Source organism: Colidextribacter sp. OB.20 (genome assembly GCF_009911595.1).
Taxonomy (GTDB): domain Bacteria; phylum Bacillota; class Clostridia; order Oscillospirales; family Oscillospiraceae; genus Lawsonibacter.
In genome coordinates this window covers 1-57,671 of record NZ_QWKG01000024.1, presented here as the reverse complement: position 1 = coordinate 57,671, position 57,671 = coordinate 1, and the positions used below count along the sequence as shown (strand labels likewise).

The following is a 57,671-nucleotide window of genomic DNA, read 5'->3' as shown; positions in this document are numbered from 1 at the left end:
GATTCTGGAAAATAAGCTGAATCTGGAGTGAAAAAACCGGCCCGATGCTTTGATCGGGCCGGTTCTCATTTTTCTTGCCCCCGCGGAGCCAAGGCCCCTTTGCCAAAAGAGCCTTACGGGGATGCGCTCCGTGATTCAGGCGCGCTTGGCCGGGCTCAGGACAGGCCGTTCAGCTTCCTGTACAGCTCCTCCACCGTGGCGCTGTCCACCAGGGCGTCGGTGTCCTCCTCGGTCTCGCAGACCTCTACGATCCGGTTGAGGATATCCAAGTGCTCCTCGCCGGTGGAGGCAATGCCAATCACCAGGCGGACCAGCTCCTCATCCTCTCCCCAGACGATGCCCTCGGGGTAGGTCATGACCACCAGGCCAGTCTTCTGGATGAACTCCCGGGACTCGTTGGTGCCGTGGGGGATAGCCACATGGCTGCCGATGGCCACAGGGAAGCCGGCGTTGCGCTCGATCATGCCCTGGACATAGCCCTCGGTGCAGTAGCCGCTGTCCACCATCAGCTTTCCGCAGGCGCGGATGGCCTCCTCAGGGGTGACCGTCTTACAGTTGAGGACGATGTTCTTCTGCTCCAGCAGGATAGCGCCGGGGGCGGCGGGCTTCTCCTCGGCCTCTGCGGCGGCGGGGGCGGGAGCGGCCTTGCCGCTGCGGGCGGCCGTCAGCTCGTCTACCAGCATGGCGTACTCGGGAGCGCCCATAAAGTTCTGGATGGGGACCACCCGGGCGCTGGGGTTGCTGGCTACAGCCCGGTGGGCCAGCTCGTGGTGGGTGACGACGATCTGGCAGTCGCCAGGAATCTCGCTGACCGGGGCGTGGACCACCTCGATGTCGGTGATGCCGGCGTCCTTCAGCTTGTTGCGCAGCATGGTGGCGCCCATGGCGGAGGAGCCCATGCCCGCGTCGCAGGCAAAGACGATCTTCTTCACGGCACTCATGTTCACGGAGGCGCCGGTCGCCGCAGCGCCGGTGGAGCCGGCCTGGCCCTTGGAGGCGGCCTTGCTGGCGGCCACCTGGGCCTGGGCCTCCTCAAGGCTGGCGTCCTTGCCGAAGAACTTCAGCAGGAACACCGAGATGGCAAAGCTGACCACTGCGGCCACGCCGATGCCGGCGAAGTTGGCCACATAGCCTCCGGGAGGGGTCATCAGGGTCTCGGCGATGATGGAGCCGGGGGAGGCGGCAGCCACCAGGCCGCCGTCCAGGACGGACAGGGTGAAGATGCCGGCCACATTGCCCAGCATGGGGCCCAGGATGACGATGGGGTTCATCAGGATATAGGGGAAGTAGATCTCGTGAATGCCGCCCACAAACTGAATGATGGTGGCAGCGCCGGCGGAGGAACGGGTCTCACCCTTGCCGGCCACGCAGTAGGCCAGCAGCAGTCCCAGGCCGGGGCCGGGGTTGGACTCAATCATGAAGAGGATGGACTTGCCCGTCTCCAGGGCCTGGGCGGTGCCGATAGGGGTGAATACGCCGTGGTTGATGGCGTTGTTCAGGAAGAGCACCTTGGCCGGCTCCACCAGCACGGCGGTGAGGGGCAGCAGGCTGTGGCTCACCAAAAACTCCACCCCGGCGCCCAGCACGTCGGTGATCTTCACGCAGGCCGGGCCGATGATAAAGATAGACAGCACGGCCAGCACGCCGCCGATAATGCCCACAGAGAAGTTGTTGACCACCATCTCGAAGCCAGCGGGGATGTGGCCCTCCATCTTCTCGTCAAACTTCTTGATGCACCAGCCGCCCAGCGGGCCGCAGATCATGGCGCCGATGAACATGGTGCTGCTTGTGGAGGCGATGGCGCCCAGGGTAGCCAGGGCACCGGCGACGGCTCCCTTCTGGCCGCCCACCGCCTTGCCGCCGGTGTAGCCGATGAGGATGGGCAGCAGGTAGGAGAGCATGGGGCCCACCATGGTGTTGATGGTGGCGGCGGGACCCCACTTGCCCAGCCAGCCGTCCGGGATGAACAGGGCGGCGATCAGACCCCAGGCGATGAAGGCCCCAATGTTGGGCATGACCATTCCGCTGAGGAACCGGCCAAATTTCTGTACGTGTTCTTTCACGAAAATACTTCCTTTCTTTCCTTTTTCCTTTCTCATTGCGCTGCTTGGAACTGCGGGGAAAAGCCGGGCGCATCACACCGCGACAATGTCGGTGCAGTCCAGGTATTTGCGGTCGGGCAGCTTGTCGGTAATGATCCGCGCCCCCTCCAGGGGCAGGATGGTGGCCGCCGTCACCCGGCCGAACTTGCTGGAGTCGGCCAGCATGTACACCGTCTGGGCCCGGGAGGCGGCTAAAAATTTCAGCGCCGCCGCCTCCGGGTCAGGGGTGGTGAAGCCCTGGCTGACGCTGATGCCGCTGGTGCCCAGAAACACCTTGGTGAAATTGTACCGCCGCAGGGCGTCCAGCGCCTCCGCCCCCACAATGTCCACCGTCCCCAGCTTCAGGGCGCCGCCCAGTACATAGATGTGGAGGCTGTACTCTGTGAGCCGGGCGGCAAACTCGATGCTGCTGGTGACAAACAGAGCGTTGGAGCCCTTCAGATGCTCCGCCATGTGCAGGACGGTGGTGCCCGTGTCCAGATAGACCACGTCATCGTCCCCGATCAGGGTGGCGGCGTAGCGGCCAATGCGCTCCTTTTCCCGGGCGTAGCGCTGCTTGGTAGCCAGGTCGGGCTCTCTGGCCAGAAACTCCTCCTCCTCCAGGCTGGTGGCCCCGCCGTGGATCTTGACCAGCTTGCCCTGGCGGGCCAGGCCATTCAGGTCCCGGCGGATGGTGGCCTCCGACGCCCCCGTCAGCTGGCACAGGTCCGCCACACTGACCGTCTGCCGCTGGGATACCTGATGCAAAATGGTTCTCAGCCTCTGTTCCGCCAGCATGGTGATTCCTCCTTTCTTGATTGTTTTTGCTTTGTTGATTGGTTTTGACTGACCAAATACTAACACAATGGGAAAAAGATGTCAACCCGTTTTCGCCTCAATTTATACACAAAACTCTCTCTTTGTTTTTGTTCACTTCGACAAATCCGGACAGTTCCCCCAAAATACGCGCCCTCCGCCCTCTTTCCGGGCTTCTTTTCCAGGATGGGTCAGGTTTAAAAAACCTCAAATTCGTCATAATCGCTCATTTGACGGATTTTGCTTGTTTTTTATCGAATTTTTTCGGTATTTTCCCGTCTTGCACAGTCTGGGCGGGAATGCTATACTATTGGCAATAACACAGCAAGAAGCCGGAAATTCTCAAAACTGTTATAAAAAGGAGCGATCATCCCTATGAAACAGGCAATTATGATTGGCGCGGGCAACATCGGCCGGGGCTTTATCGGGGCTCTGCTGGAGAAGAGCGGCTACCATGTGACCTTCGCCGACGTGGCGGAAAATCTGATCTCCGCCATCAATGAGCGGGGGAGCTACACCGTCCACATTCAGGACAGAGAGCAGGACCAGTGGACCGTCACCAATATCAGCGGCATCTCCTCCGCTGGCCCCGAGCTGGCCGAGGCCATCGCCGGGGACTGCGACATCATCACCACCGCCGTGGGCCTGCGCATCCTGCCCATCGTAGCCAAGCCCATTGCCGCCGGCATCCAGGCCCGGAAGGCCAGGAGAAGCACCCAGATTCTCAACATCGTGGCCTGCGAGAACGCCATCCGGGGTACCAGCCAGCTGCGGGAGTCCGTCTACTCCCACCTGAGCGAGGAGGAGCAGGCCTACGCCAGGGAGTATGTGGGCTTCGCCGACTGCGCCGTGGACCGCATCGTCCCCAAGGCCTCCTTCGAGAACCCCCTGGACGTGGCGGTGGAGCAGTACACCGAGTGGGATGTGGAGAAGGGCGGCTGGAAGGGCGAGCTGCCCGACATCCAGGGCCTGGGCTGGGTGGACAACCTGGACGCCTATCTGGAGCGCAAGCTCTTCACCCTGAACAGCGGGCACGCCATCTGCGCCTATCTGGGCACCCTGAAGGGGTACAGAACCATTGTGGAGAGCATTGCCGACCCCGCCATCGGCGCCCTGGTCCGCCAGGCCATGTATGAGAGCGGCGAGGGCCTGATCCGCAAGTTCGGCTTCGACGCCGACGCCCATCACGCCTATATCGAGCGCATCTTCGCCCGCTTCCAGAACCCCTTCCTGGCCGACGAGACCCAGCGTGTGGCCCGGGAGCCCATCCGCAAGCTGGCCCCCACCGACCGGCTGGTCAAGCCCCTGATGACCGCCTACAGCTACGGCCTGCCCGTGGACCACCTGATCTTTGGCGCAGCCGCCGCCCTTCATTTCAGCTGCCCCGAGGACGAGCAGAGCACCCAGCTGATGGAGACCATCGAGACCAAGGGCGTGGAGAAGGCCCTGGAGGAGTACACCGGCCTGAAGCCCCAGGAGCCCCTCTTCGGCCGCATCCTGGACGTGTACCGGGCTCTGAGCCTGTGCAAAAAATAAAAAATATTGGCAGGAGCCGCTGAATCACTCGGTTGATTCAGCGGCTCCTTTGGAGTATAATGGGGGCAGATTTCGGACTATTTATTATTTGGGAGGATATGCTATGAAAAACAGTCTGCCCACCCTCGGCTTTATCGGCACCGGCACCCTGACCACCGCCCTGGTCACCGGATTCTGTGCCCGTGCCGCAGAGACCCCCTACCCCATCGTCCTCTCTCCCCGGAGCCGGAAGAACTCCGAGCGGCTGAGGGCCGCCTACCCCGGCCGGGTCACGGTGGCAGAGAGCATGCAGGAGGTGACAGATCGCTCCGACTGGGTGATGCTGGCCGTCCTGCCCGGCGCCGGGGAGGAGGTCTGCCGCTCCCTGCGCTTCCGACCCGACCACAAGGTCATCAACTTTATGTCGGACAAGACCCTGCCCCAGATCCGGGAGTGGATCGGTGATACCGCCGTCCTGTGCCACATGGTCCCCCTCACCTTCAACGCCTTCTGCGACGGGCCCATCGTCCTGTCCCCTCCCAACGGCGAGGCGGCGGAAATCTTTGGTCACATCGGAAAGGTCGTCCAGCTGGAGGAGCGGTACCACGCCGCCGTACTGGCCGCCGTCACCGGCTGCGTGGCCCCCTTCTTCACCCTGATGGACACCCTGAGCCAGTGGTCCGCCAGCCAGGGGGTGCCCCGGGAGCTGGCCGCCCAGTATGTCACCAGCTTTTTCGGGGCGGTGTGTCAGGAGGCCGCCGGGCTGGACGCCGAGGGCCTCCACCGCATGGCCGCCACCGCCACCCCCGGGGGCATCAACTACATGGTGAAGGACCTCCTGGCCCAGCGGGAGGGCTTCGACATGTGGGCTCAGGCCATGGAGCCCGCCATCCAGCGGCTGGCCGCCAACATCCCCAAGCCCCAGCTATAAAAGAATCCGGGATTTTGTATGATCCCGGATATTTTTAACTGCGGGCCGGTCCGCTGACCCGCAGCAGCCGCTGGTGCATGACCGCCATGACGGCCAGCAAAAGCAGAAGATAGCCGGGGAGCAGGGCCGCCGTGATATGGGCGGCGGCGAGGCCGAACAGCGGAGGCATGACGCACACGCCCAGATAGGCGCTGGCCATCTGGACTCCTATGAGGGCCTGGGAGTTCTCCGGGCCGAAGTGGTCGGGGGTAGAGTGGATGACGCAGGGATAGATGGGGGCGCAGCCCAGCCCGATGAGGATCAGCCCCACCAGGGCCGCCCCCTCCCCCACAGGAAGAAGGAGGGATACAATGCCAACGGCGATGATGGCCTGACCCAGCCGGACCATCTGCCGGTCGTTCAGCCGGATGGTCAGAAAGCCGCTCACCGCCCGGCCGACGGTGATGCCGATGAAAAACAGCCCGGCGAAGCTGGCCGCCGTCTCGGGCGGCACCCCCTTCTGGAGAACCAGGTAGCTGCTGGCCCACAGGCCGGCGGTCTGCTCCAGGGCGCAGTAGCAGAAGAAGGTAATCATCACCGCCTTTGCACCGGGGATGCGGACAATCTCCCGGAGGGTGAGGGCCCTGGCGGGGCCGGACTCCTCCGCCCCTTCGCCGGAGCGGGTTTTCCACATGGGCAGGCTGGCGATGATGGCTACCGTCAGGCCCGCCTGAAGAATGCTGATAATCCGATAGCCCCCCTGCCAGCCCATCCCGGCGGTGAGGGCATAGCCCATAATGTACGGGCCGGCTGTGGCCCCCAGACCCCACATGCAGTGCAGCCAGCTCATGTGCCGGCTGGCGTAGTGGAGGGCCACATAGTTGTTCAGCGCCGCATCCACACTGCCCGCCCCCAGGCCGTAGGGCACCGCCCACAGACACAGCATCCAGAAGGTGGGGCTCACCGAGAAGCCCGCCAGGGCCACTGCGGTCATCCCCACGCTGACGGCAGTCACCCTTCCCGCCCCCAGCTTTTTGGTCAGCCGGTCACTGAGCAGGCTGGAGACAATGGTGCCCCCGGAGATAATCATGGAGATAATTCCGGCATAGGACATGGGAACCCCCAGCGGGCCGTACATGGAGGGCCAGGCCGAGCCCAGCAGGGAATCGGGCAGGCCCAGGCTGATAAAGGCCAGGTAGATGATGGCCAGAAGAAGGGACATACAAAAACACCTCTCGCGTCAGAATCGGAAAACGCCACCATCATAGCGCATCCCGCGAGAATATGCAAGAGAAAAAATCGGGCGGGCGCCAATCGGCGCCCGCCCGGCTGTTTTTCGGGAGTCAGGGTTCCAGGGGGAGGGCCATCAGCTCGGCCACGGCCCGCCGGGCGGCCTCGTCAAGGGGCTTGAAGGGGGCGCGGCAAAAGCCGCAGTCCACCCCCCGCAGAGTCCAGCCGTACTTCATGGCGTTGAAGATGCCCACCTTGACAGCCCCCTCCACCCGCAGGTTGATGGCCCGCTGCCAGCGACAGGCCTCCGCCATATCCCCCGCCTGGAAGGCGGCGCGCACCTTGAGGAACAGGGGGGTAAAGAGGTTGACCGTAGTGCCGATGGTGGCGCAGGCCCCCATGGACAGGGCCCCCAGCAGCTGCTCGTCAAAGCCGTTGATCAGGGCCTTGCCCGGGAAGGCCTGGCCCATGCGCTCCAGGCTGTACAGGTTGGTGGAGGTGTGCTTGATGCCCACGATGTTCTCGTTGGCCAGCAGCCGGCCGGCGTTGTCCTTGGAGAACTCCACCCCGGTGAACTGGGGGATGTTGTAGACAATGGCGGGCACATCGGGCAGGGCCCGGATCACGTCCTCATAGTAGGTTATGATCTCGTCCATGGAGAATTTGTAGTAGTAGGGCGGGATCATAGACACCGCCAGCGCCCCGGCAGACATGGCGTGCCGGGCCAGGTCGATGACGTCCCGGGTGCGGATGGTGCCCACGTGGGAGATGACGGGCACCCGGCCGCCGGCCGCCCTCACCACGTGCTCCAGCACCCGCTTGCGCTCCTCCAGGGTGAGCAGCAGGCCCTCGCCGGAGGAGCCGCAGCAGTAGAAGCCCTCGACGCCGTCCTGAATCTGAAGGTCCACAATCCGCTCCAGCGCCTCATAGTTGACGCTCTCGTCCTCCCGGGTGGGGGTAATCAGGGCGGACCAGATCCGGGACAGCTGCTCTGCTTTCACATTTACCATGATTCAAATCCTCCTATCTCTCAGTCGGTTCGGATGTATGACGTCCGATGTCTATGGTGCAATTTTACTCCCGAATGCCGTCCTTGTCAAGAGCCCCGGCGGATTTTTGCCTATTGCATCTTATTTCAATGTTTTGTATAATAGGGGACGCAAAGACTGATATCCGGGAGGGCGGCAGAGCGCCGGGCCTCTGAACTATTTTCATGCCAGAGAGGAGCTTTTTTATGCTGAAAGGAAAACTGATTCACCCCGACATCATGGCGGCCCTGGCCCTGTGCGGCCACGGGGACAAGGTGCTCATTGCCGACGGCAACTATCCCCTGGATTCCAAGACCGGCGACGCCAAGACCGTCTACCTGGGCCTGACCCCCGGCCTGCCCACCGTCACCGATGTGCTGGCCGCCATCCAGAGCGCGATAAACATCGAAAAGGCCGAGGTCATGGCCCCCGCCGACGGCACCACTCCGGAGATTTTTGGGGAATTTCAGTCCATGCTGGACGGCATGGAGCTGTCCAAGCTGGGCCGCTATGAGTTCTACGACGCCTGCTGCCAGCCCGGCGTCCGTCTGGCTATCTCCACCGGGGAGAAGCGGGTCTTTGCCAACCTGCTCATCACCGTCGGCGTAGCCTGAGGGGTATCCCTGTGGAATATCTGAAACAGGCCGCCCCCCGGCCCGCCGGGGAGGAGGAGGCCGTGCGGGAGCGAGTGGCGGAGATCATCCGGAATGTGCGCAGCCGGGGGGACGAGGTCCTGGCGGAGTACGGCGTCCGCTTCGACGGCTCCGTCCGGACCGCCCTGCGGGTGAGCCGGGAGGAGGTCGACGCCGCCCGGGCCAGGCTCACCCCTCAGGAGCTGGACGACCTGGAGCGGGCCGCCGGCCACATCCGGGCCTTCGCCCTGGCCCAGAAGGGGTGCCTGTCCGGACTGGAGGACTTCTCCAATGTGGAGGGGGCCTGCCTGGGCCACCGGGTTATCCCCGTCAGCTCCTGCGGCTGCTATGTTCCCGGAGGGGCCTATCCCCTGTTTTCCACCGCCCTGATGCTCATTGTCCCCGCCAAGGCGGCGGGGGTGGGGCGGGTAGCCGCCTGCGCCCCGGTGGTGAAGGGGACGGACTCCATCCACTATAAGACTCTGGCCGCCATGGACATCGCCGGAGCGGATGAGATCTATGCCATGGGCGGGGCCCAGGCCATCGCCGCCCTGGCCTACGGCACCGGGAGCATCCAGCCGGTGGACGTGATCGTGGGGCCGGGCAACCAGTATGTGGCCGAGGCCAAGCGCCAGTGCTTCGGTCAGGTGGGTATCGACTTTGTGGCCGGGCCCAGCGAGGTGATGGCCATCGCCGACGGCAGCGCCGACCCCCGCGTCCTGGCCGCCGATATGCTGGCCCAGTCGGAGCACGACCGGCTGGCCCAGGGCATTCTGGTCACCACCGACCGCAGTCTGGGACAGGCCGTCCTCCGTGAGGTGGAGGCCCAGCTGGAGGGGCTGGAGACGGCGGACATCGCCCGGGCCTCCTGGGAGCGGTACGGCGAGGTCATCCTGGCCGGCACCCTGGAGGAGGCGGCGGACCTCGCCAACCGCCGGGCCCCCGAGCACCTGGAGGTTATGGTCCGGGACGAGAGCATCCTGGACAGGCTGGTTAATTTCGGCTCCCTGTTCATCGGTCAGGAGGCCGGCGAGGTGCTGGGGGACTACGCCTCTGGGCCCAACCACACCCTGCCCACCATGGGGGCCGCCCGGTACACCGGGGGGCTCTGGGTTGGCACTTTTTTAAAGGTGTGCACCTTCCAGCGCTGCCGGCGGGGTGCCATGGGGGAGATTGCCCCCCTGGCCGCCCGGATGGCCAGCGGCGAAGGGCTGGCCGCCCACTCCCGGGCCGCTGAGATCCGGCTGGAGCTGCTGTAGAGACAGCGCCCGGCCTGTGAAGCTTCTCAATCAAAGGGGCTGCAAGCTCAAAGGCTTCGCGGCCCTTTTTCTTCCCGAAGAGGCCCGTCCTTTTCACCATTCACCGCGGGAGGACAGCTATGAGGCTCTTAAAAATACTGAAAGCGTCTATTTTGTATATTCTCTTAATTGTCCCACTTATATTACAATTTGTATCTTTGTTTCGAAATATAGCAGCTATGACAGACGATTTGGATTGCATGACCCGGATATGGACCGATCTATTGTTCATAACTGTGCTCATCGGAGCGATCAGCAGCATGTTTGTTCTGTCAAAATTCAGTAAATTGGCGACAGGCAGAGCGCTGAATATCATGGATGACATCGGAGAGCTGGACAGCAGCGATATTTCTGTTTCATATAATGGTTTCTACATAACTCCCCTCCTGTTTGGTATTCAGGCACTGCTTTTGACCCTTTATGTAAAAACAGGAATGGAAATTTTTCTCGTCTGCCTGAAAGTATTTGTGCTTCTTTATGGCCTCAATGTCATAGTTAGAATTTTAGCCATGTATCTTCAATACAGGCAAAAATCCGTTCCCGGTACTCTATCTGAATTTTTAGAGCCTGTTGTACTTCCAACTATCATTTGTCTGCTCCTGCTTTTCAGCACAAATACAAAAACCGTCGGGTTTGTGTATCGAAATACCCAGTTCCCGGAAAGCACATTCTCCCTCATTCTCGCGCTGATCCTGCTCCTGCTCTATTTGCTGGCCGTGCTGTTCTGTTATTTTGTCAACACATATCTTATCACCGCTTTTATATTTCTTAAAAAGGACCCCGACATGCTACAGGCAAACATAAACGGGGTGGAGAAAAAGCAGCGGAACCGGGAGCAGTTCCTGCGTCAAATAGCCCAAACGGTAGACAAAGAAGGGGCGCAAGCTGGCATTATCCGCTTTTGCCTGCTGGCGGCAGGGTTTTTGGGCAGTCAAGTCAAAGCATATGCTCAGGAACTGTGCTATGCCCTGCAATATTTATGGTGGCTGGCGCTGATGCGGATTACCATACGCTTCCACGGGTTGCTTGACCCTGAGCGAATCAGGACAAACAGCATCCGCTTCTGTGAGGTAGCCGCGGTTCTGGAACTCCTAATACTGGATATGGCGCTGTTTGTCTACCTCGGAAGCGACGACCCCTGCTCACGCTTTTTTGAGCTGCTGTCCACCGTGATTATTATTCCGATTCTTCTCTCTTCCCTCGGGGAGCTAAAATCAAAAAGCAAAAAATAAGCGGCGCCCGCCTCAAAAAAGAGGCGGGCGCTGCTTCTGCAAAAATGGCCGATCAGGCTCAGCACTCCAGCATCTCCAGGGTGCACGTCTTGGCGATGGACTTGCGGATCTCCGCCCGGAGGGGGAGCACCGAGGAGGGAGACACCGACAGCTCGTCGATGCCGATGGCAAGGAAGGTCTCCAGCAGGGTCAGGTCGGCCCCCAGCTCGCCGCAGATGCCGATCCAGATGCCCGCCTTGTGGGCGGCGTCTGTGGCAATCTTCAGGGCCCGGAGGACAGCGGGATGGTGGGGATCGAAGAACTTGCCCAGGTCGTTGGCCTGACGGTCGCAGGCCAGGGTGTACTGGGTCAGGTCGTTGGTGCCAACCGAGAAGAAGTCAACCTCCTTTGCCAGCTCCTCCGCCACAAAGACGGAGGCGGGAGTCTCGATCATGATGCCGATCTCGGTCTCCTTGTTATAGGGGACGCCCTCGGCCTCCAGCTCGGCCATCACCTTCTGGCAGGCCCGCTTGCACTCCTTCACCTCCCACACGGAGGTAATCATGGGGAACATGATGGCCACCTTGCCATAGGCGGAGGCCCGGTACAGGGCCCGCAGCTGGGTGCGGAACACCTCAGGCCGGTTCAGGCAGATGCGGATGGCCCGGACGCCCAGAGCGGGGTTCTCCTCCTTCTGGAGGTCGAAGTAACCCACCTGCTTGTCGGCGCCGATGTCCAGGGTGCGGATGACCACCCGCTTGCCCCCCATGGCGGCGGCCACCTCCTTGTAGGCCTGGAACTGGGCCTCCTCGGTGGGGTAGTCGCTGGAGGCCAGATACAGGAACTCAGAGCGGAACAGGCCGATGCCCTGGCCGTCGTTGGCCACAACGGCGGGTACGTCCCCGGGGTTGCCGATGTTGCAGTAGACCATGATGTTCCGTCCGTCCAGGGTCACGTCCTCCTGGCCCTTCATGGTCTCCATAAGCTCCTTCAGCTCCATCTGCTTTTCCAGCTTGGATTGGAACATGGACAGGGTGATCTCGTCGGGCTCGATGGCCACCTGGCCGGTCTCGCCGTCGATGTAGGCCATCCTGCCGCCCTGGTCCTCCTTGAGGGCGTCGCCCAGGCCGCAGATGGCGGGGATGCCCATGGTCCGGGCCAGGATGGCGGTGTGGCTGTTGCCTGAGCCGCCCCGGGTAATAAAGCCCAGAATCTTTGACTTGTCCAGCTGGAGAGTCTCGGAGGGGGCCAGGTCGTCGGCGGCCAGGATGACCGGCTCCTCGGAGTCGATACCGCCGTCAGCAATTCCCATCAGGTTGTTGAGGATGCGCCGGGTGACGTCCTTGATGTCGGCGGCCCGGCCCTGCATGTAGGGGTCGTCCATGGCGGCCAGCATGGCGGAGAACTCCTCGCCGGCCAGCTCCACCGCCTTCTCGGCGGTGCAGTGCCGCTCCTCCAGGGCGTTCATCATGCAATCCACATAGTCCTCGTCCTCCACGAACATGGCGTGGGTCTCGAAGAGGATGGCGGTCTCATCCCCCGCCTCCTCCCGGGCCTTGTCCGCCAGGGCGTTGAGCTGCTCCACGGACTTCTCCTGGGCGGCGGCAATGCGGGCCTTCTCCGCCTCGATGTCGGCGGCGGGAGCGTCAGAAATGGTGGTGTCGGGGCGCTGGAAGAAAAAAATCGGGCCGCTGGCTACGCCTCTGGAGACCCCTTTTCCCTGCATCAAAATCATGGGTGTTCCCTCCTAAATAGTAGTACCAGGGGCGTCCGCCCGGAGGCGGACGCCCCTGAATGGCGCTTACAGATTTTCCTTGAAGAACTGCTCAACGGCGGCGCAGTTGGCCTCCTCGTTGCCGCCCTCCACCGTGACGGTGACGGTCTCGCCCGTCTTGATGCCCATTCCCATCAGGGCCATGAGCTTGGTGGCTGCGGCGGATTTGCTGCCGTCGGCCTTGGTGATGGTGACAGTGCTGTCCAGCGCCTTGGCCGCCTTGGCCAGCAGGCCGGCGGGACGGGCGTGGATGCCTACGGGGTCAGTAATGGTGTATTGGAACTGTTTCATAGTGAATGCTCCTTTCAAGAAATAAGCTGGTTTATATTATACCACAAAGACCGTGAAAAATCAATCTCCATACTGTTATTTGTCTTGTACTTCACTTTGAGGATCATCTGTTATTTTCTTTATGAGGTTTATTATCTGAGCGCAAGAACACATAACCGCTCCTCCATTCCTCCGGAAAATATTATGGTCATTGTACCATATTCTGCCGAAGCGGGCAGCAAAAAGAAGCTTTTTCACAAAAAATGTCTTTTCCTCTTTTTAAGATTGATTTCTTATGAAAAAGCCGATATAATCTGTTCAAGAAATCAAGAACAGGAGAACGTCCTTATGTCATTAGAAATGGTAGAGGCGGGGTGGATGTCCATTCTGCCTCCGGTGATTGCGATTACGCTGGCCCTGATCAGCAAGGAGGTATACTCCTCCCTTTTTCTGGGGATCTTTTCCGGCATGTGCGTATACTGCTATGCCGCCGGAGGTGACCTGCTGACGGCGGTCACCTATGTGTTCGACATGATCGCCGCCAAAATTGGGGAAAACGGCTATATGATTATCTTCCTGGTACTGCTGGGCTCGCTGGTGGTGATTGTCACCCGGTCGGGGGGCTCCGCCGCCTACGGCCGGTGGGCGGGCCGGCGGATCAGCACCCCCGTGGGGGCCAAGCTGACCACCTCCCTGCTGGGCCTGCTGGTCTTTGTGGACGACGGCTTCAACTGCCTCACCGTGGGCACCGTCATGCGGCCCATCGCCGACAAGTGCCGGGTTTCCCGGGAAAAGCTGGCCTACATTCTGGACTCCACCGCCGCCCCGGTGTGCATCATCGCCCCCATCTCCAGCTGGGCGGTGGCGGTGGCCTCTGAGGTGGAGGAGGCCGGCGGCCTGAACGCCTTCGTCCGGACGATCCCCTATAACCTCTACGCCATCCTCACCCTGGTGATGGTGTTCTTCCTCAGCGTGACCGACTTCGACTTCGGCCCCATGCGGGCGGCGGAGCTGGCCGGCCGGGAAGCGCCCCAGGGGGCAGAGGCGGAGTCCGTCTCCGGAAAGGGGAGGGTAATCGACCTGGCGGCCCCCATCCTCACCCTCATCGTCTGCGCCATTCTGGGCATGGCCTATGTGGGCGGCTACTTTGACGGGGTATCCTTCACCCGGGCCATCGGGGAGAACCCCACCGCGGGCCTCACCCTGGGCACCTTCGCCGGGCTCCTCGCGGCCCTGGCCCTGTATGTCCCCCGGAAAATTATGACGGTGCGCCAGTTTATGGAGGGCGTCATCGACGGCATCAAAACCATGATCCCCGCCCTCACCATCCTGATCCTGGCCTGGGCCCTGGGGGGCGTGTGCCGGGAGATGATCGGCACGGGCCGCTTTGTCAGCGACTTTGTGGCCGTGGTGGACCTGCCCTTCGCCTTCCTGCCCGCCATCGTCTTTGTCGTGGCCGCCTTCCTGTCCTTCTCCACCGGGACGGCCTGGGGGACCTTCGGCATCCTGCTGCCCATTGTGTCCATGCTCTGCGCCGGGGAGGAGGGCGCCGCCGTCCTCATTCCCGCCCTGGGGGCCACCCTGGCCGGGTCGGTGTACGGCGACCACTGCTCCCCCATCTCCGACACCTCCATCCTCTCCTCCACTGGGGCCCAGTGCGAGCACCTGCGCCACGTGGAGACCCAGCTGCCCTACGCCACCCTGGTGGCCGGGGTGTGCTTCGCCGGGTATCTGGTGGCCGGGTTCACCCAAAACCCCTGGATCACCCTCTCCGTCTCGGCGGCTCTGCTCTTCGCCGCCTTCGCCGCTGTGGTCCTCTGGGAGCGGAGAAAAACGGCCGTGCCGGGACGGCAGGCCGGTTAAATACGCAAAAGGAGCGCCTCACCGGGGCGCTCCCTTCCTATCTGAACAATCTGGCCGCTTATTTCCTCTTGGTCCGGTTGTAGAAGAACAAAATGACAATCAGCACAAGGACAAGGAAAACACGGGGGTAGATCACGTATTGATACCGTGCTTCCAGCGATGCGCTCCACTCCGGATGGAGCAGATATATCTCTTTGGCCTCCGCAAGCCTCGTTGGAATGCGGGCAAGAAGTACCACCATGCAAGTGACCAGGGCCAGATTAATTATTTTTTTCATAAAGTACCGTCTTTTCTTCATAAGTCACAAGTCAATCCCTGATGGTCCGGCGCCTGTATGCGGGAGCGCCCCCTAACCGGGCGCTCCCGCTGTTTTAACCCTATAACTCCATGTTACCGGGCGCGGGCCGCCTGCTTCTCCTGCTCCAGCCTGTCGATGGTGCGCCTCACATCCTCGGAGGGCTCCAGCTTCTCCCCGTACTGGAAGCGGCCAATCTCATTCCCCTCCGCGTCAAACAGGGGGATGGTGCAGTCGGTCCGGGCGGCCATGGCCTCCTCGTAGGCGCAAATTTCCTCAAAGGTGTTCAGCTCAGGGTGCACGTCGGTCCGGAGGATATAGCCATCCACACCGCCGATGCCCACAGCGGCCAGCAGGTCGGGCTCATAGCCCACAAGCTCGGACAGGGCGGCGGGGCCGTAGGTCTGGCCCTTGGCGTTGACGGGGTAAATCCCCTTGGCGGTCAGCGCCTTCTCCGCAAGGGCCTGGAGGTCGGTGATCTTGCGCTCCTCCTGGTTGAGGACCGCCGCCTGCTCCGCGGTCAGACGGTCAATGATCCGCTGGGTCTCGGGCGAGGGGGTCGAGGGGCCGCTCATATCAAACATGCCGATTTTGTTGCCGTCGCCGTCATAGATGGGGGCGGCAAAATAGGTTATGGTATCCTGCACCTCAACATATTCAGAGAGCTGCTCGAAGGAAAGGCCCCACGAGGGGTCCATATCTTTTCTGCGGCAATAGCCATCCACGCCGTTTTGCAGTACCTCAACCACGTCCCGGCGCTCCCGGATATCCTCCCGGACCTGCTCCATATACTTCTGCTTTTCCTGCTCCAGCCAGTCGAGGGTGCGCTTCACATCGTCGGAGGTCTCCACCTTCTCGCCGTACTGGAAGCGGCCGATCTCATTTCCCTCCGCGTCAAACAGGGGGATGGTGCAGTCGGTCCGGGCGTCCATGGCCTTCTCGTAGGCGCAGATTTCCTCGAAGGTGTTCAGCTCGGGGCGCACGTCGGTCCGGAGGATATAGCCATCCACGCCGTCGATGCCCACGGCGGCCAGAAGGTCGGGCTCATAGCCCACAACCTTGGACAGGGCGGCGGAGCCGTAGGTCTGGCCCTTGGCGTTGACGGGATAGGTCCCCTCGGCGGTCAGCGTCTCCTCCGCGAGGGCCTGGAAGGCGGCGGCCCAGCGCCCGGTGCTCACATTAGCGCTCCTCGGCAGGTCGTACTCCACCGATTGGCTCCCGTTGGACAGATATGCCTTGCCGGTGGAATAAATCGTGCCCTCTCCTCTGGCGGAGCTGGTCTCCTGCCAAATCCAGCTCTCTGCGGCCGCGTTGTACTTGACCGGCCTGCTTATCAAAATTTTCCCCGACGTGTTGCGAATCTCCGCAGAGACGCCGATATACTTGGCGGGCAGAGGGGAATTGTTCTGTTCCTGAATCCAGGAGCTGCTGCGATATCTTCCGTCGTTGTCCTTATACAGAATGGTCCAGGCGTCGTAGGTATAGCCCGCGTAGCGATAGGTGGTTTTGGTGGATTCCCACTCCTCAACGGCCATGGCGTTGACGCCGATGGGACAGGCCAGCGCGGCCAGCAGCAGAACTGCAATAAGCTTCTGGAAAAAACGTCTGTTTTTCATATTGAACTCCTTTCATCGTTCATAAATCCTGTTTTCGTCAATACTTGATGGTTCCTTTTACCGTAACTGCGTAGTCCTCGTTGTTGCGGATGGCGATGGTGTACTGCCCGCTTTTAGTAGCTTCAAGCGCTTTATAAATGCTCCCGCTGGTGCAATTCAGATACTGAAATGCGTAGTCGGAATCAATGTAGCCAAAATCAACACTGGCTGACTTGGGCGTATAGGTACAGTCGAAGGTAATCTTATCTCCTTTTTCCAGGTAGAACTCTGTGCCTATAGGTATAATAGAGTTTTTAGAAATAGTGTGATTTACCCGTCCACCTGCACGCGTCACTACAGCAGTGTCACCGGGGACTGACACCGCACTGGCCGGCAGCGCGGCAAAGCTGAATATCACCAGACAGGTCAGCAGCGCCGCTCCCAACCGTCTCAGTCTCATTTTTCTCACCTCCTCTCATAGGTCGTCTTCAAACGGGAGAAACGGAACACCGCTTCCCAACGTCGCCGGGTCTATCACCTCCACTTTCACTTCATGATTTGAAACAGGAGCTGCAGACCAGAAACGGTAACCCAGCGCCCCTATCGCAATCCCCACCGCAACCAGGATTGCAATCACCAGTGCCCACAGGCGGTAGTTTCTGGGCGCGGGGACAGGAACCTCCACCGGCACCTCTACAATTACCGGCTCCGGTTGTTCCGGCGGCGTCCAGCCGTCGTGAATCAACGCCTCCACCGGCAGACCGAACACCTCGCTCAGCGCGGCCAGGTTTTCCCCCGACGGATAGGCCGCACCGTTCTCCCACTTGGAGATCGTCTGGCGGGAGACGTCCAGCTTTTCCGCCAGCGCCTCCTGAGACATTCCTTGTACCGTTCTGACCTGACGAAGTCTCTGTCCAATGTCCATATCATAGCACTCCTTTCCCAAAACCTCTATCAACTCCGGTTTACATCGGCATTTTTTAACAAATTTCCCATGTAAACCACCCTTTACGTGGGAACCATCATATCACGCCCCCGGGTCCCTGTCAACGAAGGGGCCCCGCCGCAGGAACGCACATTGAGCCATATGCTCCCGCCCCTGTCCCATGTCTCCCGGCGCCCAAAGACCCGTTTTGACGTTTTATACAAATCAAAACTCGCCAAACTGTGCATTTTTAATGAATCTTCGCGAAATATACCCGGATGTCACTTCACCTGCTCTCAAAGCGTGTTGTGCGACATCTGGGTATATTTCGTAAAACCCCGCCCATTTACACAGAGCCGGAAATAGTATTATGATGCTGGCAGAACCGCGGTAATCACAATGAAGAAGCAGAGGAGTGGAGTTATGAAGAGATTTTCCCGTGTCAGCGCGTTCCTTCTGGCCATCGCACTGCTGCTGTCTCTGGCCGGATGCGGCGCCTCAGACGGCAAAACCCACCTCAAGTTCCAAATCTGGGACGTGGCCCAGCGCGACAGTATGCAGGCCATCTGCGACGCCTACACCGCCAAGCACCCCGACGTGGAGATTGAGGTGCAGGTGACCAGCTGGAACGAGTACTGGACCAAGCTGGAGGCCGCCGCCGAGTCCAACACCATGCCGGACATCTTCTGGATGCACACCAACCAGATTTTGTACTACTCCGATTTCGGCATGCTGGCCGACGTGACCGACCTCTACGCCGACGAGGACCCCAGCTACTACCAGAACCATTTTTCCGAGATCTCCATCGGCAACGCCCAGGGCAGCGACGGCCGGATGTACGGCGTGCCCAAGGACAAGGACAACATCTTCCTTGTATATAATAAGGAGATGTTCGACGCCGCCGGGGTGGCCTACCCCGACGAGAGCTGGACCTGGGACGACCTGGTCAACGCCTCCCAGACCATCTACGACAAAACCGGCAAATACGGCTACATGGCCTATAACGACGATCAGATGGGCTATTGGAGCTTTGTCTATCAGGCCGGCGGGTACATTTTGAACGAGGATTTCACCAAAGCCGGCTTCGACCAGCCCGGCACCAAAAAGGGCATGGAGTTCTATGTGGGCCTGCAGAGCTACGACTGGTGCCCCAATCAGGCCTACTTCGCTGAGACTGCTCCCGGCACCGCCTTCTTCTCCGAGATCGGCTCCATGTACATCGAGGGCAACTGGGAGCTGATGAACAAGTGCATCAACTTCCCCAATATGGACGGCAAGTGGGACATCGCCCCCATGCCCAAGTGCCCCGACCCCGTCAGCGGCGACGGCCGGGCCACCATCTCCAACGGCCTGTGCTACTCCACCGCCGCCCACGGCAAGACCCGGGACGTCGCCCTGGATGTGATCAAGTTCTTCGGCACCGAGGAGGCCCAGCTGCTGGCCAGCTCCTACGGCGCGGCCATTTCCGCCTACAACGGCACCGAGCAGCCCTACTTCGACGCCTTCGACAAGGCCGGCTATGACATCAATGTGGAAATGGTCATGGACCAGTTTGAGTACGGCGTGCAGAACGTGAACAACTCCGCCAAGCCCAAGTGGAAGAGCCCCGTCCTGGATGAGCTGAACAAGGTCTATAACGGCCAGCAGAACCTGGACAGCGCCCTTGCCAACATGCAGCAAATCGTGGATACCGAGACCGCCAAGAAATTGGCGGGCGACTGAGAGGAGGGCTTTGGGTGAACAACAAACTGTCCCCCGCCGCCCGGCGGGAAGAGAACTGGGCCTGGATTATGGTGGCCCCCACCATCGTCGGTCTGGTGGTGCTGAATATCTGGCCCTTCGTCCAGACCATCTACACCAGCTTCTGCGAGCACCTGGGCTTCGGCCACTATAAATTCATCGGCCTGGCCAACTACGCTGAAATCTTCCAGACCCCTGAGTTCTGGAAGGCCACCTGGAACACCATCCTGTTCTGTATTCTCACCGTCCCCCTGGGGCTGTTCCTGTCCCTGCTGGTGGCTATGCTTCTGAACGCCAAAATCAAGTTCAAGGGCGGCTTCCGGACCATTTTCTTCCTGCCCATGGTCTGCGCCCCCGCCGCCGTCACCATGGTGTGGCGCTGGATTTTCAACGGCGAGTACGGCATTCTCAACCAGCTCTTCGGCGCCCACGTGGGCTGGATCACCGACCCCAAGATCGTCATGGTTTCCTGCGCCATCGTGGCCATCTGGAGCAACATCGGCTACGACGCCGTCCTCCTGCTGGCCGGGCTTCAGAACATCCCCAAGACCCTCTACGAGGCCAACAGCATCGACGGCGCCGGCAAGGTGAAGCAGTTCTTCACCGTCACCCTGCCCATGGTCTCCCCCACACTGTTCGTGGTCATGATTATGCGCCTGATGTCCGCCGTCAAGGTCTATGACCTGATTTATATGATGGTGGAGGACACCAATCCCGCCGTCACCAGCGTGCAGAGCCTGATGTATCTGTTCTATCGGGAGTCCTTCATCGCCGGCAGCCGCGGCATCGGCTCCGCCATCGTCATCTGGACCGTCCTGCTCATCGGCATGATTACCGTCATCCAGTTCTACGGCCAGAAGAAGTGGGTCAACTACGATGTGTAAGGAGGAAAAAAGATGAAAAACCGTTCTTTAGAGGCCTCCCGGAAGCGCCTGACCGTCCTTACCTACGCCGCGCTGATCCTCGGCGCACTCATTATGATCTTCCCCTTTGTGTGGATGATCCTCACCAGCCTCAAGACCGTCCCCGAGAGCATGGAGGTGCCTCCCACCATCTTCCCCAAGGAGATAATCACCACCAACTTCGGGGACGCCATGAAGAGCCTGCCCTTCCTCAAGCTGTATCTGAACACCGGACTGCTGATCTTCTTCCGGGTGATCTGCGCTGTGGCCTTCAGCTCCATGGCGGGCTACGCCTTCGCCATGCTGAACTTCCGGGGCAAGAAGCTGCTCTTCGGCATCATCCTGGTGCAGATGTCTCTGCCCAGCCAGATCTTCATCATCCCCCAGTATCAGATGGTGGCGAAAATGGGCATGGCCAACACCATCTTCGCCCTGGTCTTCCCCGGCATCGTCAGCGCTTTCGGCGTGTTCTTCCTGCGGCAGACCTATATGGGCATCCCCAAGGAGATCGGCGAGGCTGCGTACTTAGACGGCTGCAACCAGTGGCAGACCTTCTATAAGGTCATGTTCCCCCTCACCGGCACCTCCGTGGCCGCCCTGACCATCTTCACCGCCGTGTTCGCTTACAGCGACCTGATGTGGCCCCTGGTGGTCAACTCCGACCTGAACATGATGACCCTCTCCTCCGGCCTGGCCACCCTCCGCGGCCAGTTCACCACCAACTTCCCCGTGCTGATGGCAGGCTCCCTGCTGGCTATGCTGCCCATGGTAATCCTTTACCTGATCTTCCAGCGCCAGTTCATCGAGGGCATCGCCTCCACCGGCGGTAAATAAGCCTCCTCTCTTTTCTCTCCCCCCTTTCTCAGGACAGCCCCGGTACACTCAGGTGGCCGGGGCTGTCCCCCTAAACAAATTGTTTCAGGAATCAGACCTCCGATTTGTCAGAAATATGGGCTTGTGTCCCAGGAGAAAATACCGTACAATCTTCCAGAAAAAATTTTTTCAGGGGGTATCCCTCATGATCGTACTCGACCAGGAAAACAGAGTTTTCACCCTGCATACCCAGAACACCACATACCAGATGAAGGCCGACCGGCACAACGTCCTGCTTCACACCTATTACGGCCCCCGGCTGGCCGGCGGCGACCTGTCTTATCTAATACGATATGCCGACCGGGCCTGCGCGCCTAACCCGGCGGAGGCCGGACTGGACCGGACCTACTCCCTGGACACCCTCCCCCAGGAATACTCCACCTGCGGCGTGGGGGACTTCCGCCTGCCCTCCCTGGAGCTGGAGCTGCCCGGCGGCAGCTGCTCGGCGGACCTGCGCTACGTCCGCTGTGAGCTGCGCGGGGGGAAATACGCCCTGGAGGGCCTGCCCGCCTTCCACGGCTCCCGGGCCGACGCCGAGACCCTGGTGATCACCCTGGAGGATGCCGCCGCCCAAGCGGAGGTGGAGCTGTACTACGGCGTATTCGAGGGGTACGACCTGATTACCCGGGCGGTCCGGGTGGTCAACCGGGGGGGACAGGCCCTGCGCCTGCGCCGGTGCGACTCCCTGTGCCTGGACCTTCTCCGGTCCGACCTGGATTTGATTACCTTCGACGGCTGCCACATGATGGAGCGCGCCCCCGACCGCGCGCCCCTGCGCTCCGGCGTCCAGGGGGTGGGCAGCGCCCGGGGCACCTCCAGCCACCAGCACAACCCCTTCGTCATCCTCTGCGACCGGGACGCCAACGAGGACTACGGCCTGTGCTATGGGGCAGCGCTGCTGTACAGCGGCAGCTTCCAGGCCCTGGCGGAGGGCAGCCAGTATGACAACACCCGGCTGGTCATGGGAATCAACCCCCTCCAGTTCTGCTGGACGCTGGAGCCCGGCCAGTCCTTCACCGCCCCTGAGGGGGCCCTGGTCTGCTCCCCCAGCGGGCTGGGCCAGCTGAGCCGGCAGCTCCACCGGGCCATTCGGGAGCGCCTGATCCGGGACCCCTACGAGGGAAAGCGCCGCCCGGTGCTTATCAACAACTGGGAGGCCACCTACTTCGACTTTGACGCCGACAAGCTGGTGGACTTCGCCAAAACCGCCGCCCCTCTGGGCATCGAGCTGCTGGTGATGGACGACGGCTGGTTCGGCAAGCGGAACGACGACAACAGCGGCCTGGGGGACTGGGTGGTCAACGAAGAGAAGCTCCCCGGCGGGCTGGAGGCCCTGGTGCCCCGGATTCAGGAGCTGGGCATGTCCTTTGGCATCTGGATCGAGCCCGAGATGGTCAGCGAGGACAGCCAGCTCTACCGGGAGCACCCGGACTGGGCCCTGCACATCCCCGGCCGGTCCCCCGCCCGGGGCCGGAACCAGCTGGTGCTGGACTTCTCCCGCCCCGAGGTGCGCCAGCATGTCTACGGGCAGATCAAGGCTGTCCTGTCCAGCGCCGGCATCTCCTACGTCAAGTGGGACATGAACCGCAGCCTCTCCGACGTCTGGTCCGCCGCCCTGCCCCCCCAGCGCCAGGGGGAGGTCTGCCACCGCTATGTCCTGGGGGTGTATGAGATGCTGGAGCAGATGCGCCGGGACTTCCCCCACATCCTCATCGAGGGCTGCGCCGGCGGCGGCGGCCGCTTTGACGCCGGAATGCTCTATTACACCCCCCAGATCTGGTGCAGCGACAACACCGACGCCATCGACCGCCTGCGCATCCAGTACGGCACCTCCTTCTGCTACCCCGTGAGCGCCGTGGGGGCCCACGTCTCCACCTCACCCAACGAGGAGAACGGCCGCCTCACCCCTCTGGAGACCCGGGGAACGGTGGCCATGGCCGGAACCTTCGGCTACGAGCTGGACCCGCGCAAGGTCTCTCCCCAGGAGCAGGAGCTTATGAAGGAGCAGGCGGCCTTCTTCAAGGAGCACTACGACCTGATTCAGCGGGGGGACTACTACCGCCTGAGCGACCCCTTCGCGGGCGGCCCCTACACCGCCTGGGAGCAGGTCTCCGCCGACAGACGGGAGGCCCTGGTCTCCCTGGTGTCCACCTCCCTCCGGGCGGCCCCCCCCTTCCAGACTCTGCGGCTGAAGGGGCTGGACCCCGCGCTCACCTATCAGGTCAACGGCGGCGAGGCCTACCCCGGCGATGTGCTCATGAGCGCCGGCTTCCCCCTGCCCCTGCTCCGGGGGGACTACCAGTCCATGCAGCTCTATCTGCGGGCCATTTGAAAACAGAAAGCGGTGACCGTTCGGTCACCGCTTTTGTATGATCTGATTCTGGATCCGCCACTCCCGGGGCGATATGCCGTAGCGCTTGCGGAAGGCGCGGGAGAAGTGGAGCTGGTTGGGGTAGCCGCACAGGGCGGCAATCTCCCCGATGGGCTTGACGCTCCCCTTCAGCCAGTCGGCGGCCTTGGACAGGCGCAGGCGGATGAGAAACTCCTGGGGCGGACAGCCCATATTTTCCTTAAAAATCTTGCTGAAGTAGCTGCGGTTGAGCTTGCACACGTCGGCCAGCTCCTCCACGGTGAGCTCCCGGCGGTAGTTGTGCTCCATATAGTTGATGGCCTCCTGGATGTAGAAGTCCCGGAGCTGTCCGCCCCGCAGCTCCCGCCGGGTGGCGGAGGATCGGATCAGCTCGTCCAGAAACAGGCACAGGTGTCCCACCAGGTGGAGGGCGGAGGCCTGGTTGTGGTCGGTGATATAGAGCATGGTGTCCCGAACCGCCTCCCCCTGAGCCTCGCTCAGGGGATGGTAGATGGGCTGGGACAGGCCCAGCCCCGCGTTGTCCACATACTCCGCCGCCCGCAGGCCGTCGAACTCCAGCCAGACGTATTTCCAGGGGTCGTTCTCGTCGGCGCGGTAGGTATTCACCTGGCCGGGGCAGATCATAAAGCCCTGGTTGGGCATCAGCTCATAGAGGCGGCTGGCCCCGTCCTGGCCGGCGGAGTCCAGCTGCCCCCGGCCGGAGATGACATAGTGAAACAGGAAGTGGTTGCGGACAAAGGGGCCGTAGGAGTGCAGGGGAGCACACTGCTCCCAGCCGTACTGATACAGCCGCAGGTCGAGAAAATTCTCGTTGGGGAATATGGAAAAGGAGTAGTCCCTCACAGCCCACGCCCCCTCTCCGGATTCAGCGAGCGGTGGAGGACGTCCAGCACCAGGCGCAGCTCCTCCACAGGGACCTGTCCCGGGGCGGAGGCCTGGCCCGCCGTGCCGAAGGTCATGGCCGAGCCGAATACCTCACCGCACAGCCGGCTGACCGCCCCCTCCCCGGCCATGGACATGGTAATAATAGGCCGGTCGGCCCAGAGGCGGACCATCTCCTCAGAGGCGCTGAGCAGGGTGAGCACGTCGGCCCGGCTCCGGGGCATCACCGCCATCTTGGGCAGGTCGGCCCCCAGGTCCTGGGCCCGGCGCAGGCGGGCGATGAGCTCCGCCCGGGGGGGCGTGCCGGCGTGGTCGTGGCTGGACCCCACCACCACCTTTCCCGCCGCGTGGACAGCGCCGATGATTTCGCGGACTATCTCCTCCCCGGAGAGAATCTCCACGTCCACCCCGTCCGCCTCCCCCGACCGGGCGGCGGCGATGTTCAGGGCGGCGTAGTCCTCCGGGTCGATGTCCTGCTCCCCCCCCTCCCTCCTGGTCCGGAAGGTGAACAGGAGGGGGACCTCCCCCAGCACGCCCCGCAGGGCGCGCAGGGCCTCCAGAGCCTTGGGCAGGTCGGAGACCTCCTCATAGAAGTCGGCCCGCCACTCTACCGCGTCCGGAGCCAGCTCCGCCGCTCGGGCGGCCTGGGCCAGGATGTCCTCCCGGGTCCGGCCCACTATGGGAACGATGACCTTGGGTGCCCCCGCCCCCACCTCCAGATTTCTCAGCCGTACCGTTTTCACAGAGCGCCGCCCCTTTCCATAATATAACAGGGGTGATTTTATCACAGGAACCCGCCATTTGCAAGCCTTTCAGACATTTTTCCCGCCCTGTTTTATGCCCTGGGATACGCCTCCCTGACATTGGTCAGCCCCAACAAATCTTTTATTTAACCTGATTCAGATTAAATGAGCCAATCTTTTTCTGGTTGTGCTACAATCAGATTTGAATTGAGGTGTTCATATGATAAAAGGCCCCAAAAAAACTGTCAGCGTTTTGATGCCCATGGACCTGTATGAACAGGTCAGGGAGCAGGCGGAGCAGGGAAGCAGAACCGTGCCCGGATACGTCCGGCAGGTGCTGAAGCGGTATCTGTGGCATGTGGAAAACGCCCCGGAGGTGCTGACGGATAAGTGGAAAATCCCATAAAAAGTGCGCCCCGGAGGGAGAGGTAACGTAAGGAAGTTACCTCTCCCTTACTATTTGTAGGCAGCCGAATGTGATTGAATTGTAGGGAATTTCAACATATTGGAGGACTATATCATGGAAAAGTCATTTTTTGAACAAATGGGTGGCGCCTATCATCAGGAGGGCGATTATTTTCTTCCAGACCTGTCTGTACCTGAACTACCTGCCATCGGCATATGGGGGCAGCGGCGGAGACGATATTTGAAAGAATACCGTCAGGCTCTTTATACGGCGCTGCTGCTATCTGGCAAGCTGGACGGCCACCTGTCCGAAATCGACACCCAGGCAGAAGCTATGTTTTTTCAGCTTGTGGATCGGATGGCAGAGCAGGAGGGTATCTCCGAACAGCTTAAAGTCGAAAATCAGATGGAGTGGGTAGGCCGTATGAACAGTACTCGTTCTGCAGCAGAAGAAATCGTGAACACAGAAATCATATTTGCCTAAATAAACAGCGCTCATGCTTACGAACGAATTTCGTGAGCATGGGCGCTTTACTGAAACAGCTTGACTAATTTCGCTTAAACGAATATAATGATGGTGGAATTTAGTAGATTTTGAAACAACCTGAGGTGTCAAACGTGAATGGATTTATTACCGTTCAAGAAGCCGCTGAAAAATGGGGAGTAACGCCACGGCAAGTTCAAATTCTCTGCAAAGAGGGCCGAATTGCCGGGGCAATGCGTATGAGCCGCATTTGGATCATCCCAGAAAATGCAAAGAAGCCAACAGGGGACAAAAGGCACATTTTAGGAGGAAAAGATGATGCTACAAAGCACCATGTTTAAAAAGCAAAGAATTGATTTGTCCTCTGCTGTTTGGACGATGCATGAATTTTTTGCAGGAAGCGGACTTGTGGCCTATGGTTTGAAAGGAATGTTTGCGCCTGTTTGGGCCAACGATATCAGCGAGCAAAAAGCGGCGGTTTATGATGCGAACTTTGGGTGTGATCATTTTGAACTCGATGATATCAAGAATGTCCATGGCTATGACCTGCCGTATGCTCATTTGTCATGGGCCAGTTTTCCTTGTCAGGATTTGTCTTTAGCCGGTTCTTTGGGCGGTATCCACGCATCAAGGAGCGGGCTTGTATGGGAATGGTTGCGTGTTTTGGATGAGATGGAAAGACATCCTAAAATACTCTTGTTGGAAAATGTGATCGGCTTGCTTTCTACAAACAATGGCGGCAATTATCGCGTTCTCCACGCCGCCCTTGTCGAACGTGGTTATGATTGTGGAGCAATCGTACTAAACGCTTCGCATTTCGTACCGCAGTCCAGACCAAGAGTATTCATCATCGCTGTGGAGCATGGCTGTCAAATTCCAAACGAATTAGTTGGAAACGGCCCTTGCTGGCTCCATACGAAAGCCGCGATTGAACTGGGGTACTCCTTACCGCAATGGATATGGTGGAATACAGAGAAGCCCCCACATCGCAATAAAGAGCTGAAAGATATTGTTGAGGATACCGCTCTTTTTGATAAGGATGATGTGCTCAGATTGGTGCCAGAACGGCATCAAATTAAGTTGAATGAGCATAGTACCGTTTACGCCACAGGTTATCGGCGCACCCGACATGGAGAACAGCAGCTTGAATTACGCTTTGACGGAATCGCGGGATGTTTACGGACGCCGGAAGGCGGGAGCAGCAAACAGTATTTGGTTGTTAAAAAAAACGGGACAACCCATGCAAGGCTGTTGACCGTCCGCGAGGCTGCCCGGCTTATGGGAGCGCCAGACAGTTTTATCCTACCGGGCAGCTATAACGATGGATATAAGGCGATGGGCGACGCGGTAGCGATGCCCGTAGCGCAGTTTATTGGCGAACGTTTCTTAACAAAAATTGCGGAGGCAGTGTACGATGATTAATCCAGAAGAACGCTTGAAGGCGTTTCAAGCTGAAAACAATATTTTTACTAAAGGCCCTCTATCGCTGGTCGTGCAGTTTACTCGTTTAGTACAAGACAAGCAATTTCCGTTGAATTCTGATGATTTTCAGACCAGTAGCAAGGGACAAGTTGCTGGATTAGGTGGAGGAAATCTAAAGAAGATTTTGAAGGAACATGGTATTACTCAGCAGTTATCAGCCGAGGGCGGACGTACCAGCCGGGGAAGCATGGGCCTGATGATAAAGTATGTGGATTTTCTCAATGCATGGAACGAAGAACAAACTGTTAATTTTTCTGTTGTAGAAGATTTTTGGGCAGAACAAGTCAGGGAGTATTTTAGAAATCAGCCCTTTATTTTAACCGCCGACACATCCAAAACAATCGGTGCTAATTTGGATGAACTGTTTGAACAGGCAAAAAAGCGGCAAAAGCAGAATCCGGGTACGCAGTATCTTGGAACGGTGTTGCAGCATTTAGTGGCGGCTAAACTCTGCCTTATTATGTCGGAGGGAGCTTTTGAAATTCATGGCGCTTCAGTAGCGGACGGCCCAACGGATCGTAACGGTGATTTTGTCATCAACAGCACGATTATCCACTGTACTACTATGCCAGGGGCGCTCCTGATTGAAAAATGTAAAGCCAATTTGCGGAGCGGGTGTCATCCTGTTATTATCACAATTTTTGAGCGTGTGCATACGGCGCTGAATCTGGCGGAAGATGCCGGTCTTGCTGGGCGCGTAGAGGTGTGGGATATTCAGCAATTCCTATCCGCAAATGTATATGAACACAGCTTATTTGACGAAACAAAGCGTAACTCTACCTTGTCGGATATTATCAGCCGCTACAACAATATTGTACTGGAAACTGAAACCGATCCAAGTCTCCGCATTGAGTTTGAGGCAAGGTGATTTGCTGTGGCGGATGTGTTTGATGAAGAAAAACGCTCTGATATCATGCGGCAGGTCAAATCAAAGAAGAACAAATCTACAGAACTTCGCTTGATTGAAATATTCAAACAGAATAATATCACTGGCTGGCGGCGGAATTATCCTGTCAAGGGCCACCCTGATTTTGTATTTCCAAAACAAAAAATTGCCATATTTGTAGACGGCTGTTTCTGGCATGGACATGATTGCCGGAACACCCGTCCCGCAGATCACCAAGAGTATTGGCAAAAGAAACGGGAACGGAATATAAAACATGACCAAGAAGTAACAGCTATGTTTGAAGCACGCGGGTGGACAGTATTACGGATTTGGGAGTGCGAACTAAAAAAGAAGAACACTGACATTCTAATGCTTAAAATGGCTACTTTATTAAAAATTTGCTCTTAGGGGAAATAATATAAAATGCTGGGAGAATGAATGTGGACATAAATAAAATAAATACTGTGTGCTGTTGGATGCGGAATTTATCAAATCAACCAAATGTTTTGAATATGCCGGTTTCTACTGCGGATGTAACAAATATCCGCGAAGGGCTTCTTATTATTGCTAAAGATATTGAGCGAGAGCAACCTGTCCTTAGCAATCAGTTGATGACAATCAAAAATAGACTGTTTAGAGAAGTTCCCGCAAGTTGGAATACCATTCATATTTACATAAATCCATTTGCCTTTGGACAGGGAATTGAAGTATTAGATATCTTGTTGGCACAGAATTTCAATCGGCAAGACGATTGGTGGCAACTTATTCATCCTAAAATAACGCAAGCATCAAAAAAACTCTTTTTAGATGGTAGTTATGCAAATGCAGCTTGTGATGCGTTTATTGAAATAAATGATAGAGTAAAAAGGCTTTTTCAGGTGGTAAAACCTGGAGAGGATGTCCCTGATGGCGATGCTGCAATGAAAAGGGTGTTTTCTACAAAGAACCCTTTGATAGAATTTTGTGATCGTTCCACTGATTCTGGTGCGAATACACAAAAAGGATTTATGGAGATGCTTGCAGGAGCGATGTCAGCCTTGCGTAATCCTAAAGCTCATGCCAATATTCCAATAGACCGAAATGATGCCATGCGCCGTCTGATATTCGCAAGTATGTTGATGTATAAAATAGACGAAGCTGTGCAGTTTTCAAAAATATCAGAAACTCTGGACGTGTAGACCATAGGATGAGGTATCACTTTTAGTAAGGGAGTTACTGTATGAGTGATTTTGCAAATAAAAGGTTACAAGCGTTGGCGGCTTGTGATAAGGTTATCAACGGTATTGAAGATGGAACTATCACAGTTTCATCAGCACTACTTCAATGTATGAAAATTGCTCGCCTTGTAAATGACATTGAGAGTCAAGAATGGCTTGGCTATGAATATGGGGGATATCCCAAAACCGATAAGGGCCTTATTACGGGTTCGGCATGGGATATTGCTCTCCAGCATGGGCGGGGCTATATTGATAACAAAGACAAGAAACAATATGTCTTTATTGAGTCGGCTGCAGAACTTGAAGGAATTATAGAGAGTTCAAAAATTGCATTAAAAAACTTTACCACTCAGGGATTTTCGGCTGCGGGCGATTATGCACTTTTAGCGACAGATCGAATGCTTGTAAGAGTGGCAGAAGGAACAAATAATTTGCGCAAGGAAGGTCGAGTTAATAAAAAGCGTCTGGCAATTCTAAAATCTCAGTATTATGAGTATGCAGTGAGATGGCAAATTGATTTACAATTTGGCAATACAGCGAAGAATATTTTTGAAGAATATCAAGAAAAAGTCAGTCTATATTTTTCTGATTTCTCAGTAACGACACTTCAAAAACTTAATGCAATAGAAGATTTGATGGAAGATGGAAATCCAGAAAGATATTCACAAGTTCTTACATCATGCCGCAGGCTATGGGAAGATATAGCAAAACAGCTATTTGAGGAAATTCTACCAGACTACAAGGGGAAGGCATTTAATACCAGGTCTGGTGTGGAAATTGACATATCCGGTGACCATTTTAATAACAAATTATCCGCTGTTATTGAAACACTTCAAGCAAAGGCAGTAAAAAATACGCTGGTAGGCAGTGAAACTATATACTTAATTGATTGGATAGAACAGGTAAACAAGGTACAGAATTCCGAAGTCCATACTGACATAACGAGGAATCAGGCCATGCAATGTATCATTCATACATATATCGCTTTAGGTGATATTTTGAAATTAAAGGAATCTGTCAATGTAGGAGATTAACAATAATCCTCCAATGGTATTTTTCACAAATATGCTTAGATACCATTGACGAATATCTGTTCTGTGTGCTATACTAAATTTCCATTTAGTGGGCGAACTGAATACGGCTTATCAGCCGGTACATAGACAACCACACAAGAACCCCAGCGAGAGGAACACTCCCGCTGGAGTTGGTGCGTCTATGTACCGGCTTCTTTTTTGCCCCTGACAACTGAATGACCGTCCGAATGGGATACTACGCCAAGAACTTCACCGTGGAGGGAGCGAAACAACGCCGCTGAAAAGGGGCAGGAACGCCATTCGGGAAGAACGGCAAAGCTGGGTGACGGTAGATCACCGTCACATGAACTGCACCAAACCACCATGATGGCATTTTGCCATCTACTAACCTCTGCGTGGCATCATATGTGATGCCATTTCCGCCCGTTCGAGTAAGCGTGGCATCACCGATGATGCCACTATGGTGAACACGCTGAAAACCATTGACCCCCAACGCTCCGCAAAGAAGAAGCCACTGAACGACAGCCCGCAGCCCTGTCTTGTGGGGTAACGAGCATAGCTTTTGTGTTGCCGGGGGTACCCCAAAAGCGGGCGGCGCTTCACGCCGAAAGGGGCTCCGCCCCTGTAACCCCGGCCAGAAAGGAGAGAATCAACATGACCGACAGAAAGAGAACGACAGCCATCCAGGTGCGGGTAACTGAGCAGGAAAAGCGGAAGCTGGAGCGTCAGGCCAAGCGGTGCGGCCTGTCCCTATCTGGGTATCTCCGGCGGGTTGGTGCTGGGAATCCTGCGACGGCGTTCCCCCGCCAGCGATTCCAGACCCTTTATCAGCAGGTCAATGTCCTGCGGGATAACCTCGCCACCCAGCCTATGGAGCAGACAGCGGCCCAACTGAACGAGTTGGCGGGGGAAATTCTAACTGCTTATACCAGCGAGGGAACGGACGATGGCGGTAACTAAAATTTGGCCTGTCAAGGACAGCTTGACCCGTGTGGTGGACTATGCCCAAAACCCGGATAAGACCATTTACTCGGATTTGCGGTCTGTTCTCCACTACGCCGCAAACGAGGAAAAGACTGTTGAGGGCGAGGAACGGGCCATGTTCGTCACCGGCGTAAACTGTAACCGGGACACCGCTTTTCAAGAAATGCAAGCGGTCAAGGAGCGGTTCGGCAAGACAGGCGGCAATGTGGCCTATCACGCCTATCAGAGCTTTAAGCCCGGAGAAGTCACCCCGGAGTTGTGCCACCGGCTCGGGGTGGAGCTGGCAAAGCGGATGTGGGGCGATGAGTACCAGGTGCTCGTTGCCACCCACTTCAACACCGGCACCTATCACAATCATTTTGTGGTCAATTCTGTGGGCCTGTGGGACGGCAGGAAATTTAACTGCGGCAAACGTACCTACTATCAGTTTCGCCAGTTATCGGATGATTTATGCAAGGAATACCAGCTTTCCACCATTAAAAACCCAAAAGGCAAAACGCCCCGAAGCATTTACTTTGCTGAAAAGAGGGGCGAACCCACCAAATACAACCTGATGCAGGAGGCCCTGGACGCCGCCCTCAAGGTCAGCATAGACGGGAACGACCTGCGGAAAGCCCTCCGGGAACAGGGCTACGAGTTGGACGCCAACCCCGCCCACAAATACGCCACCCTGCGGCGGATCGGCAGTAAAAAGGCGGTGCGACTGTACCGGCTGGGGGAAGGCTACGATCTCCCCGCCCTCCAGGAGCGAATTGAGGAAAACCGCCAGCGGTATGCCTATGACTTTGGTTATCAGCGGTACAAGCCTGTCCCCGTTCAGCGGCCACGTCCCAGACGTTTACGGTTAAAAGGCTCTTTCAGCACAGTGAAGAAAATCAGCGGTTTTCGGGGGCTGTATCTCCATTACTGCTACTGCCTGGGCATCCTGCCCAAAGGGAACAAACGCCGCCCTCTATCCCCGGAACTGCGGGAGGAGTGCTGCCGTCTGGACAGTATCAGCCGTCAGGCACAGTTGATTTGCCGGGAAAAGCTGGACACAGCGGAAAATGTTGCAGACTTTATCGGCGGAAAACAGGCCGAAATGAAAGAGTTGGGAGCAGCCCGCCAGAAATGCTATAACCGCCTGCGCCGCTGTGGTAATGGGGTAGAAATCGCCCAGATCAAGGCCCAGCGTGACCGGCTGACGGCGGCGATGGCCGTTTGCCGAAAGGACATCAAAACCGGCGAAAACGTACTTTCCCGGAGTAATCGGCTGAAATAGAACTTGAAACTGGAACAGGAAATACAGGCCCAGCGCATGGGCCGCACGCAGGATAAGCGCAGAGAAAGGATTGCTACCAGATGAACATTTTTCAGATTGAATTGACCGAGCAAGAAACAAAAATTTACGATGAAGTGATGGAGCAGATTGATAAAACAGCAGCTTACCTTGCCAGCCTGTCCCGTGAGGAACGGTTGGACTGGCTGAAAAAGCATCAATACAGCCGCCCCATCAGCTTTGAGCAGGAGATCGGCGGGACCGTCTATACCGTCAACGCCCATTTCACCAAAGCCGCCGCCGAAACCGCTGAAGGAAAGATTAGCCACATTCTCAACCGAAATATCACACTGTAAAGTGTTGAAGTTTTGCGCCGGGTGTGGTATGATAATAGCACCTTGCAATTCATATCACACTCGGCTGCGGAAAGGAGTACATTTTGAAGAAAAAGCAGCCAAACGAGCAGAGAATTACTGTTCTCTACGCCAGACTGTCCCGTGACGATGAGAAAGAGGGTATCTCAGGCTCAATCCAGAATCAAAGGGCTATTTTGGAGAAATTCGCCGCAGACAACCACCTGCCCAACCCCCGCTTTATGTTCGACGACGGGTACTCGGGTGTTACGTTCGCAAGGCCGGCTTTCATGGAGATCATGGAACTGGCCGAACAGGGGCTTGTGGCAAACCTCGTTGTGAAAGATCACTCCAGGTTGGGGCGCAACCGTCTTGTGGTGGGGCAGCTTCTGGAAGAAGATTTTGTCCGGCTGAACGTGCGGTACATCGCCATCATGGACAACATCGACACCGCCAACGGGGTCAGCGATATTGTTCCAATGCAAGACCTTTTCAACGAGTGGCACGCCAAAAATACCAGCGACAAGGTACGCCGTGTCATGCAGAGTCGTGGCAACGCCGGGATTCCACTCACCACTAACCCGCCCTACGGTTACACGAAAGCGCCAGAGGATAAGAACAGGTGGATTGTGGACGAACCAGCGGCGGAGGTAGTGCGGCGTATCTTTCAGATGAGCGTGTCTGGCCTGGGGCCCACTCAAATCGCCAGGAAACTGCGTTCTAACGGCGTGATGACCCCCAGCGAGTATCTACACAGCACCGGCATCAACTGTGCCAATAAGCCACCGGCGTACCCTTGCAACTGGAGCTCTGGCACAGTGGCGGGTATTTTGGACAGACAGGAGTATGTGGGCGACACCGTGAACTTTCGCACCTACCGCCAGTCTTTCAAGCAAAAAAAGCAGTTAGACAGGCCCCAAAAGGATTGGAAGGTATTCCCCAATACCCACCCCGCCATCATTGACAGTGAAACCTTTGCTCTTGTTCAAAGCCTCCGTCGGCACCGCCGCAGGCCCACAAGGACGGGCGCTGTGAGTATGTTCTCAGGTTTATTGTACTGTGCTGATTGCGGCGAGAAACTGTACTACAGTGCCATGGGGAACTATAAGCGAGAGCAGGCCAACTTCTTTTGTTCCAGCTACCGTAAGGCCCCCGGTGTATGTTCCGCTCACTATATCCGGGAACGCATTGTGGAGCAGTTGGTGTTGGAGGGCTTGCAGAGGTTGTTGTGGTACGTTCAGGTCTATGAAAAGCGGTTTGCCCAGGAGCAGATGGAGCGGTTCGGACTGCAAGAGAAGAAAGAACTGACCGCCAAGCGCCGGGAGTTGGACAAAGCCAAGCAGCGGGTGGCGGAGATTGACCAGCTTATCCAAAAAAGCTACGAGGACATGACCAAGGGTCTGCTCTCCGAGGAGCGTTTTGCCACGCTGACGGTATCCTTGGAAAATGAGCAGCGGCGGTTGAAAGAGGATATTCCAGCATTGGAGGACAGTTTGAACGCCACCGCCGACAAAGCCGATGATTTGCAGAAGTTCATCCAGCGGGCCAGACAGGTGACCCGGCTGACGGAGCTGACGCCTGAGATTGTCCACGAGTTCATTGAAAAAATTGTAGTGTCCAAGCCTAACAAGGTAGATGGCAAACGCCATCAACGAGTGGACATCCATTACAACACCATCGGTTTGTGGGTAGCCCCGGAGCCGGAAACGCTGGAACGGGAATATCTGGCCTACTATAATTCCATGCAGAAACACAGGAAAAAGACAGCGTGACAATCGCCACGCCGTCCTAAACAAAATGATTTTCACTTACAGACACCGCCTCGGGGCGCACTTTTTCAATACATATTGTTATTTCAGATGCCAGATATCCTCATTGTACTGTCGGATGGTGCGGTCGGAGGAGAAATAGCCCGACTTGGCGATGTTGACCAGCATCTTTTGCGCCCAGGCCCGCCGGTCGCCGTAGTCGTGAATAGCCTGCTCCTTCACGGCGATATAGTCCTCCACGTCCAGCAGGGCCATAAACCAGTCCTTGTTCTTCATGTCACACCACAGCTGGGAAAGGCTGGCCGGGTCGCCGATGGCCAGCAGCTGGGGGGAGACCAGGAAGTCCACCAGCCGCTCCACCGCCGGGCGGTGGTAGCAGTCCAGGGGCCGGTAGGCCCGGCCGTCGGGCTCGTCGCCCTGATACAGGGCGATCACCTCGTCGCTGTGCCGGCCGAAGGTATAGATGTTCTCCTCTCCCACCAGCTGGGCGATCTCCACGTTGGCCCCGTCCAGGGTGCCCAGCGTGACGGCGCCGTTAGCCATGAACTTCATGTTGCCCGTGCCGCTGGCCTCCTTGGAGGCCAGGGAAATCTGCTCGGAGATGTCGCAGGCGGGGATGAGCCGCTCAGCCCAGGTGACATTGTAGTTCTCCACCATGGCCACCCGCAGCCAGGGCCGCACCTGGGGGTCCTGGTCGATGAGCTTCTGCAGGCAGAGAATCAGGTGGATGATGTGCTTGGCCATTACATACGCAGGGGCGGCCTTCGCCCCGAAGAAAACGGTCACCGGACGCTCGGGCAGCCGGCCCGCCTTGATCTCCAGGTACTTGTGGATGATATACAGGGCGTTCATCTGCTGGCGCTTGTACTCGTGGAGGCGCTTGACCTGGATGTCAAACACAGAGTAGGGGTCCAGCTCGATGCCCTGCTCCGCCCACAGCACCCGGCACAGCTGGTTTTTGTTGTCCTGCTTCACCGCCAGCAGCCGGTCCAGCACCGTCTCGTCCTCCCGGAAGGCCAGCAGGCCCTCCAGCTTATCGGCGTCGGTGCGCCAGTCAGGGCCGACGCAGCTGTCAATGAGCCCGGCCAGCTCCGGGTCGCAGGCCTCCAGCCACCGGCGGAAGGTGACGCCGTTGGTCTTATTGTTGAATTTTTCCGGGTAGATGTCATAGAAGGGCTTGAGCTCGGAGTTTTTCAGAATCTCGGTATGCAGGGCGGCCACGCCGTTCACCGAGTAGCCGCAGTGGATGTCCATGTGGGCCATGTGTACCCGGTTCTGATCGTCCACAATGGCTGCCTTGGGGTCCGGGTGGGCCTGCTTCATCCGCCGGTCCAACTCCAGAATGACGGGGACGATCTGGGGGGCCACCTTCTCGATAAAGGACAGGGGCCACTTCTCCAGGGCCTCGGCCAGGATGGTGTGGTTGGTATAGGCGCAGGTGCGGCGGACCTGATCGAATGCCTCGTCAAAGGACATGCCCCTCTCTGTCAGCAGGCGGATGAGCTCGGGGATGACCATGGAGGGGTGGGTGTCGTTGATCTGGATAGCTACATGGTCGGCCAGGGTGTTCAGGGCACAGCCCCGCTTCTCCAGCTCGGACAAAATGAGCTGGGCTCCGGCGGACACCATGAAGTACTGCTGATAGACCCGCAGCAGCCGGCCGGCGTCGTCGCTGTCGTCGGGGTAGAGGAAGGAGGTCAGCCGGTGGGCGATGTCCCCCTTGTCGAAGTCGATGCCCACCCAGGGCTTGTCGGCGGGCTGGACCACGTCGAACAGGTGCAGCCGGTTGGCGTACTCGTTGTTGGCCCCGGGGATGGCAACGTCATAGAGCACCGCCTTCAGCTCGAAGCCGCCGAAGGGGACGGTGAAGTTCATTCCGGTGGGGATGAGCCAGCTGTCCGGCTCGATCCAGGGGTCGGGCTCCTCCACCTGCCGGCCCTGATGGAAGCTCTGCCGGAACAGGCCGTAGTGGTAGTTCAGGCCCACCCCGTCGCCAGGCAGGCCCAGGGCGGCGATGGAGTCCAGGAAGCAGGCGGCCAGACGGCCCAGCCCGCCGTTGCCCAGAGAGGGCTCGGGCTCCATGGACTCAATGACCCCCAGGTCCCGGCCCAGATCGGCCAGCAGGTCCTTCACCTCGTCGTGGAGCCCTAATGCCAGCAGATTGTTGCTCAGCAGCTTGCCCATGAGGAACTCCGCCGAGAAATAGTAGAGCTTCCGCTCCCCCGCAGGGGCGGGGCGGTTCTGGGCCATGTTCCGGGTAAGCAGAAGCAGGGCCTCGTAGAGCTGGCGGTCATCACACTGGTCGGGAGCGCAGCCAAAACGGGCCTGGGTGGTCTGGAAAAGCTGTTCTTTTAACTGCATAAGATACATCTCCTTGTGGTGGGATTTTAATATCTGCAGGGGCGGACATTATCCGCCCGTGTGGGTATCCTGGTGGGCGCACAATGTGCGCCCCTACAGGGCATGGCGTCTTGCCGGAGACCGGCGCGCCGGGTCGTCGCGCCCTACACGCGTGTCTGTGCAGAGGGCGGATGATATCCGCCCCTACAAAAGTCCTATTTGGGCCGTTTGGCTCTGGGGACTGGCTTCTTGGGCAGACGCTGATACACCCTCATCTCCTGATACAGCCGCTGGGCCAGCTCCTCATTGCAGGCACCGGGCAGGGCTCTCCACTTCCAATTATTTCCCAGGGTGGAGGGGATATTCATCCGGGCCTCGCTGCCCAGGCCGAGGACGTCCTGGAGCTGCATCACCGCCAGATCAGCGGGGGAGGCCCAGGCCGCCCGCATCACCCCCCAGTGGTAGCCCTCCCGCCGGCTCAGGCGCAGGTAGTCCCTGGCAAAGGACTTGACCCGCCGTGGGGCGAGGGCCAGCCAGCCCTGAACGGTGTCGTTGTCGTGGGTGCCGGCGTAGACCACACACTTGGCAGGGTAGCGGTGGGGCAGGTAATCGCTGTCTGAGTATTTATCGTCGAAGGCGAACTGTAGCACCTTCATCCCCGGATAGCCCGAGTTCCTGAGCAGCTTATGCACCGAGGGGGTGAGAAAGCCCAAATCCTCGGCGATGATATCCTTTTTCCCCAACGCCCTGTTCACTGTCTTAAAAAATTCGATGCCCGGGCCGGGCCTCCACCTGCCGTTGCGGGCGGTCTTGTCCCCGTAAGGGATGGCGTAGTAGGCGTCAAAGCCCCGGAAGTGGTCGATGCGCAGGGTGTCGTAGAGCTGGAATTGCCAAGCGATCCGCTTGAGCCACCAGGCGTAGCCCTCCTCCCTCATCCGCTCCCAGTTGAAGAGGGGATTGCCCCACAGCTGGCCGTCGGCAGTGAAGGCGTCGGGGGGACAGCCCGCCACCTCGGTGGGCCAGCCCTCTCCGTCCAGCTGGAACTGGGACCGGCCGGCCCAGACGTCGGCGCTGTCCAGGGCCACATAGATGGGCAGGTCGCCGATGATGGACACGCCCTTTTGGTTGGCGTATTCCTTCAGCGTCCACCACTGGGAGAAGAAGAGGTACTGCACTCCCTTCCAGAAGGAGGTCTCCCCGTCCAGCTCCGCCCGGGCTTGGTCCAGCGCGGCGGATTTCCGCAGGCGCAGCTCCTCCGGCCACTCCAGCCAGGACCTTCCGCTGTATCTGTCCTTCAGGGCCATGAACAGGGCGTAGTCCTCCAGCCAGTCCGCGTTCCAGAGGGTGCCCCGCATCTCAAATCTGTCCCCCCGGCTCAGCCGGGAGACAGCCAGGCGCAGCACGCCAAAACGGCGTCTGTACAGGGCCTCATAGTCCACGTACGACTGATCGCCCCCCCAGTCCAGGCTCTCATACTCCCCGGGCTCCAGCAGCCCCCACTCGGCCAGGGTATCCAGGTCGATAAAGTAGGGGTTGCCGGCGAAGGAGGAGAAGGACTGATAGGGGGAGTCGCCATAGCTGGTGGGGCCCAGAGGCAGCACCTGCCAGCAGCTCTGACCCCCCGCCGCCAGAAAGTCCACAAATTTCCGCGCCTCCGCCCCCAGAGTCCCGATGCCGTAAGGGGAGGGGAGGGAGGAGATGGGCATCAAAATTCCCGCTTTTCTCACGTCTTTCACCTGTTTCTGCTGAGATTTGGATAAAGGGCCGCCGCAAGGCGTCCCTTTTCTCGTTCGCTGTTCAGGAGTTGAACTTGCTCGACTCCAGATCCTTGGCGACCTTTTTCATATGCTGCCGCATCTTTTTTTCGCCCAGAGCGGTGTCCTGGGTCTCGAAGGCCCGGATGATCGCGTCATGGGCTGGAATAAAATTGTCAATATTGTTCTTAATCTTAAAGGTGTTCTGACGGAACTGGGCCAGATGCCTGGAGATGATGTCGTTGATCTCAATGAGCAGCACATTCCCGGCAATGACGAAAATGGTGCGGTGGAACTCCTCGTCATAGTGGGCCAGGGCGGCGGCGTCGCACTGTTCGGCGGCCTTTATGGCCCCGGCCTGGTTCTTCTTCAGGGCGGACAGCTGCTCGCCGGTGCACCGTTCGATGGCCAGCTTGGCCGCCAGGGGCTCCAGGGTGGAGCGCACAACAATCAGGTCCTGCAGCTCCACCTCGTTGTTCAGAAACCAGTCGGAGAGGGAATCGGCCGGCATGGGGGTCTTGCTCTTGATAAACGTGCCCAGTCCCGGCCGAATCTCCAGAAGTCCCTGGGAGATCAGGACCTTCACCGCCTCCCGGACCGTCCCCCGCCCTACCCCCAGCAGAGCGCACAGGTCCTTCTCTGTGGGAAAGCGGTCCCCCACCTGGGCCGAGTCGTTCATAACATAGGAGCGCAGATTTTCAAGGGCCAGCTGTGTCGCGGACTTCTTCGTGATAGTTTCCATCATCATCTACTGCCTACTTTAAATCTTAATTTTGAATCATACCTCGCAAATCAAAAAAGAATGATATCAAAGCCCATTTGATACTATACCAATCAGTGCAGTACTGTCAAGGGTTTCCGCACAAAAAGATATACAAATTCGGGGAAAACACCCCTGATGACGGGAATATCCCGCGTCAGCACCCTGTTCTCCGCCTTTTGAGACCCGCCATCGCAAACCTCTAAATTTATTTTGAAATTTTCGGCTTTCATGGACAGAAGCTCCAATTTCCAGGCCGCAAACCGGCGGCGGACCGCACAGAGCAGGTCAAAGTCATGTTATTATGCACAAATTCCGGGCATAATAACTGTTAAAAATGAAGATTGACACAACTCCCGCACCATGGTAATATGTTCACATGACGTCAGGACATCATACCACCCAAGGAATCATATTATAAAGGGGAGTACATACTTTGAGAGACGAGTTGTTTGACGTATCCGACAAGATCTGTATCGTGACAGGCGGCCTCGGACAGATCGGCAAAAATTTGGCGCGAGGCCTGTATGAGAGAGGCGCCCGGGTTGCCATTTTCGCCGCCCACCCCACGCCGGAGCGGGTGGAGTCCATCTTCCCCGCCGCCCAGTATCAGGCCGGCCGCCTCCAGGTCTATCAGGTAGATATCAACCGGAAGGAGACCATTGAGGCCGCCCTGGACCAGATGGAGGCGTTCTGGAAGGACGCCCCTGACGTCCTGGTGAACTGCGCCGGCATCGACACCCAGCCCAGCGCCCCCCCGGAGGTGTCCGGGCCCTTTGAGAAGTTCCCGGAGGATGTGTTCCGGGAGGTGGTGGACGTGAACCTGGTGGGGACCTTCCTCATGATTCAGGCGGCGGGCGCCCGGATGGTGGCCGCCGGCAAGGGCGGGTCCATCATCAACATCGGCTCCATCTATGGCATGGTCTCTCCCATTCAGGACATCTATAAGTACAAGGAGGAGCGCACCGGGGTGCCCTTTATCAAGCCGGTGGCCTACTCCGCCGCCAAGTCGGGCGTCTATAATCTGACCCGCTACTGCGCCACCTACTGGGGCAAGAAGGGCATCCGGGTGAACACCCTGACCCCCGCCGGCGTGTGGAGAGACACCCAGGACGAGACCTTCATTCAGAACTTCACCGCCAGAATGCCCATGGGCCGCATGTCCCGGGAGGACGAGTACAACGGCGCGGTTATCTTCCTGGCCTCCAAGGCCTCTTCCTTCATGACGGGCGCGAATCTTGTGATCGACGGCGGCTGGACCGCCTGGTAATTAAGGAGGAAACGACATTATGAAAAATAAATTGTATGAAAACCATCTGAAGGAAGTCATGGCGAAGCGTCCCGTGTTCGGCATGACCATCTACTCCGGCTGCCCCCAGTTTGTGGAGCTGCTGGGCTATGCGGGCTTTGATTTCGCCTTCATCGACGCGGAGCACTGCCCCTGGGAGACTACCGCTCTCCAGAACGCCGTCCTGGCCGCCCGTTCCACCGGCGTCAGCCCTCTGGTCCGGGTCACTAAGCCCGACATGATTGAGATCCGCAAGGCCCTGGAGATGGGCGCCGAGGGCGTCATTGTTCCCCACGTGCGCACCATCGAGGAGATGAAGATCTGTGTCAGCGGCGCCAAGTTCCCCCCGCTGGGCCGCCGGGGCTTCGACGTGAACGTGCGCGCAGCCCAGTACGGCTTCGACATGGGCGGCGTGGAATTCTATGAGGAGGCCAACCGCACCGAGCTGGTCATCCCTATGGCCGAGGATTTTGAGTTCACCGACCAGCTTGACGAGATGCTGGCCGTTCCCGGCGTAGATGCCATCAACTTTGGCCCCGCCGACTTTTCCATGTCCCTGAACTGCCGTAACAACACCTCCGGCGGCAACTCCTTCTATGACCTGAACGACAGCCCCGCCGACATCGCCATGAAGGACATCATCGCCAAGGCCCGCCCCAAGGGGATCGGCGTGATGGCTCCCGCCGTCCCGCCCACCTATGAGAATGCCAAAAAGCTGGTGGACAAGGGGGTCAATATGGTCATCATGGGCAACGACTTCGGAAACTACGGCGCCGCCCTCAAGGCCATCCGGGAGGAGACCCTGGCAAAATTCAAGTAACGCACACCCCCCATGGGATCATATCGAAATAAATAAAAAGGAGAAATAAGGATGAAAAAGAAAAGCTTGGCCCTTGTACTTGCCGCCGCCATGATGCTCACCGGACTGGCTGCCTGCGGACAGAAAACCCCCACTCCCCCCACCAATTCCGGAAACAACACCCCCGGAAGCTCCAGCAGTCAGCAGAACACCCCCGCCGACAAGGAAGTGACCATCAAGCTGGGCTTCACCCACAGCAACCCCGACCGTAACCAGGACGACGAGGTCATGTACGCCGAGACCTTCAAGGACTATGTGGAGTCTCACAGCGACTCCATCAAGGTTGAGCTATATCCCGGCAACGCTCTGGGCTCCCAGGCGGACACCGTGGGCGCCGTTGCCTCCGGCACTGTGGAGATGACCGTTCAGAACTGCTCCCAGCTGGATAACTACAACCAGATCACCATGGTGTTCTCCATGCCCGGCACCTTCCGGAGCATCGAGGAGACAAATCAGGTCCTGGACAGCGACTGGGCCAAGGGCATCCTGGAGGAGGTTCGCACCACCACCGGCATCCGTGTGCTGGGCAACTCCTGCACCGGTATGCGCAGCTTCACCTGCAAGGGCCGGGAGGTCCGCTCCGTGGAGGACGCCAAGGGCCTGACCTTCCGTGTGCCTGAGAGCCCCATTTACTCCCAGATTGTCAACGCCATCAGTGCCAACCCTGTCCCCATGCCCTCCTCTGAGATGTATGTCGCCATGCAGAACGGGGTTGTGGACGGCCAGGAGAACCCCATCCAGAACGTGGTCATTGACAAAACCTATGAGGTCCAGGACTGGTATGTGCTGGACAACCACACCCCCACCGTCATGAGCTACATGATGAGCGACAAGTTCTACAACAGCCTGTCCGATGCCCAGAAGGCCGTCATCGAGGAGGCCAATGCGGAAGCCACCAAGAAGGCCAGAGAGGTCACCACCAAGCTGGAGGCCAGCGGCATCGCCACCCTGGAGGCCAACGGCATGACTGTCTATGTCCCCACCGAGGAGGAGCTCAAGGGCTGGCACGACGCCTATGGACCTGTGTGTGAGAAGTATATGCGGGAGCAGGTGGGCGACGAGCTGGTGGATCAGGTTCTGAATCTGCTGGTTGAGATCCGCGGATAATAACAAAAACGGAGACTGAACAGCCTCCTGAATGAAAAAGGCTGGTGGGTTATCCAATGTGATAATGACCAGCTTTTTTCAATCAAACAGAATTGGGGGAAAACATGAAAAAATTATATTATGGACTGAACGAGGTCTCCAACGTGATCTGCAAGGTGCTGTGCATTCTGATCGTGGCGGTGGTTGTGGTCAATGCGGGCTCAGTCCTGCTGCAGGTATTGAACCGCTATGTGATCGTCAAGGTGTCTGATCTCTCCTTCCCCTGGACGGAGGAGCTCTCCCGTTACTCCATGATCTGGCTGTGCTACCTGACCCTGCCCATCGTCTACAGGGAGGGAACTATGGCCCAGTTGGACCTGATTTTCGACCGCCTGGGGAAGAAGGGGAAGATGGCCCTGTATATCCTCACCCGGGCCCTGTGTATTATCTTCATCGTGATCGCGGTCTACTTCGGCATCCATGTGGTGCAGACCCGGATTATGTACAAATCCTCCATGATGCGGATACCCGGCTACATGCTGTATTCCGCCCCCATCTTCGGCTGTGTTCTGATGGCCTATGAGATTTTTACCGAGATGGTCGGCGTATTTTCCGGCGTTCTTACGCCCTTTTACGCCGGCGCGAAAAGACAGCACCATTTTTTTAAGAAAGGAGCGGAAGGCTGATGGCAGTATTTCTGATTGTCCTGTTCCTGGCTATCATGCTGATCGGCACTCCGGTGGGTTTCGCCATGGGGGCGCTGACCAACATTTCCTTCGCCATTCTGGGCGGTGACCAGTCCATGGTGGCCCAGAAGCTGTTCTCCGGCATCGACACCTATACCTATGTGTGCGTCCTGCTGTTCATCCTGGCCACCGACCTGATGTCGGTGGGCGGCATTACCAGCGCCATTGTGAACTTCTGCGAGAAGCTGGTAGGCCACATCAAGGGCGGCCTGGCCCATGTGAACGTGCTGGCCAGTATGCTCTTTGCGGGTCTGTCCGGCTCCGCCATAGCGGACGCCTCCGGCCTGGGCCCCCTGGAAATCCAGCTGATGACCGACGGCGGCTATGACCGGGACTTCTCCGCTGCGGTAACCGCCGCCAGCGCCATCATCGGCCCCATCATCCCCCCGTCCAACATTATGATTATCTTTGCCGGCTGCATCGGAACCGTGTCAGTAGGCAAGATGTTCCTGGCGGGCGCCGTGCCCGGCGTTCTTCTGGGCATCGCCTACATGGTCCTGTGCTACTTCATGGCGGTAAAATACAACATGCCCTGCCAGGCCCGGCGCTCCAGCGCCAGGGAGATTGGCCGCTCTCTGATTGAAACCCTGCCCGCCCTGCTGCTGCCCTTCATCATCATGGGCTCCATCATCAGCGGCATCTGCACCTCCACCGAGTCCAGCGCCCTGGCGGTGGCCTACGCCATCATTGTCTCCCTGCTCAAGCGCAAACTCACCTGGAAGACCTTTATGGAATCCTGCATCCGCTCGGCCAAGGCCACGGCCAATGTGCTGTTCATCATCGCCGTCTCCACCGCCATGGGCTGGGCCATCACCACCCTTCAAATTGCCCAGACTCTGGCCGCTTTCTGCCTGGAGTTCATCACCAGCAAGTTTATGTTCCTGTTGTTCATGAACATCCTGCTTCTGGTCCTGGGCATGGTGCTGGACGCCACCCCGGCCATCCTCCTGATGGTCCCCATCCTCTGGCCTGTGGCCCAGACCTATGGCATCGAGTCCATCCAGTTCGGCATCATCATGTGCCTGAACCTGATGATCGGCAACCTGACCCCGCCTGTAGGCATGATGCTCTTTGTCATCTCCAATGTGGGCAAGGTCAAGCTCTCGGCGCTGTACCGGTCGATCCTGCCCTTTGTGGGGGTAGCGATCATCGCCCTGATGCTTGTTACCTATATCCCGGCCTTCTCCACCTTTATTCCCAACCTCCTGATGCCGTAGTCCGCACAAAAATTTCAGGCCGTTCGGGGCGAAACAGCCCCGAACGGTCAATTTTTATGACTTTTCAAGCTCTAAAAGCGTTTTTCTGTGCAAACTGGCAACCCCAAAGCTCTGGACAAAGCGGCTCATGTTTGGTATAGTCGTAGTGAAATTTTGTGTCCGGACGGACAGGAAAAATCTTGACAGGGAGGCCGACTTATGAAAGACATTACTACTGTTGGAGAAATCCTGATTGACCTGACTCAGACCGGCGCCAACGAGGCGGGCGTCCCCCTCTTCGCGGCCAATCCCGGCGGAGCACCGGCCAATGTGGCCGTGGCGGCCTCCCGTCTGGGAGCCGCCGCCGCCTTCATCGGCAAGACAGGCCGGGACCAGTTCGGCGCCTATCTGCGCAAGGTTCTGGAGGAAAACCGGGTGGACTGCTCCGGCATGCGCACCGGGGCCCAGCCCACCACCATGGCCATTGTCTCGGTGGACCACACAGGGGAGCGCACCTTCAGCTTTGTCCGGGGGGCGGACTGCGAGCTCTCCCCCGACGAGATCAACGAGTCCGCCGTCTGCCGGAGCAAGTTCCTGCACTTCGGCTCGGTCAGCCTGACCCGGGGCATCGCCCGCAGCGGGACCATTTTCGCCGCCCGGGCCGCCCGTCAGGCGGGCGCGCTGGTGAGCTATGACCCCAACTACCGCCCGGCCCTGTGGCGCAGTGAGGCGGAGGCCTCCGAGTGGATGCGCGTCCCCCTGCCTCTGGTGGACATCATCAAGCTGTCGGAGGAGGAGCTGCCCCTGCTCACCGGCTCCGCCGGTCTGGAGGAGGGCAGCCGCCTGCTGGAGGAGCAGGGCGTCTCCCTGGTCCTTGTCACCCTGGGCGGCGCGGGCAGCTTCTGCCGCTGGAGGGGGGAGTGCTTCACCGTCCCGGGCGTCAGCGTCAAGGTGGCCGATACCAACGGCGCGGGAGACACCTTCCTGGGGGCCGTCCTCAGCCGCCTGAGCCTGCGGGGGGAGAAGCCCCTGGAGGGCCTGACCAGAGGGGAGCTGGAGAACATCCTGGACTTCGCCAACCGGGCCGCCGCCCTCACCTGCTCCCGCAGCGGCGCCATCCCCGCCATGCCCACTTTGGACGAGCTGTCCGTCAAGTAAGGAGGCGCGTGTCCGCCATGAAATATGCCAGAACAGAATTTGACCGCCGGCTCGCCCGGCACTTCGACGAGCTGAAATGGCTCTATATGGAGCTGTATCACGATGAGGAGGCCTTCGACTACTTCGGCAAAATGCTGAAAAGCTGCTGGGAGGGGCGGAAGAAGCCCCTCCGGGACCAGGACGCCCGGCGGGAGGCCGACCCCGACTGGTATCGCCGCAGGGAGCTGCTGGGCATGATGCTCTATGTAGACGCCTTCGCCGGCAGCCTGGAGGGCGTGAAGAAAAATCTGAAATACGTCAAGGAGTGCGGGGTAAACTACCTCCACCTCATGCCCCTGCTGGACACCCCTAAGGGCCGCAGCGACGGGGGCTACGCCGTCAGCGACTTCCGCTCCGTCCGGCCCGATCTGGGCAGCATGGAGGACCTGGAAAAGCTGGCCGACGCCTGCCGCCGGGCGGGAATCAGCCTGTGTCTTGACTTTGTGATGAACCACACCAGCGAGGACCACGACTGGGCCAGGAGAGCCCTGGCGGGGGAGCCGGGCTATCGGGAGCGGTATTTCTTTTATGACACCTGGGACATTCCCCGGGAATTTGAAAGGACCGTCCCCCAGGTGTTTCCCACCACCGCCCCGGGCAGCTTCACCCAGCTGGACAACGGCAAAATCGTCATGACCAATTTCTACCCCTATCAGTGGGACCTGAACTACGCCAACCCGGTGGTCTTTAACGACATGACGGAGAACCTCCTCTTCCTGGCCAACCGGGGAATCGACGTCATCCGACTGGACGCCATCCCCTACATATGGAAGGAGCTGGGCACTGACTGCCGCAACCTGCCTCAGGTTCACACCCTGGCCCGGATGCTGCGGATGGTCTGTGAGATTGTCTGCCCCAGCGTGCTGCTGCTGGGGGAGGTGGTGATGGAGCCGGCCAAGGTGGCCCCCTACTTCGGCACCACCGAGAAGCCCGAGTGCCACATGCTCTATAATGTGACCACCATGGCCACCACCTGGCACACTCTGGCCACCGGAGACGCCTCTCTGCTCAGGCGGCAGATGGAGGCCGTCTGCGCCCTGCCCAAGGAGTATGTGTTCCTCAACTACCTGCGCTGCCATGACGACATCGGCTGGGGACTGGACTACCCCTGGCTGGGCTGGCACTTCGGGACAAATGAGGTGGTCCACAAGCGCTACCTCAACAGCTGGTACACCGGCCGGTGGCCGGGGAGCGACGCCCGGGGCGAGCTGTACAACGACGACCCCCGGCTGGGGGACGCCCGGCTGTGCGGCACCACCGCCTCCCTGTGCGGGGTGGAGGCCGCCGAGTATGAGGGCGACCCTTTCAAGCTGGAGCGGGCGGTGGCCTGCGACCTGACCCTCCACGCCTGGATGCTGTCTCAGAGCGGCATCCCGGTGATCTACAGCGGGGACGAGGTGGGCCAGCTCAACGACTACACCTATCACAACGACCCGGATAAGCAGGCGGACAGCCGGTATCTCCACCGGGGGAAGTTCCAGTGGGGGCTGGCCGGGTTCCGGAGCGACCCGGAGACCTATCAGGGCAAGCTGTTTCAGGGCCTGCGCCGGCTGGAGAAGCTCCGGGCCGGCGAGCCCTGCTTCGACGGGGACGCCAACGTCCAGGTGGAGGACAGCGGAGACCGGCGGGTGCTGGCCCTGTGCCGCCGGACGGGGGACCGGGAGCTGGTCTGCCTGTTCAACTTCAGCCCGGACTTTGTCCGGGCCGGGGTGGACCGGACAGGGAGCTATACCGAGCTGATGTATGAGACCCGCTATGACGATATCCGCTCCATCGAGCTGTGGCCCAATGGCTTTGCCTGGCTGCTGAGAGACCCGGCCTGAGGCTCACCCGGTTAACAATGCAGAACGCGTGCCCCGGAGGAAAACTCCGAGGCACGCGTTTTATGTTGTGTCCGGTCAGGGCGTCTCGAAAATGACGGGCCGGCCCTGACAGCTCACCCGGCCGAATTTCACCTCCACGCTCCCCTCCCCGGCCAGGTTGGGGTAGGTCCCGTCGGGGGCCTCCACCTCCACCAGGGCGGAGCTCCCCTGCACGCTGAAAATGCCTGTCAGCCGTTTCTCCCCGCTCCGGTAGCAGGCCAGGAGGACCTCGCCGGGCAGGGCCTGGACCTGATAGCTTCCGCCGGCAATCAGGGGGCGGCGCTTCAGCTCCCGAAGCCGGCGCAGCTGCGCCGTCCGGTCGGGCCCGGAGGTCCAGTCCACAGGGTCCTTCTCAAAGAGCTGGGGCACATGGGTGCAGCTCACCTCCTGGCCGGCGTAGAGCAGGGTCATCCCCTTCTGGAAGTATAGGAAGGCGGTCCAGTTCTCCAGGGCGGCCTCGTTGGGGAGGATGGCCGCGGCCCGAAGCCGGTCGTGGTTCTCCAGAAAGCGGAGCTTTACATAGTTGTCCGGGTAGATGGCCTCCTGCCGGGTAAGGGCCTCGGCGTACCGGCTCAGGGGGAGCTTTCCCTCCAGGCAGGCCTGGAAGGCGGGGTAGGTGTCGTACTCATAGCTGACGTCAAAGGCCTGGAAGATCTCCCCGTCAGACAGCGCGGCGATGCCCTGCTCCCGGGCCGCCCGCACAAACTCGTGCTCCACCGACTCGGCCAGCCAGATGCAGCCGGGTCGGACCGTCTCCACCTCCTCCCGGGCCCGGAGCCAGAACTCCAGGGGCACCAGGGGGGCCACGTCGCACCGGAAGCCGTCCACCATGGAGGCCCAGAACCTCAGTGTCTCGATCTGATAGTCCCACAGCGGCAGGTTGGCGTAGTCCAGGTCCACAATGTCGGTCCAGTCGCCCACATGATTGCCGAAGCTGCCGTCCGGCCTGTGATAGAACCACTCCGGATGGTGCTCCGCCAGCCAGGAGTCGGGGGAGGTGTGGTTATACACCACGTCGATGATACACTTCATGCTCAGGCGGTGGATATCCTCCATCAGGTGCTTGAAGTCCTCCAGGGTGCCGTAGTCCGGGTTCACCGCCCGGTAGTCGGAGATGGCGTAGGGACTGCCCACCGTTCCCTTGCGGGCCTTGGCCCCGATGGGGTGGATGGGCATCAGCCAGATAATGTCCGTTCCCAGAGCCTTGATCCGCTCCAGGTCCCGGCGGAGGGCCTCGAAGGTGCCCTCCTGGCTGTGGTTGCGGACAAATACTGAGTACATAACCTGACTGCGGTAGTCTTTGGGTGTGTTCTTTGCCATAGGCTCACCTCATTTTTTGGTTTTGGGCAGGCGCTGATACACCCGCATCTCCCGATACAGCCGCCGGGACAGCTTCTCGTCAAAGGCGCCGGGCAGGGTCCGCCACTGCCAGTTTCCCCCCAGGGTAGAGGGGGTGTTGATCCGGGCCTCGCTGCCCAGGCCGAGAATGTCCTGGAACTGCATCACCGCCAGATCAGCGGGGGAGGCCCAGGCGGCGCGCATCATCCCCCAATGGTAGCCCTCCCGCCGGCTCAGGCGCAGGTAGGCTTTGGCGTAGGCCGCGTCCTCCTTCAGGGCGGAGGCCATCCAGCCCTGAACGGTGTCGTTGTCGTGGGTGCCGGTATACACCACGCAGTGGGTGGGGTAGCTGTGGGGCAGGTAGCCGCTGTCCGGGTCCCGGCTGTCGAAGGCCAGCTCCAGCACCTTCATCCCCGGGTAGCCCGAGTCCCGAAGGAGCTTCTTTACCGAGGGGGTGAGAAAGCCCAGGTCCTCGGCGATGATGTCCTTTCTGCCCAGAGCCTTCCTCACCGCCTGAAAGAAGGCGATGCCAGGGCCGGACCGCCAGCGGCCGTTCCGGGCGGTGCTTTCCCCGTAGGGAACGGCGAAATACTCGTCGAAGCCCCGGAAGTGGTCGATGCGCAGGGTGTCATAGAGCCGGAACTGAAAGGCGATCCGCCCCAGCCACCAGGCGTAGCCCTCCTCCCTCATCCCCTCCCAGTTGAAGAGAGGATTGCCCCACAGCTGGCCGCCGGCGGCAAAGCCGTCGGGGGGGCAGCCCGCCACCTCGGTGGGCCGGCCCTCCCCGTCCAGCTGGAACTGGGACCGGCCGGCCCAGACGTCGGCGCTGTCCAGAGCCACGTAGATGGGCAGGTCTCCGATAATGGAAATCCCCTTTTTGTTGGCGTATTCCTTCAGCCTCCACCACTGGGAGAAGAAGAGGTACTGCACCCCCTTCCAGAAGGAGATCTCCCCGGCCAGCTCTGTCCGGGCCCTGTCCAGGGCCTCGGGCCGGCGCAGGCGCAGCTCCTCCGGCCACTCCAGCCAGGAGCTTCCGCCGTATCTGTCCTTCAGGGCCATAAACAGGGCGTAGTCCTCCAGCCAGCCCTCCTGCTCCCGGCAGAAGGCGGCGAGCTCGGGCCGGTTCTGGGCCAGCAGCCGGGCGCAGGCCCCGCGCAGCACGGGGTAGCGGTTGGCATACAGCAACCCGTAGTCAACCTGCGCCGGGTCCTCTCCCCAGCTCAGGCCCTCATACTCCGGCCCCTCCAGCAGCCCCTCCTCCGCCAGGAGGTCCAGGTCAATGAAGTAGGGGTTGCCGGCGAAGGAGGAGAAGGACTGATAGGGGGAGTCGCCATAGCTGGTGGGGCCCAGAGGCAGCACCTGCCAGCAGCTCTGTCCCCCCGCCGCCAGAAAGTCCACAAATTTCCGGGCCTCCGCCCCCAGGGTCCCGATGCCATAGGAGGAGGGGAGGGAGGAGACGGGCAATAAAATTCCTGCTTTTCTCAAGGGCTTCACCTGTTTCGTCATAGGTTAAGGGCCACCGGCGGGCGGCCCTTTTCTTATCTGAGCGGAGCGGCGCTCTCCCCCTGGATCAGGTGGAAGGGAACCAGCTCATGGACCGGGGGGCTGCGGCGCTGGATGCTCCGCAGAAGGGTATCCACCCCCCGCTCGGCCAGCTTCTGGGTGTCCTGACGGACGGTGGTCAGCCGGGGCAGGGAGTACTGGCCGGTGACAATGCCGTCGTAGCCCACCACGGAGATGTCCTCGGGCACCCGCTTTCCCATGTCGTTGAGCGCCCGGATGGCCCCCAGGGCCATCACGTCGCTGACGGCGAAAATCGCGGTCAGCTCGGGACACCGCTCCAGCAGCACCCTGGTGGCGGCGTAGGCCTCTGGCATGGAGTAGCGGCAGGGCTCACACTGGCGGTCCACATCGAAGGGGATGCCCAGACGGGCGCAGGCATCCCGGCAGCCGGTGAGACGCCGGCGGCTGATCTGGGTGCAGGACCAGTTTCCCCCCAGCAGGCCGATGTGCCGGTGGCCCTGGCCGGCCAGCAGCTCCACCACCCGCTCCGCCGCCTCGCTGTCGTCGGTGGTGAAGGAGGACAGGTTGTGGAAGCCCAGCTCCCGGGCGGTGTTGGTGAGCAGGACGCAGGGCACCGTGATGGGGGAGAAGCCCTCCTGAAACAGCTCCAGGTCGCCCCCCAGGAAGAGGATGCCCAGCGGCCTGCGCTCCCGGCACAGCTGGCAGGCGTAGGCCACCTCGTTGGCGTCCTCGTCCAGGTAGTAGACGGCGGCATCCTGCCCGGCGTCCCGGAGAAGGGACTGGAGCATCTCCACCAGCTCGGCAAACAGGAAATTCATGGTGCCCTTAACCAGGATGGCGATGCTGGTGCTGGCCTGCTGCTTCAGGTGCTTGGCGTTGTTGTTGGGCTGAAAGCCCTGCTCCTCCACCACGGCCATGACCCTGCGGCGGGTCTCGTCGCTGACGTCCGGGTGGTCGTTGAGCACCCGGGACACGGTGGCCACGCCACATCCGGACAGCCGGGCAATATCCTTGATGGTCACCTTGTATCCCTCTTTTCTTTCAAACGGAACGATTTTAGCACATTTCAGGCCGGGACACAAGCCTTATCCCTTCACCGCGCCGGCGGCCACGCCCTTGATGATGTGCTTCTGGCAGGCGAGGTAGAACACCACGATGGGGATGATAGCCATGACCAGAGAGGCCATAATGGCGCCCATATCCACCCGGCCATAGGAGCCCTGCATCCGCTGGATGGTGATGGGGATGGTGCTGAACTTGTTCAGGTCCAGGGTCAGGTAGGGGAGGAGGAAGTCGTTCCAGATCCACATGGTCTCCAGAATGCCCACAGAGATATAGGTGGGCTTCATGATGGGCAGCACCACCGAGAAGAAGGTGCGCAGCGGGGAACAGCCGTCAATCATGGCGGCCTCCTCAATCTCGATGGGGATGGACTTGACGAAGCCGCAGAACATGAACACCGCCAGCCCCGCGCCAAAGCCCAGATAGATGATAATCAGGCCCCAGGGGGTGCCCAGCTTCAGCCGGTCGGTGACCAGCGAGAGGGTGAACATGACCATCTGGAAGGGGACCACCATGGAGAACACGCACAGCAGGTAGAGGAACTTGGTGGCCCTGTTGTTTACCCGGGTAATAAACCAGGCGAACATGGAGGTGCACACCAGGATGACCACCACGGACCCCACCGTCATCACCAGGTTCCACACAACGGCCATCAGGAAGTCGTAGTTCTCAATGGCGTTGGTAAAATTCTCAAGCCCGATGAAGTTTTTCTCAGTGGGCAGCTTGAAGGGCTCCAGGTTGATAAAGGCCTTTTTCTTAAAGGAGTTAATCAGCACAATAAACAGGGGAGCCAGGTAGAGGATGGACACAAGGGAGAAGAGAATGGTGGCGAAGATACCGCCCTTTCCACGGCGTTTCATTACTGCTGCACCTCCTTGGAGCGAGTCATTTTCAGCTGGATGAGCCCCAGGCCCACCACCAGGATAAAGAAGAGCACGGCCTTGGCCTGACCCACGCCCTGATAGCCTACCCGGCCATAGAACGTGTTGAAGATGTTCAGCGCCAGCATCTCGGTCTGCTTCATGGGCTCGCCGGCGGTGAGGGAGAGGTTCTGGTCGAAGAGCTTGAAGCCGTTGGTCAGGGTGAGGAAGGTGCAGATGGTGATGGAGGGCATCATATTGGGAATGGTGACGTTCCACAGCCTCTGCCAGCCGTTGGCCCCGTCGATCTCGGCGGCCTCGTTCAGGTCGCCGGGGATGGACTGGAGGCCGGCGATATAGATAATCATCATATAGCCGATCTGCTGCCAGCAGATGACCACCACCAGACCCCAGAAGCCGTATTTGGCGGAAATCTTCAGGGCCAGGTCGTACCGGGCCAGAATGCCGTTGAAAATCAGCTGCCACACATAGCCCAGCACAATGCCGCCGATAAGGTTGGGCATGAAGAACACGGTGCGGAAGAGGTTGGTGCCCTTGATCTCCCGGGTGAGCACCATAGCCACGGCGAAGGCGATCACGTTGATGAGCACCAGAGTGACCACAGTGAACAGGGCGGTGAAGCCGAAGGCGTGGACAAAATCCGTGTCCTGGAAGGCCCGGATATAGTTGTCGATGCCGTTGGGCTTGGCGTCGATGACGGTGCGGAAGTCGCAGAAGGACAGGTAGATTCCCATAAGGAAGGGCACGATAAAGCCGATGATGAAGGCGGCGAAGGTGGGGCCCAGAAAGATGGGAAAGTACCGTTTAATGGTTTTTTCCATGGCGGAAACGGGACCTCCTTTTACAAAATTCACAGCGCTGGCGGAACGGGGCGGGTTCCGTATTGGCTCCGGCGGGGGAGCGAATACGGCACCCGCTCCGCTGGAAGGGTCAAAAAGGGGGTGGACGGGCTGTCCCGCCCACCCCGGAGCATGCTTCAGAGCTTCTGACTTACTTGGACTTCTCCGCGGCCCAGTTGTCCACGAAGGCGGCCCGCACGGTCTCCCAGTTGGCGTCGGTCTGATCGGCGGCGTAAGCGGTCAGGGCGGAGCCCAGAACGTTCTTCCACTCCTCGGAGGGCATGGTGGGGAAGCACCACTTGACGCTGGTGGTCCCGTTGGCCACGTAGTCGTTGGCGATGTTCACCAGCAGGTTGCTGGACTCCAGGTTGCCCTTGAAGGGGACCACGAAGCCCATGTGGTCGCCGGAGCACATATACTCCAGGCCGGTCTCGGAGGTGACGCACCAATACATGAAGTCCAGGGTGGCCTGGATGTCCTCGGGCTTGGCGTTCTTGTTCACACACCAGTAGTTCTCGGTGCCGGTGCAAAGGCCCTGGTTGGCCTCGTCGCCCACGCCGATATAGATGGGCAGCATGCCCAGGTTCTCCTCGCCCACGTCGGCCACGTCGCCGTAAGCCCAGGTGCCGTTCTGGTAGAAGACGGCCTGCTCGGTGACGAACTCGGCCACGGAGTCATCGCCGGTCTTGGCGGACAGCAGGGTGGGGGCGCAGGTGCAGTTGTTGATATACAGGTCCCACATGGCCCGGTAGTTGTCCAGATAGGTGCCCTTGATGGCGTCGGTGTCGCCAATGCCGTCGGCCTCATACTCAAAATAGATGGGCAGGTTGGCCAGATGGGTCTTGAAGCGCCAGTCAGAGGAGCCGTCCATACCGGCGGAGGTGAAGGCGGAGAAGCCCAGCTCGTCCTTGCGGGCGGTGATGTCCTCGGCCACCTTCTTCAGGTCGGCGAAGGACTTGATGTCGTCCAGGCTGTAGCCGGCCTCGCCCAGCAGCTTGGTGTTGACAATGATGCCGTAGGTCTCGATGACGTAGGCGATGCCAGACATGGCGCTGCCGTCCATCAGGGCGAAGTCGTCGCTGGACAGCTCGCCGGCAATCTTGGAGCCGGACAGATCATAGCAGTAGTCCTTCCAGTTGGCCAGACCCACGGGGCCGTTGACCTGGAACAGGGTGGGGGCATCGGTCTTGGCGATCTCGCTCATCAGGGTGGTCTCGTACTGGCCGGAGGCGGCGGTCTGGACCTTGACCTCTACGCCGGTCTCCTGGGTATAGAGCTTGGCCAGCTCCTGCCAGTCGCCGTCCTGCTCGGGCTTGAAGTTCAGGTAGTAGACAGAGCCGGCGGCGCCGCTGGTGCCGTCATTTCCGGCGGGGGCGCCGCTGGTGCTGCCGCCGCCGTTGGCGTTGCTGCCGGAGGGGGCCTTTTCACCGCCGCAGCCGGCCAGCAGAGACAGCGCCATAGCCGCGCTGAGGGCCAGGGCCAGGATCTTCTTGCTTTTACTCATTTCATTATCCTCCTAAATAAAAATTTCTTCTGGGTTGACAGCCTTCCGGAAACGCTATCGGAACTGTTACCGGAACCGTTTCCGCTCGGGCCAACCTTATGATATCAACAATTCTCCAAAGATGCAAGGGAAATTTGTCCAGCCAGCAAAAAATCGGTAGATTGCCAAAAAACTCCACGCATTTTTTGGAGAATATACCTAAGCTCGAGCCTTCAGGGCGGCCCGCCGCCATCCCGGCTCCGGCCGTTCCTGGCATAAGTATCCCACTATTTTATCATCAGAAAACAGGTATTTGAACTTAATTCCCTTCTGTGATATGATGTTACCGAATTTTCAGCGCTCCTCCCTGCCCACCGCAGTCTTTGGCGCCTGCTTCCGGCGGTGTCAGAGCTTTTTCGGCAGGCGGGCCAGGAAAAATGAGGTGATCTTATGAGCGATACCCTGACCGCCATCTCCCCCAGCGACATCCGGGCACAGAGGCAGGTGGACGCCCTGCTGGAGCAGGAGGGCATTCGCCGGGACGGCAATCTGGACTACACCTGCGGCCTCTTCGACGAGGACTGGAGGCTGGCGGCCACCGGCAGCTGCTTTCAGAACACCATCCGCTGTCTGGCGGTGGACCGCTCCCGTCAGGGGGAGGGGCTGCTCAACCAGGTGGTCAGCCATCTGATGGAGGTCCAGGCCCAGCGGGGAAACGCCCACCTGTTCCTGTACACCAAGCCCCAAAGCGCCATATTCTTCGGCGACCTGGGCTTTTACGAGATCGCCCGGGTGGAGGACAGCCTGGTCTTTATGGAGAACCGCCGTCAGGGCTTTCAGGACTACTGCGCCGCCCTGGAGCAGACCCGGCGGGAGGGCCGGTCCGCCGCCGTGGTGATGAACGCCAACCCCTTCACCCTGGGCCACCTCCATCTGGTGGAAAAGGCGGCGGCGGAGAACGACGCCGTCCACCTCTTTGTCCTCAGCGAGGAGGCGGGGCCCATCCCCTTTGCCGTCCGGCGCAGGCTGGTCCGGGAGGGAACCGCCCACCTGCCCAACATCATCTGCCACGACTCGGGGCCCTATATCATCAGCGGGGCCACCTTCCCCAGCTACTTCCTCAAGGACGAGGACACTGTCATCCGGGCCCACGCCGCACTGGACCTGGCCGTCTTTGGAAAAATCGCCCCCTGCCTGAGCATTACCAGCCGCTATGTGGGGGAGGAGCGGGCCAGCCATGTCACCGCCCTGTACAACCGGGAGATGGCCCGCCGTCTGCCCGAGCTGGGCATCCAGTGCCAAATCGTCCCCCGGCTGGCACACGGCGGCGCGCCGGTAAGCGCCAGCACCGTCCGTCAGGCCATTCACGACGGGCGGCTGGAGGACATCCGCCCGCTGGTGCCGGAGACCACCTGGCGCTGCTTCAATTCCCCGGAGGCCGGGCCGGTTATCGCCGCCATCCGGAACGAACCCGACGTCATTCACTACTGAAGGAGGGAGCCTATGGACCGAGAGGTCACGCTGATCCAGGTGCTGGAGGCCCGGGAGGCCCGGGTGCGCCGGCAGGACGCCCTGCTGGAAAAGCACGGTCTGCCGGTGGTCTCCTTCACTCTGAACATCGCCGGGCCGGTGAAGGACTCCCCCCTCATCCGCCGGGCCTTCCGGACGGGGCAGGAGCAGCTGTCGGCTGGCCTGCGGGCCGCCGGACTGCCCGCGCTGGAGCGTCTGGAGCAGCTGACCCCCGCCGGCTGTGAGGCCCTGTACGCGGTGGACGGCCCGGCCCGGGCGGTGAAGGAGGCCTGCGTCTCCATTGAGGACGGCTCCCCCCTGGGCCGGCTCTTTGATATGGACGTCCTCGCCCCCGACGGCCGCAAGCTGGACCGGGAGGAGGTGGGCGGCGGTCCCCGGAGCTGCATCCTCTGCGGCAGGCCGGGGAAGGGCTGCGCCTCCCGGCGGGTCCACCCGGTGGAGGAGCTCCAGTCGGCCACGCGCCGCATCATGGAGGAATATTTCTCCTCCGCCGACCGGGAGCGGGCCGCCGCCCTGGTGACCCGGGCCCTGCTGGACGAGGTGTGCGTCACCCCCAAGCCCGGCCTGGTGGACCGGGCCGGCAGCGGCAGCCACCGGGACATGGACATCTTCACCTTTACCGCCAGCGCCGCCGCCCTGGCCCCCTACTGGAGCCGGTGCGTCCAAATCGGCCAGGATACGGCCGGACGCCCCCCGGCGGACACCTTCCAGGCCCTGCGGCAGGCGGGCCGCGGGGCGGAGCGGACCATGTTCGCCGCCACAGCCGGGGTGAACACCCACAAGGGGGCCGTTTTTACCCTGGGGACTATCTGTGGGGCGGTGGGCCGGCTGTGGAGTCCCGCAGCCCCCTGCCGGGACCCGGAAACTATTCTGGCCGAGTGCGGGGCCATGGCCTCCGCCGCTGTGGAGGCCGACTTCGCCGCCCTGAAGGAGGCCCCTCCCCGCACGGCGGGCCAGCGGCTCTATCTGGAGCGGGGGCTCACCGGCACCCGGGGCGAGGCCGCCCGGGGCTTCCCCGGCATATCTCAAGCTGCCCTCCCCGCCCTGGAGCGGGCGCTGGGGGCCGGGCTGAGCCTCAACGACGCCGGGGCCGTCACGCT

At 59.6% G+C, this 57,671-nt stretch carries 53 protein-coding genes (1 of these 53 running past the window's edge); 32 read left to right on the top strand and 21 right to left on the bottom strand.

The window, feature by feature from the left end; all coding sequences use genetic code 11:
* Window positions 1-31: the end of a hypothetical protein gene (locus D1641_RS07895; RefSeq protein ID WP_160664415.1), read on the top strand. It extends 767 nt beyond the left edge of the window; the window shows 31 of its 798 coding nt (coding positions 768-798); its start codon lies off the left edge, out of view; it ends in the stop codon at window positions 29-31.
* Between the two features lie 124 nt (window positions 32-155).
* On the opposite strand, the gene D1641_RS07890 is transcribed toward D1641_RS07895, so the two are convergent.
* Window positions 156-2,063, bottom strand: coding sequence for a PTS mannitol transporter subunit IICBA (locus tag D1641_RS07890; RefSeq protein WP_160664413.1), 1,908 nt, complete (start codon window positions 2,061-2,063; stop codon window positions 156-158).
* 72 nt (window positions 2,064-2,135) lie between these two features.
* Window positions 2,136-2,879, bottom strand: coding sequence for a DeoR/GlpR family DNA-binding transcription regulator (locus D1641_RS07885; protein WP_160664411.1), 744 nt, complete (start codon window positions 2,877-2,879; stop codon window positions 2,136-2,138).
* Between the two features lie 393 nt (window positions 2,880-3,272).
* Between D1641_RS07885 and D1641_RS07880 the strand changes: the two genes are divergently transcribed.
* Both D1641_RS07880 and D1641_RS07875 read left to right on the top strand, forming a co-directional pair.
* Window positions 3,273-4,433 carry a mannitol-1-phosphate 5-dehydrogenase gene (locus tag D1641_RS07880; protein ID WP_160664409.1) on the top strand — a complete coding sequence of 387 codons (1,161 nt, stop codon included), beginning with the start codon at window positions 3,273-3,275 and terminating at the stop codon, window positions 4,431-4,433.
* Between the two features lie 103 nt (window positions 4,434-4,536).
* Window positions 4,537-5,343 carry an NAD(P)-binding domain-containing protein gene (locus D1641_RS07875; protein ID WP_160664407.1) on the top strand — a complete coding sequence of 269 codons (807 nt, stop codon included), beginning with the start codon at window positions 4,537-4,539 and terminating at the stop codon, window positions 5,341-5,343.
* 34 nt (window positions 5,344-5,377) lie between these two features.
* Here the strand turns inward: D1641_RS07875 and D1641_RS07870 are convergent, their stop codons facing one another.
* Together D1641_RS07870 and D1641_RS07865 are read right to left on the bottom strand one after the other, a co-directional pair.
* The gene (locus tag D1641_RS07870) at window positions 5,378-6,544 is read right to left on the bottom strand and encodes an MFS transporter (RefSeq protein WP_160664405.1); all 1,167 of its coding nucleotides are present in this window, start codon (window positions 6,542-6,544) and stop codon (window positions 5,378-5,380) included.
* A gap of 121 nt (window positions 6,545-6,665) precedes the next feature.
* A complete protein-coding gene (locus tag D1641_RS07865; RefSeq protein ID WP_160664403.1) occupies window positions 6,666-7,562 on the bottom strand; it encodes a dihydrodipicolinate synthase family protein in 897 nt (298 codons plus the stop codon).
* 224 nt (window positions 7,563-7,786) lie between these two features.
* Between D1641_RS07865 and D1641_RS07860 the strand changes: the two genes are divergently transcribed.
* The 3 genes from D1641_RS07860 (at window position 7,787) to D1641_RS07850 (ending at window position 10,742) form a co-directional block, all read left to right on the top strand.
* On the top strand, window positions 7,787-8,194 hold the full coding sequence (locus D1641_RS07860; RefSeq protein WP_160664401.1) for an RbsD/FucU family protein: 408 nt from the start codon (window positions 7,787-7,789) through the stop codon (window positions 8,192-8,194).
* Between the two features lie 11 nt (window positions 8,195-8,205).
* Window positions 8,206-9,471, top strand: a complete 1,266-nt coding sequence (gene hisD, locus D1641_RS07855) for a histidinol dehydrogenase (RefSeq protein WP_160664399.1) — start codon at window positions 8,206-8,208, stop codon at window positions 9,469-9,471.
* A gap of 119 nt (window positions 9,472-9,590) precedes the next feature.
* On the top strand, window positions 9,591-10,742 hold the full coding sequence (locus D1641_RS07850; RefSeq protein WP_160664397.1) for a hypothetical protein: 1,152 nt from the start codon (window positions 9,591-9,593) through the stop codon (window positions 10,740-10,742).
* Window positions 10,743-10,800: 58 nt separating this feature from the next.
* On the opposite strand, the gene ptsP is transcribed toward D1641_RS07850, so the two are convergent.
* Complete coding sequence (gene ptsP, locus D1641_RS07845; RefSeq protein ID WP_160664395.1) at window positions 10,801-12,456, bottom strand: phosphoenolpyruvate--protein phosphotransferase; 1,656 nt, start codon at window positions 12,454-12,456, stop codon at window positions 10,801-10,803.
* A gap of 66 nt (window positions 12,457-12,522) precedes the next feature.
* Entirely contained in the window at window positions 12,523-12,786 is a 264-nt protein-coding gene (locus D1641_RS07840) for an HPr family phosphocarrier protein (RefSeq protein WP_160664393.1), read from the bottom strand.
* A gap of 327 nt (window positions 12,787-13,113) precedes the next feature.
* On the opposite strand from D1641_RS07840, the gene D1641_RS07835 reads away from it, so the two are divergent.
* Window positions 13,114-14,628 (top strand): Na+/H+ antiporter NhaC family protein, encoded by a 1,515-nt coding sequence (locus tag D1641_RS07835; RefSeq protein WP_160664391.1) that lies wholly within the window; start codon window positions 13,114-13,116, stop codon window positions 14,626-14,628.
* Window positions 14,629-14,686: 58 nt separating this feature from the next.
* Here the strand turns inward: D1641_RS07835 and D1641_RS07830 are convergent, their stop codons facing one another.
* The 4 genes from D1641_RS07830 to D1641_RS07815 form a co-directional block, all read right to left on the bottom strand.
* Complete coding sequence (locus tag D1641_RS07830) at window positions 14,687-14,905, bottom strand: hypothetical protein (protein WP_160664389.1); 219 nt, start codon at window positions 14,903-14,905, stop codon at window positions 14,687-14,689.
* Between the two features lie 113 nt (window positions 14,906-15,018).
* Window positions 15,019-16,539, bottom strand: coding sequence for a hypothetical protein (locus D1641_RS07825; RefSeq protein WP_160664387.1), 1,521 nt, complete (start codon window positions 16,537-16,539; stop codon window positions 15,019-15,021).
* 37 nt (window positions 16,540-16,576) lie between these two features.
* Window positions 16,577-16,978 carry a hypothetical protein gene (locus D1641_RS07820; RefSeq protein ID WP_160664385.1) on the bottom strand — a complete coding sequence of 134 codons (402 nt, stop codon included), beginning with the start codon at window positions 16,976-16,978 and terminating at the stop codon, window positions 16,577-16,579.
* A gap of 15 nt (window positions 16,979-16,993) precedes the next feature.
* Window positions 16,994-17,443 carry a helix-turn-helix transcriptional regulator gene (locus D1641_RS07815; RefSeq protein ID WP_160664383.1) on the bottom strand — a complete coding sequence of 150 codons (450 nt, stop codon included), beginning with the start codon at window positions 17,441-17,443 and terminating at the stop codon, window positions 16,994-16,996.
* A 423-nt stretch (window positions 17,444-17,866) separates the two neighbouring features.
* Between D1641_RS07815 and D1641_RS07810 the strand changes: the two genes are divergently transcribed.
* The 4 genes from D1641_RS07810 to D1641_RS07795 all read left to right on the top strand — a co-directional run bounded on the left by D1641_RS07810 (window position 17,867) and on the right by D1641_RS07795 (window position 23,290).
* A complete protein-coding gene (locus D1641_RS07810) occupies window positions 17,867-19,165 on the top strand; it encodes a sugar ABC transporter substrate-binding protein (protein ID WP_160664381.1) in 1,299 nt (432 codons plus the stop codon).
* A gap of 14 nt (window positions 19,166-19,179) precedes the next feature.
* Window positions 19,180-20,067, top strand: a complete 888-nt coding sequence (locus tag D1641_RS07805; protein WP_347707401.1) for a sugar ABC transporter permease — start codon at window positions 19,180-19,182, stop codon at window positions 20,065-20,067.
* A 12-nt stretch (window positions 20,068-20,079) separates the two neighbouring features.
* Window positions 20,080-20,919 carry a carbohydrate ABC transporter permease gene (locus D1641_RS07800; RefSeq protein ID WP_160664379.1) on the top strand — a complete coding sequence of 280 codons (840 nt, stop codon included), beginning with the start codon at window positions 20,080-20,082 and terminating at the stop codon, window positions 20,917-20,919.
* 184 nt (window positions 20,920-21,103) lie between these two features.
* The gene (locus tag D1641_RS07795) at window positions 21,104-23,290 is read left to right on the top strand and encodes an alpha-galactosidase (RefSeq protein WP_160664377.1); all 2,187 of its coding nucleotides are present in this window, start codon (window positions 21,104-21,106) and stop codon (window positions 23,288-23,290) included.
* Window positions 23,291-23,314: 24 nt separating this feature from the next.
* Here D1641_RS07795 and D1641_RS07790 read toward each other — a convergent pair whose 3' ends face one another.
* Window positions 23,315-24,172: an AraC family transcriptional regulator gene (locus D1641_RS07790; RefSeq protein ID WP_160664376.1), complete on the bottom strand. Its 858-nt coding sequence runs from the start codon at window positions 24,170-24,172 to the stop codon at window positions 23,315-23,317.
* Window positions 24,169-24,954, bottom strand: coding sequence for a type I 3-dehydroquinate dehydratase (gene aroD, locus D1641_RS07785; protein ID WP_160664374.1), 786 nt, complete (start codon window positions 24,952-24,954; stop codon window positions 24,169-24,171). Before aroD ends, D1641_RS07790 begins: the two co-directional genes overlap by 4 nt.
* A gap of 220 nt (window positions 24,955-25,174) precedes the next feature.
* Between aroD and D1641_RS07780 the strand changes: the two genes are divergently transcribed.
* The 12 genes from D1641_RS07780 (at window position 25,175) to D1641_RS07725 (ending at window position 34,829) form a co-directional block, all read left to right on the top strand.
* Window positions 25,175-25,360 (top strand): hypothetical protein, encoded by a 186-nt coding sequence (locus D1641_RS07780; protein ID WP_160664372.1) that lies wholly within the window; start codon window positions 25,175-25,177, stop codon window positions 25,358-25,360.
* Between the two features lie 114 nt (window positions 25,361-25,474).
* A complete protein-coding gene (locus D1641_RS07775) occupies window positions 25,475-25,843 on the top strand; it encodes a TnpV protein (protein WP_160664370.1) in 369 nt (122 codons plus the stop codon).
* A gap of 134 nt (window positions 25,844-25,977) precedes the next feature.
* Window positions 25,978-26,184: a helix-turn-helix domain-containing protein gene (locus tag D1641_RS07770; RefSeq protein ID WP_160664368.1), complete on the top strand. Its 207-nt coding sequence runs from the start codon at window positions 25,978-25,980 to the stop codon at window positions 26,182-26,184.
* Entirely contained in the window at window positions 26,159-27,265 is a 1,107-nt protein-coding gene (locus D1641_RS07765; RefSeq protein WP_243149317.1) for a DNA cytosine methyltransferase, read from the top strand. The genes D1641_RS07770 and D1641_RS07765 overlap by 26 nt, the downstream gene beginning before the upstream one ends.
* Entirely contained in the window at window positions 27,258-28,193 is a 936-nt protein-coding gene (locus tag D1641_RS07760) for a DUF4928 family protein (protein ID WP_160664366.1), read from the top strand. Before D1641_RS07765 ends, D1641_RS07760 begins: the two co-directional genes overlap by 8 nt.
* A gap of 6 nt (window positions 28,194-28,199) precedes the next feature.
* Window positions 28,200-28,619, top strand: coding sequence for a DNA mismatch endonuclease Vsr (locus D1641_RS07755; RefSeq protein ID WP_160664364.1), 420 nt, complete (start codon window positions 28,200-28,202; stop codon window positions 28,617-28,619).
* A gap of 32 nt (window positions 28,620-28,651) precedes the next feature.
* The gene (locus D1641_RS07750) at window positions 28,652-29,389 is read left to right on the top strand and encodes a TIGR02391 family protein (RefSeq protein WP_160664362.1); all 738 of its coding nucleotides are present in this window, start codon (window positions 28,652-28,654) and stop codon (window positions 29,387-29,389) included.
* A 41-nt stretch (window positions 29,390-29,430) separates the two neighbouring features.
* A complete protein-coding gene (locus tag D1641_RS07745; RefSeq protein ID WP_160664360.1) occupies window positions 29,431-30,462 on the top strand; it encodes a hypothetical protein in 1,032 nt (343 codons plus the stop codon).
* 654 nt (window positions 30,463-31,116) lie between these two features.
* On the top strand, window positions 31,117-31,422 hold the full coding sequence (locus D1641_RS07740; RefSeq protein WP_160664358.1) for a hypothetical protein: 306 nt from the start codon (window positions 31,117-31,119) through the stop codon (window positions 31,420-31,422).
* Window positions 31,409-32,707: a relaxase/mobilization nuclease domain-containing protein gene (locus D1641_RS07735; RefSeq protein WP_160664356.1), complete on the top strand. Its 1,299-nt coding sequence runs from the start codon at window positions 31,409-31,411 to the stop codon at window positions 32,705-32,707. Before D1641_RS07740 ends, D1641_RS07735 begins: the two co-directional genes overlap by 14 nt.
* An 80-nt stretch (window positions 32,708-32,787) precedes the next feature.
* Window positions 32,788-33,060, top strand: coding sequence for a hypothetical protein (locus D1641_RS07730; RefSeq protein WP_160664354.1), 273 nt, complete (start codon window positions 32,788-32,790; stop codon window positions 33,058-33,060).
* An 83-nt stretch (window positions 33,061-33,143) separates the two neighbouring features.
* Window positions 33,144-34,829, top strand: coding sequence for a recombinase family protein (locus D1641_RS07725; protein ID WP_160664352.1), 1,686 nt, complete (start codon window positions 33,144-33,146; stop codon window positions 34,827-34,829).
* A 78-nt stretch (window positions 34,830-34,907) separates the two neighbouring features.
* On the opposite strand, the gene D1641_RS07720 is transcribed toward D1641_RS07725, so the two are convergent.
* The 3 genes from D1641_RS07720 to D1641_RS07710 form a co-directional block, all read right to left on the bottom strand.
* On the bottom strand, window positions 34,908-37,187 hold the full coding sequence (locus D1641_RS07720; protein ID WP_160664350.1) for a glycogen/starch/alpha-glucan phosphorylase: 2,280 nt from the start codon (window positions 37,185-37,187) through the stop codon (window positions 34,908-34,910).
* Between the two features lie 194 nt (window positions 37,188-37,381).
* Window positions 37,382-38,902: a 4-alpha-glucanotransferase gene (malQ, locus tag D1641_RS07715; RefSeq protein WP_347707400.1), complete on the bottom strand. Its 1,521-nt coding sequence runs from the start codon at window positions 38,900-38,902 to the stop codon at window positions 37,382-37,384.
* 61 nt (window positions 38,903-38,963) lie between these two features.
* On the bottom strand, window positions 38,964-39,668 hold the full coding sequence (locus tag D1641_RS07710; protein ID WP_160664348.1) for a FadR/GntR family transcriptional regulator: 705 nt from the start codon (window positions 39,666-39,668) through the stop codon (window positions 38,964-38,966).
* Window positions 39,669-40,116: 448 nt separating this feature from the next.
* Between D1641_RS07710 and D1641_RS07705 the strand changes: the two genes are divergently transcribed.
* The 7 genes from D1641_RS07705 to D1641_RS07675 all read left to right on the top strand — a co-directional run bounded on the left by D1641_RS07705 (window position 40,117) and on the right by D1641_RS07675 (window position 47,875).
* The gene (locus tag D1641_RS07705; protein WP_160664346.1) at window positions 40,117-40,950 is read left to right on the top strand and encodes an SDR family oxidoreductase; all 834 of its coding nucleotides are present in this window, start codon (window positions 40,117-40,119) and stop codon (window positions 40,948-40,950) included.
* A gap of 19 nt (window positions 40,951-40,969) precedes the next feature.
* Complete coding sequence (locus tag D1641_RS07700) at window positions 40,970-41,788, top strand: aldolase/citrate lyase family protein (protein ID WP_160664344.1); 819 nt, start codon at window positions 40,970-40,972, stop codon at window positions 41,786-41,788.
* Window positions 41,789-41,839: 51 nt separating this feature from the next.
* The gene (locus D1641_RS07695) at window positions 41,840-42,934 is read left to right on the top strand and encodes a DctP family TRAP transporter solute-binding subunit (protein WP_160664342.1); all 1,095 of its coding nucleotides are present in this window, start codon (window positions 41,840-41,842) and stop codon (window positions 42,932-42,934) included.
* A gap of 104 nt (window positions 42,935-43,038) precedes the next feature.
* The gene (locus tag D1641_RS07690) at window positions 43,039-43,599 is read left to right on the top strand and encodes a TRAP transporter small permease (RefSeq protein WP_160664340.1); all 561 of its coding nucleotides are present in this window, start codon (window positions 43,039-43,041) and stop codon (window positions 43,597-43,599) included.
* Window positions 43,599-44,876: a TRAP transporter large permease gene (locus D1641_RS07685; RefSeq protein WP_160664338.1), complete on the top strand. Its 1,278-nt coding sequence runs from the start codon at window positions 43,599-43,601 to the stop codon at window positions 44,874-44,876. Before D1641_RS07690 ends, D1641_RS07685 begins: the two co-directional genes overlap by 1 nt.
* Window positions 44,877-45,074: 198 nt before the next feature.
* The gene (locus D1641_RS07680; RefSeq protein ID WP_160664336.1) at window positions 45,075-46,013 is read left to right on the top strand and encodes a carbohydrate kinase; all 939 of its coding nucleotides are present in this window, start codon (window positions 45,075-45,077) and stop codon (window positions 46,011-46,013) included.
* 17 nt (window positions 46,014-46,030) lie between these two features.
* Window positions 46,031-47,875, top strand: a complete 1,845-nt coding sequence (locus D1641_RS07675; RefSeq protein ID WP_160664334.1) for an amylosucrase — start codon at window positions 46,031-46,033, stop codon at window positions 47,873-47,875.
* Window positions 47,876-47,950: 75 nt separating this feature from the next.
* Here D1641_RS07675 and D1641_RS07670 read toward each other — a convergent pair whose 3' ends face one another.
* The 6 genes from D1641_RS07670 to D1641_RS07645 form a co-directional block, all read right to left on the bottom strand.
* Entirely contained in the window at window positions 47,951-49,234 is a 1,284-nt protein-coding gene (locus D1641_RS07670; protein ID WP_160664332.1) for an alpha-amylase family glycosyl hydrolase, read from the bottom strand.
* A 9-nt stretch (window positions 49,235-49,243) separates the two neighbouring features.
* Window positions 49,244-50,758, bottom strand: a complete 1,515-nt coding sequence (gene malQ, locus D1641_RS07665; protein ID WP_243149316.1) for a 4-alpha-glucanotransferase — start codon at window positions 50,756-50,758, stop codon at window positions 49,244-49,246.
* Window positions 50,759-50,790: 32 nt separating this feature from the next.
* On the bottom strand, window positions 50,791-51,798 hold the full coding sequence (locus D1641_RS07660; RefSeq protein WP_160664330.1) for a LacI family DNA-binding transcriptional regulator: 1,008 nt from the start codon (window positions 51,796-51,798) through the stop codon (window positions 50,791-50,793).
* Window positions 51,799-51,861: 63 nt separating this feature from the next.
* Window positions 51,862-52,698 carry a carbohydrate ABC transporter permease gene (locus tag D1641_RS07655; protein ID WP_160664327.1) on the bottom strand — a complete coding sequence of 279 codons (837 nt, stop codon included), beginning with the start codon at window positions 52,696-52,698 and terminating at the stop codon, window positions 51,862-51,864.
* Complete coding sequence (locus D1641_RS07650) at window positions 52,698-53,540, bottom strand: sugar ABC transporter permease (protein ID WP_160664325.1); 843 nt, start codon at window positions 53,538-53,540, stop codon at window positions 52,698-52,700. The genes D1641_RS07655 and D1641_RS07650 overlap by 1 nt, the downstream gene beginning before the upstream one ends.
* 169 nt (window positions 53,541-53,709) lie before the next feature.
* Window positions 53,710-55,062 (bottom strand): ABC transporter substrate-binding protein, encoded by a 1,353-nt coding sequence (locus D1641_RS07645; protein WP_160664323.1) that lies wholly within the window; start codon window positions 55,060-55,062, stop codon window positions 53,710-53,712.
* A gap of 429 nt (window positions 55,063-55,491) precedes the next feature.
* On the opposite strand from D1641_RS07645, the gene citC reads away from it, so the two are divergent.
* Together citC and citX are read left to right on the top strand one after the other, a co-directional pair.
* Window positions 55,492-56,532 carry a [citrate (pro-3S)-lyase] ligase gene (citC, locus tag D1641_RS07640; RefSeq protein ID WP_160664321.1) on the top strand — a complete coding sequence of 347 codons (1,041 nt, stop codon included), beginning with the start codon at window positions 55,492-55,494 and terminating at the stop codon, window positions 56,530-56,532.
* 12 nt (window positions 56,533-56,544) lie between these two features.
* Window positions 56,545-57,671 (top strand): citrate lyase holo-[acyl-carrier protein] synthase (gene citX / locus D1641_RS07635; protein WP_160664319.1); only part of this gene is annotated, 1,127 nt, incomplete at its 3' end.

Excerpts from the sequence above, each read along its gene's own strand:
- D1641_RS07680 (WP_160664336.1), top strand. The coding sequence starts at position 45,075 with ATGAAAGACATTACTACTGTTGGAGAAATCCTGATTGACCTGACTCAG.
- D1641_RS07760 (WP_160664366.1), top strand. The coding sequence starts at position 27,258 with ATGATTAATCCAGAAGAACGCTTGAAGGCGTTTCAAGCTGAAAACAAT.
- D1641_RS07700 (WP_160664344.1), top strand. The coding sequence starts at position 40,970 with ATGAAAAATAAATTGTATGAAAACCATCTGAAGGAAGTCATGGCGAAG.
- D1641_RS07775 (WP_160664370.1), top strand. The coding sequence starts at position 25,475 with ATGGAAAAGTCATTTTTTGAACAAATGGGTGGCGCCTATCATCAGGAG.
- D1641_RS07830 (WP_160664389.1), bottom strand. The coding sequence starts at position 14,905 with ATGAAAAAAATAATTAATCTGGCCCTGGTCACTTGCATGGTGGTACTT.
- D1641_RS07650 (WP_160664325.1), bottom strand. The coding sequence starts at position 53,540 with ATGGAAAAAACCATTAAACGGTACTTTCCCATCTTTCTGGGCCCCACC.
- D1641_RS07870 (WP_160664405.1), bottom strand. The coding sequence starts at position 6,544 with ATGTCCCTTCTTCTGGCCATCATCTACCTGGCCTTTATCAGCCTGGGC.
- D1641_RS07745 (WP_160664360.1), top strand. The coding sequence starts at position 29,431 with ATGAGTGATTTTGCAAATAAAAGGTTACAAGCGTTGGCGGCTTGTGAT.
- D1641_RS07655 (WP_160664327.1), bottom strand. The coding sequence starts at position 52,698 with ATGAAACGCCGTGGAAAGGGCGGTATCTTCGCCACCATTCTCTTCTCC.
- malQ (WP_243149316.1), bottom strand. The coding sequence starts at position 50,758 with ATGACGAAACAGGTGAAGCCCTTGAGAAAAGCAGGAATTTTATTGCCC.
- D1641_RS07795 (WP_160664377.1), top strand. The coding sequence starts at position 21,104 with ATGATCGTACTCGACCAGGAAAACAGAGTTTTCACCCTGCATACCCAG.
- D1641_RS07885 (WP_160664411.1), bottom strand. The coding sequence starts at position 2,879 with ATGCTGGCGGAACAGAGGCTGAGAACCATTTTGCATCAGGTATCCCAG.
- D1641_RS07860 (WP_160664401.1), top strand. The coding sequence starts at position 7,787 with ATGCTGAAAGGAAAACTGATTCACCCCGACATCATGGCGGCCCTGGCC.
- D1641_RS07815 (WP_160664383.1), bottom strand. The coding sequence starts at position 17,443 with ATGGACATTGGACAGAGACTTCGTCAGGTCAGAACGGTACAAGGAATG.
- ptsP (WP_160664395.1), bottom strand. The coding sequence starts at position 12,456 with ATGATTTTGATGCAGGGAAAAGGGGTCTCCAGAGGCGTAGCCAGCGGC.
- D1641_RS07875 (WP_160664407.1), top strand. The coding sequence starts at position 4,537 with ATGAAAAACAGTCTGCCCACCCTCGGCTTTATCGGCACCGGCACCCTG.
- D1641_RS07685 (WP_160664338.1), top strand. The coding sequence starts at position 43,599 with ATGGCAGTATTTCTGATTGTCCTGTTCCTGGCTATCATGCTGATCGGC.
- D1641_RS07720 (WP_160664350.1), bottom strand. The coding sequence starts at position 37,187 with ATGCAGTTAAAAGAACAGCTTTTCCAGACCACCCAGGCCCGTTTTGGC.
- D1641_RS07730 (WP_160664354.1), top strand. The coding sequence starts at position 32,788 with ATGAACATTTTTCAGATTGAATTGACCGAGCAAGAAACAAAAATTTAC.
- D1641_RS07735 (WP_160664356.1), top strand. The coding sequence starts at position 31,409 with ATGGCGGTAACTAAAATTTGGCCTGTCAAGGACAGCTTGACCCGTGTG.
- D1641_RS07765 (WP_243149317.1), top strand. The coding sequence starts at position 26,159 with ATGATGCTACAAAGCACCATGTTTAAAAAGCAAAGAATTGATTTGTCC.
- D1641_RS07835 (WP_160664391.1), top strand. The coding sequence starts at position 13,114 with ATGTCATTAGAAATGGTAGAGGCGGGGTGGATGTCCATTCTGCCTCCG.
- citC (WP_160664321.1), top strand. The coding sequence starts at position 55,492 with ATGAGCGATACCCTGACCGCCATCTCCCCCAGCGACATCCGGGCACAG.
- D1641_RS07780 (WP_160664372.1), top strand. The coding sequence starts at position 25,175 with ATGATAAAAGGCCCCAAAAAAACTGTCAGCGTTTTGATGCCCATGGAC.
- D1641_RS07670 (WP_160664332.1), bottom strand. The coding sequence starts at position 49,234 with ATGGCAAAGAACACACCCAAAGACTACCGCAGTCAGGTTATGTACTCA.
- D1641_RS07810 (WP_160664381.1), top strand. The coding sequence starts at position 17,867 with ATGAAGAGATTTTCCCGTGTCAGCGCGTTCCTTCTGGCCATCGCACTG.
- D1641_RS07690 (WP_160664340.1), top strand. The coding sequence starts at position 43,039 with ATGAAAAAATTATATTATGGACTGAACGAGGTCTCCAACGTGATCTGC.
- D1641_RS07850 (WP_160664397.1), top strand. The coding sequence starts at position 9,591 with ATGAGGCTCTTAAAAATACTGAAAGCGTCTATTTTGTATATTCTCTTA.
- D1641_RS07825 (WP_160664387.1), bottom strand. The coding sequence starts at position 16,539 with ATGAAAAACAGACGTTTTTTCCAGAAGCTTATTGCAGTTCTGCTGCTG.
- D1641_RS07740 (WP_160664358.1), top strand. The coding sequence starts at position 31,117 with ATGACCGACAGAAAGAGAACGACAGCCATCCAGGTGCGGGTAACTGAG.
- D1641_RS07865 (WP_160664403.1), bottom strand. The coding sequence starts at position 7,562 with ATGGTAAATGTGAAAGCAGAGCAGCTGTCCCGGATCTGGTCCGCCCTG.
- D1641_RS07880 (WP_160664409.1), top strand. The coding sequence starts at position 3,273 with ATGAAACAGGCAATTATGATTGGCGCGGGCAACATCGGCCGGGGCTTT.
- D1641_RS07675 (WP_160664334.1), top strand. The coding sequence starts at position 46,031 with ATGAAATATGCCAGAACAGAATTTGACCGCCGGCTCGCCCGGCACTTC.
- D1641_RS07710 (WP_160664348.1), bottom strand. The coding sequence starts at position 39,668 with ATGATGATGGAAACTATCACGAAGAAGTCCGCGACACAGCTGGCCCTT.
- D1641_RS07820 (WP_160664385.1), bottom strand. The coding sequence starts at position 16,978 with ATGAGACTGAGACGGTTGGGAGCGGCGCTGCTGACCTGTCTGGTGATA.
- D1641_RS07840 (WP_160664393.1), bottom strand. The coding sequence starts at position 12,786 with ATGAAACAGTTCCAATACACCATTACTGACCCCGTAGGCATCCACGCC.
- D1641_RS07800 (WP_160664379.1), top strand. The coding sequence starts at position 20,080 with ATGAAAAACCGTTCTTTAGAGGCCTCCCGGAAGCGCCTGACCGTCCTT.
- D1641_RS07645 (WP_160664323.1), bottom strand. The coding sequence starts at position 55,062 with ATGAGTAAAAGCAAGAAGATCCTGGCCCTGGCCCTCAGCGCGGCTATG.
- D1641_RS07695 (WP_160664342.1), top strand. The coding sequence starts at position 41,840 with ATGAAAAAGAAAAGCTTGGCCCTTGTACTTGCCGCCGCCATGATGCTC.